Annotated in this window: 57 protein-coding genes, 1 tRNA gene and 1 pseudogene (2 of these 59 cut by a window edge); 26 read left to right on the top strand and 33 right to left on the bottom strand. The window is 66.4% G+C overall.

Translation table 11 applies throughout. The annotated features are described in order from the left end of the window. The 4 genes in view from AB0M74_RS25455 to nth are tightly spaced (each overlapping or abutting the next) and all read right to left on the bottom strand, a layout consistent with a single transcriptional unit that may run on beyond the window. Positions 1-819: the 5' portion of a MarP family serine protease gene (locus AB0M74_RS25455; RefSeq protein WP_366528787.1), read on the bottom strand. Its footprint begins 375 nt before the window's first position; 819 of the gene's 1194 nt are visible here — the first part of the coding sequence; it begins with the start codon at positions 817-819; its stop codon lies off the left edge, out of view. Further along, on the bottom strand, positions 816-1532 hold the full coding sequence (locus AB0M74_RS25450; protein ID WP_366528786.1) for a CoA pyrophosphatase: 717 nt from the start codon (positions 1530-1532) through the stop codon (positions 816-818). Before AB0M74_RS25450 ends, AB0M74_RS25455 begins: the two co-directional genes overlap by 4 nt. Then, positions 1529-2158 carry a TlpA disulfide reductase family protein gene (locus AB0M74_RS25445; protein ID WP_366528785.1) on the bottom strand — a complete coding sequence of 210 codons (630 nt, stop codon included), beginning with the start codon at positions 2156-2158 and terminating at the stop codon, positions 1529-1531. Before AB0M74_RS25445 ends, AB0M74_RS25450 begins: the two co-directional genes overlap by 4 nt. Next, complete coding sequence (nth, locus tag AB0M74_RS25440; RefSeq protein ID WP_366528799.1) at positions 2155-2961, bottom strand: endonuclease III; 807 nt, start codon at positions 2959-2961, stop codon at positions 2155-2157. The genes AB0M74_RS25445 and nth overlap by 4 nt, the downstream gene beginning before the upstream one ends. A 118-nt stretch (positions 2962-3079) precedes the next feature. Between nth and AB0M74_RS25435 the strand changes: the two genes are divergently transcribed. Next, positions 3080-3322: a hypothetical protein gene (locus AB0M74_RS25435; protein WP_366528784.1), complete on the top strand. Its 243-nt coding sequence runs from the start codon at positions 3080-3082 to the stop codon at positions 3320-3322. A 147-nt stretch (positions 3323-3469) separates the two neighbouring features. After that, a complete protein-coding gene (locus AB0M74_RS25430) occupies positions 3470-4144 on the top strand; it encodes a Crp/Fnr family transcriptional regulator (RefSeq protein ID WP_014348619.1) in 675 nt (224 codons plus the stop codon). A gap of 110 nt (positions 4145-4254) precedes the next feature. Here AB0M74_RS25430 and AB0M74_RS25425 read toward each other — a convergent pair whose 3' ends face one another. The 3 genes from AB0M74_RS25425 to AB0M74_RS25415 are packed head-to-tail and all read right to left on the bottom strand — an operon-like array spanning position 4255 to position 5741. After that, entirely contained in the window at positions 4255-5052 is a 798-nt protein-coding gene (locus AB0M74_RS25425; RefSeq protein ID WP_366528783.1) for an MBL fold metallo-hydrolase, read from the bottom strand. A 43-nt stretch (positions 5053-5095) separates the two neighbouring features. Further along, entirely contained in the window at positions 5096-5554 is a 459-nt protein-coding gene (locus AB0M74_RS25420; protein ID WP_366528782.1) for a RidA family protein, read from the bottom strand. A 16-nt stretch (positions 5555-5570) separates the two neighbouring features. Continuing rightward, positions 5571-5741 (bottom strand): hypothetical protein, encoded by a 171-nt coding sequence (locus tag AB0M74_RS25415; RefSeq protein WP_366528803.1) that lies wholly within the window; start codon positions 5739-5741, stop codon positions 5571-5573. Positions 5742-5924: 183 nt separating this feature from the next. Here AB0M74_RS25415 and AB0M74_RS25410 point away from each other — a divergent pair, with 183 nt between their 5' ends. Together AB0M74_RS25410 and AB0M74_RS25405 are read left to right on the top strand one after the other, a co-directional pair. After that, positions 5925-6944: an ArsA-related P-loop ATPase gene (locus AB0M74_RS25410; protein WP_366528798.1), complete on the top strand. Its 1020-nt coding sequence runs from the start codon at positions 5925-5927 to the stop codon at positions 6942-6944. Further along, positions 6941-8089, top strand: a complete 1149-nt coding sequence (locus tag AB0M74_RS25405) for an ArsA family ATPase (RefSeq protein WP_366528781.1) — start codon at positions 6941-6943, stop codon at positions 8087-8089. Before AB0M74_RS25410 ends, AB0M74_RS25405 begins: the two co-directional genes overlap by 4 nt. A 62-nt stretch (positions 8090-8151) precedes the next feature. Here AB0M74_RS25405 and AB0M74_RS25400 read toward each other — a convergent pair whose 3' ends face one another. Further along, entirely contained in the window at positions 8152-8475 is a 324-nt protein-coding gene (locus AB0M74_RS25400; protein ID WP_305082794.1) for a WhiB family transcriptional regulator, read from the bottom strand. Positions 8476-8812: 337 nt separating this feature from the next. Here AB0M74_RS25400 and AB0M74_RS25395 point away from each other — a divergent pair, with 337 nt between their 5' ends. After that, positions 8813-11188, top strand: coding sequence for a penicillin-binding protein (locus tag AB0M74_RS25395; protein WP_366528780.1), 2376 nt, complete (start codon positions 8813-8815; stop codon positions 11186-11188). A 60-nt stretch (positions 11189-11248) separates the two neighbouring features. Here AB0M74_RS25395 and AB0M74_RS25390 read toward each other — a convergent pair whose 3' ends face one another. Next, a complete protein-coding gene (locus tag AB0M74_RS25390) occupies positions 11249-11713 on the bottom strand; it encodes a GatB/YqeY domain-containing protein (protein ID WP_366528779.1) in 465 nt (154 codons plus the stop codon). Positions 11714-11846: 133 nt separating this feature from the next. On the opposite strand from AB0M74_RS25390, the gene AB0M74_RS25385 reads away from it, so the two are divergent. The 6 genes from AB0M74_RS25385 to AB0M74_RS25360 all read left to right on the top strand — a co-directional run bounded on the left by AB0M74_RS25385 (position 11847) and on the right by AB0M74_RS25360 (position 16869). Beyond that, the gene (locus AB0M74_RS25385) at positions 11847-12809 is read left to right on the top strand and encodes a metallophosphoesterase (protein ID WP_366528778.1); all 963 of its coding nucleotides are present in this window, start codon (positions 11847-11849) and stop codon (positions 12807-12809) included. A gap of 40 nt (positions 12810-12849) precedes the next feature. Beyond that, positions 12850-14472 carry a hypothetical protein gene (locus AB0M74_RS25380; protein WP_366528777.1) on the top strand — a complete coding sequence of 541 codons (1623 nt, stop codon included), beginning with the start codon at positions 12850-12852 and terminating at the stop codon, positions 14470-14472. Between the two features lie 59 nt (positions 14473-14531). Then, a tRNA-Pro gene (locus AB0M74_RS25375) sits at positions 14532-14605 on the top strand. Positions 14606-14797: 192 nt separating this feature from the next. After that, the gene (locus AB0M74_RS25370; RefSeq protein WP_366528776.1) at positions 14798-15361 is read left to right on the top strand and encodes a dihydrofolate reductase family protein; all 564 of its coding nucleotides are present in this window, start codon (positions 14798-14800) and stop codon (positions 15359-15361) included. Positions 15362-16138: 777 nt separating this feature from the next. Then, the gene (locus tag AB0M74_RS25365; RefSeq protein WP_366528775.1) at positions 16139-16657 is read left to right on the top strand and encodes an N-acetyltransferase; all 519 of its coding nucleotides are present in this window, start codon (positions 16139-16141) and stop codon (positions 16655-16657) included. Positions 16658-16710: 53 nt separating this feature from the next. Then, the gene (locus AB0M74_RS25360; RefSeq protein ID WP_366528802.1) at positions 16711-16869 is read left to right on the top strand and encodes a hypothetical protein; all 159 of its coding nucleotides are present in this window, start codon (positions 16711-16713) and stop codon (positions 16867-16869) included. Here the strand turns inward: AB0M74_RS25360 and AB0M74_RS25355 are convergent. Next, the gene (locus tag AB0M74_RS25355) at positions 16866-17486 is read right to left on the bottom strand and encodes a helix-turn-helix domain-containing protein (protein ID WP_366528774.1); all 621 of its coding nucleotides are present in this window, start codon (positions 17484-17486) and stop codon (positions 16866-16868) included. The genes AB0M74_RS25360 and AB0M74_RS25355 overlap by 4 nt on opposite strands. A gap of 102 nt (positions 17487-17588) precedes the next feature. Here AB0M74_RS25355 and AB0M74_RS25350 point away from each other — a divergent pair, with 102 nt between their 5' ends. Beyond that, positions 17589-18821, top strand: a complete 1233-nt coding sequence (locus AB0M74_RS25350) for an FAD-dependent monooxygenase (protein ID WP_366528773.1) — start codon at positions 17589-17591, stop codon at positions 18819-18821. Between the two features lie 57 nt (positions 18822-18878). On the opposite strand, the gene AB0M74_RS25345 is transcribed toward AB0M74_RS25350, so the two are convergent. The 6 genes from AB0M74_RS25345 to AB0M74_RS25320 form a co-directional block, all read right to left on the bottom strand. After that, entirely contained in the window at positions 18879-19469 is a 591-nt protein-coding gene (locus AB0M74_RS25345) for a TetR/AcrR family transcriptional regulator (protein ID WP_366528772.1), read from the bottom strand. Next, a complete protein-coding gene (locus AB0M74_RS25340; RefSeq protein WP_366528771.1) occupies positions 19466-20692 on the bottom strand; it encodes a cytochrome P450 in 1227 nt (408 codons plus the stop codon). Before AB0M74_RS25340 ends, AB0M74_RS25345 begins: the two co-directional genes overlap by 4 nt. A 639-nt stretch (positions 20693-21331) precedes the next feature. Beyond that, entirely contained in the window at positions 21332-21832 is a 501-nt protein-coding gene (locus tag AB0M74_RS25335) for a hypothetical protein (protein ID WP_366528770.1), read from the bottom strand. A gap of 724 nt (positions 21833-22556) precedes the next feature. Beyond that, the gene (gene bla / locus AB0M74_RS25330) at positions 22557-23468 is read right to left on the bottom strand and encodes a class A beta-lactamase (RefSeq protein ID WP_366528769.1); all 912 of its coding nucleotides are present in this window, start codon (positions 23466-23468) and stop codon (positions 22557-22559) included. Between the two features lie 217 nt (positions 23469-23685). Next, complete coding sequence (locus AB0M74_RS25325) at positions 23686-25155, bottom strand: catalase (RefSeq protein WP_366528768.1); 1470 nt, start codon at positions 25153-25155, stop codon at positions 23686-23688. A 66-nt stretch (positions 25156-25221) separates the two neighbouring features. Next, positions 25222-25653: a Fur family transcriptional regulator gene (locus AB0M74_RS25320; protein WP_366528797.1), complete on the bottom strand. Its 432-nt coding sequence runs from the start codon at positions 25651-25653 to the stop codon at positions 25222-25224. Positions 25654-25996: 343 nt separating this feature from the next. Here AB0M74_RS25320 and AB0M74_RS25315 point away from each other — a divergent pair, with 343 nt between their 5' ends. Together AB0M74_RS25315 and AB0M74_RS25310 are read left to right on the top strand one after the other, a co-directional pair. Continuing rightward, positions 25997-26260: a hypothetical protein gene (locus AB0M74_RS25315; RefSeq protein ID WP_366528767.1), complete on the top strand. Its 264-nt coding sequence runs from the start codon at positions 25997-25999 to the stop codon at positions 26258-26260. Between the two features lie 73 nt (positions 26261-26333). Next, positions 26334-27683: a serine hydrolase gene (locus AB0M74_RS25310; RefSeq protein WP_366528766.1), complete on the top strand. Its 1350-nt coding sequence runs from the start codon at positions 26334-26336 to the stop codon at positions 27681-27683. Positions 27684-27780: 97 nt separating this feature from the next. Here the strand turns inward: AB0M74_RS25310 and AB0M74_RS25305 are convergent, their stop codons facing one another. Further along, positions 27781-28707: an aminotransferase class IV gene (locus tag AB0M74_RS25305; protein WP_366528765.1), complete on the bottom strand. Its 927-nt coding sequence runs from the start codon at positions 28705-28707 to the stop codon at positions 27781-27783. A gap of 61 nt (positions 28708-28768) precedes the next feature. Further along, positions 28769-29188: a nuclear transport factor 2 family protein gene (locus AB0M74_RS25300; protein ID WP_366528764.1), complete on the bottom strand. Its 420-nt coding sequence runs from the start codon at positions 29186-29188 to the stop codon at positions 28769-28771. Here AB0M74_RS25300 and AB0M74_RS25295 point away from each other — a divergent pair. Further along, positions 29187-29852: a TetR/AcrR family transcriptional regulator gene (locus AB0M74_RS25295; RefSeq protein ID WP_366528763.1), complete on the top strand. Its 666-nt coding sequence runs from the start codon at positions 29187-29189 to the stop codon at positions 29850-29852. The genes AB0M74_RS25300 and AB0M74_RS25295 overlap by 2 nt on opposite strands. Positions 29853-29947: 95 nt before the next feature. Here AB0M74_RS25295 and AB0M74_RS25290 read toward each other — a convergent pair whose 3' ends face one another. Continuing rightward, entirely contained in the window at positions 29948-30982 is a 1035-nt protein-coding gene (locus AB0M74_RS25290) for an aspartate-semialdehyde dehydrogenase (protein WP_366528762.1), read from the bottom strand. Positions 30983-30985: 3 nt separating this feature from the next. Then, a complete protein-coding gene (locus AB0M74_RS25285; protein ID WP_328408317.1) occupies positions 30986-32251 on the bottom strand; it encodes an aspartate kinase in 1266 nt (421 codons plus the stop codon). A gap of 343 nt (positions 32252-32594) precedes the next feature. Between AB0M74_RS25285 and AB0M74_RS25280 the strand changes: the two genes are divergently transcribed. Further along, entirely contained in the window at positions 32595-33005 is a 411-nt protein-coding gene (locus tag AB0M74_RS25280; protein ID WP_366528761.1) for a YjbQ family protein, read from the top strand. Between the two features lie 2 nt (positions 33006-33007). Here the strand turns inward: AB0M74_RS25280 and AB0M74_RS25275 are convergent, their stop codons facing one another. Continuing rightward, positions 33008-33391, bottom strand: a complete 384-nt coding sequence (locus AB0M74_RS25275; RefSeq protein ID WP_366528801.1) for a hypothetical protein — start codon at positions 33389-33391, stop codon at positions 33008-33010. A 166-nt stretch (positions 33392-33557) separates the two neighbouring features. Between AB0M74_RS25275 and AB0M74_RS25270 the strand changes: the two genes are divergently transcribed. From AB0M74_RS25270 to AB0M74_RS25260, 3 genes are all read left to right on the top strand, one after another. Further along, positions 33558-33740 carry a DUF1918 domain-containing protein gene (locus AB0M74_RS25270; protein ID WP_366528760.1) on the top strand — a complete coding sequence of 61 codons (183 nt, stop codon included), beginning with the start codon at positions 33558-33560 and terminating at the stop codon, positions 33738-33740. Positions 33741-34016: 276 nt separating this feature from the next. Next, positions 34017-34475, top strand: a complete 459-nt coding sequence (locus tag AB0M74_RS25265; RefSeq protein WP_366528759.1) for an SRPBCC family protein — start codon at positions 34017-34019, stop codon at positions 34473-34475. Positions 34476-34538: 63 nt separating this feature from the next. Next, complete coding sequence (locus tag AB0M74_RS25260; RefSeq protein WP_366528758.1) at positions 34539-35750, top strand: low temperature requirement protein A; 1212 nt, start codon at positions 34539-34541, stop codon at positions 35748-35750. On the opposite strand, the gene AB0M74_RS25255 is transcribed toward AB0M74_RS25260, so the two are convergent. The 5 genes from AB0M74_RS25255 to AB0M74_RS25235 all read right to left on the bottom strand — a co-directional run bounded on the left by AB0M74_RS25255 (position 35728) and on the right by AB0M74_RS25235 (position 41030). After that, the gene (locus tag AB0M74_RS25255) at positions 35728-36573 is read right to left on the bottom strand and encodes an ion transporter (RefSeq protein WP_366528757.1); all 846 of its coding nucleotides are present in this window, start codon (positions 36571-36573) and stop codon (positions 35728-35730) included. The two genes, AB0M74_RS25260 and AB0M74_RS25255, sit on opposite strands and share 23 nt — an antisense overlap. Before the next feature lie 121 nt (positions 36574-36694). Further along, on the bottom strand, positions 36695-38332 hold the full coding sequence (locus tag AB0M74_RS25250) for a GMC oxidoreductase (protein ID WP_366528756.1): 1638 nt from the start codon (positions 38330-38332) through the stop codon (positions 36695-36697). A 42-nt stretch (positions 38333-38374) separates the two neighbouring features. Next, positions 38375-39946 (bottom strand): alpha/beta hydrolase, encoded by a 1572-nt coding sequence (locus tag AB0M74_RS25245; RefSeq protein WP_366528755.1) that lies wholly within the window; start codon positions 39944-39946, stop codon positions 38375-38377. 85 nt (positions 39947-40031) lie between these two features. Beyond that, positions 40032-40214 carry a DUF1272 domain-containing protein gene (locus AB0M74_RS25240; protein ID WP_366528754.1) on the bottom strand — a complete coding sequence of 61 codons (183 nt, stop codon included), beginning with the start codon at positions 40212-40214 and terminating at the stop codon, positions 40032-40034. Between the two features lie 48 nt (positions 40215-40262). Next, positions 40263-41030 carry a sulfite exporter TauE/SafE family protein gene (locus AB0M74_RS25235; RefSeq protein WP_366528753.1) on the bottom strand — a complete coding sequence of 256 codons (768 nt, stop codon included), beginning with the start codon at positions 41028-41030 and terminating at the stop codon, positions 40263-40265. A 267-nt stretch (positions 41031-41297) separates the two neighbouring features. On the opposite strand from AB0M74_RS25235, the gene leuA reads away from it, so the two are divergent. Together leuA and AB0M74_RS25225 are read left to right on the top strand one after the other, a co-directional pair. Further along, entirely contained in the window at positions 41298-43091 is a 1794-nt protein-coding gene (leuA, locus tag AB0M74_RS25230; protein WP_366528752.1) for a 2-isopropylmalate synthase, read from the top strand. A 522-nt stretch (positions 43092-43613) separates the two neighbouring features. Continuing rightward, a complete protein-coding gene (locus AB0M74_RS25225) occupies positions 43614-45137 on the top strand; it encodes an AAA family ATPase (protein WP_366528796.1) in 1524 nt (507 codons plus the stop codon). Between the two features lie 57 nt (positions 45138-45194). On the opposite strand, the gene AB0M74_RS25220 is transcribed toward AB0M74_RS25225, so the two are convergent. Further along, a complete protein-coding gene (locus AB0M74_RS25220) occupies positions 45195-46091 on the bottom strand; it encodes a LysR family transcriptional regulator (protein ID WP_366528795.1) in 897 nt (298 codons plus the stop codon). A gap of 108 nt (positions 46092-46199) precedes the next feature. Between AB0M74_RS25220 and AB0M74_RS25215 the strand changes: the two genes are divergently transcribed. The 5 genes from AB0M74_RS25215 (at position 46200) to AB0M74_RS25195 (ending at position 51880) form a co-directional block, all read left to right on the top strand. Continuing rightward, entirely contained in the window at positions 46200-47183 is a 984-nt protein-coding gene (locus AB0M74_RS25215; protein WP_366528751.1) for an EamA family transporter, read from the top strand. 213 nt (positions 47184-47396) lie between these two features. Further along, positions 47397-49172 carry an FAD-dependent oxidoreductase gene (locus AB0M74_RS25210; protein ID WP_366528750.1) on the top strand — a complete coding sequence of 592 codons (1776 nt, stop codon included), beginning with the start codon at positions 47397-47399 and terminating at the stop codon, positions 49170-49172. A 79-nt stretch (positions 49173-49251) separates the two neighbouring features. After that, entirely contained in the window at positions 49252-49896 is a 645-nt protein-coding gene (locus AB0M74_RS25205; RefSeq protein ID WP_366528749.1) for a pyridoxamine 5'-phosphate oxidase family protein, read from the top strand. A 38-nt stretch (positions 49897-49934) separates the two neighbouring features. Continuing rightward, positions 49935-51173: a MurT ligase domain-containing protein gene (locus tag AB0M74_RS25200; RefSeq protein WP_366528748.1), complete on the top strand. Its 1239-nt coding sequence runs from the start codon at positions 49935-49937 to the stop codon at positions 51171-51173. Then, on the top strand, positions 51170-51880 hold the full coding sequence (locus tag AB0M74_RS25195; RefSeq protein WP_366528747.1) for a glutamine amidotransferase: 711 nt from the start codon (positions 51170-51172) through the stop codon (positions 51878-51880). The genes AB0M74_RS25200 and AB0M74_RS25195 overlap by 4 nt, the downstream gene beginning before the upstream one ends. 2 nt (positions 51881-51882) lie before the next feature. Here the strand turns inward: AB0M74_RS25195 and AB0M74_RS25190 are convergent, their stop codons facing one another. The 6 genes and pseudogenes from AB0M74_RS25190 to AB0M74_RS25165 all read right to left on the bottom strand — a co-directional run. Continuing rightward, positions 51883-52257, bottom strand: coding sequence for a type II toxin-antitoxin system VapC family toxin (locus AB0M74_RS25190; RefSeq protein ID WP_366528746.1), 375 nt, complete (start codon positions 52255-52257; stop codon positions 51883-51885). After that, complete coding sequence (locus tag AB0M74_RS25185; RefSeq protein ID WP_366528745.1) at positions 52254-52382, bottom strand: hypothetical protein; 129 nt, start codon at positions 52380-52382, stop codon at positions 52254-52256. The genes AB0M74_RS25190 and AB0M74_RS25185 overlap by 4 nt, the downstream gene beginning before the upstream one ends. A 3-nt stretch (positions 52383-52385) precedes the next feature. Further along, positions 52386-52481 (bottom strand): annotated as a pseudogene (locus AB0M74_RS25180) (type II toxin-antitoxin system prevent-host-death family antitoxin); the annotation flags it as partial. 33 nt (positions 52482-52514) lie between these two features. After that, a complete protein-coding gene (locus AB0M74_RS25175) occupies positions 52515-53567 on the bottom strand; it encodes a putative zinc-binding metallopeptidase (RefSeq protein WP_366528744.1) in 1053 nt (350 codons plus the stop codon). Between the two features lie 4 nt (positions 53568-53571). Next, the gene (locus tag AB0M74_RS25170) at positions 53572-54486 is read right to left on the bottom strand and encodes a transglutaminase family protein (RefSeq protein WP_366528743.1); all 915 of its coding nucleotides are present in this window, start codon (positions 54484-54486) and stop codon (positions 53572-53574) included. After that, positions 54483-56438 carry the 3' portion of a circularly permuted type 2 ATP-grasp protein gene (locus AB0M74_RS25165; RefSeq protein WP_366528794.1) on the bottom strand. Its footprint extends 855 nt past the window's final position, so 1956 of the gene's 2811 nt are visible here — the last part of the coding sequence; its start codon lies beyond the right edge, outside the window — the gene reads right to left on this strand; the stop codon is at positions 54483-54485. Before AB0M74_RS25165 ends, AB0M74_RS25170 begins: the two co-directional genes overlap by 4 nt.

Here is a 56438-nt window from a genome sequence, read left to right as displayed (position 1 = left end):
GGTCAGACCGGGGACGGCGAGGACCGCGACATCCTTGACCGGGTCGAAGAGCACGACTCTGGCGTCGAGGCTGCTACCGGCGGAGTCCACGCTGATACTGCTCGTTCCGGCGACCACGTGCGCGTTGGTCATGATCCGTTCAGGCGCGATCACGAACCCGGAGCCCTCCAGCGCCCGCTGGCAGCTGGGCGCGATGCCGTGGATGCGCAGGACGCTCTGCTGCAGCGTGGCAGCGACCGGGCTGGAGATCAGGCTGGGATCCGGAGGTTCGACAGCCCTGATCGGTGCGCGGCCGAACGGCCCGATCACGTCCGGCAGCCCGGAAGTGTTCAACAGCTGGGAGAATTCGTTCGGCAACTTGCGCAACCAACTCGGCGCGACGTCGTTGACGTCGGCGAGCACCCGCGAACCATTGATCGCGGTCGCGATGGCCGGCTGTGAGGAGGTGGCCAGTGGCAGGGCCAGCAGCCAGGCGGTGACCAGCACCGCCACTGCCTGCAGCATCGCACCCACCACGCTGTCGAGGCTGCGGGCGAACGGATGCCGCATACCGGCGCGCGCGGCCCGGCCGAGCACCATGCCCGCGACCTCGCCGACGATCACCAGCACCACGATCAGCAAAACGCCGGTGAGCACTCTGGCGCGGCCCTCGTCGACGTGGATCAGGATGTGCGGCGCGATCAGAATGCCCGCGACCGCGCCGAGCACGACGCCGAGGAAGGCGAGCGCGGACGCGACCGCGCCCGATCGCCAGCCCGACGATGCGCACAACAATGCGAGCAGCACGACGGCGATGTCGAGCCAGGCCGATGAACTCATAAGGTCATCCCCACTGCAGCCAGCGAAGTTTCGAGGTCACGCACGTCGTTTCGATCCCAATCCCGCTCCCAGCCCGCGGCTTTGAACAGGCCGGCGAGAATACCGCCGGTCAGGCCCCACACCAGCAGCCCGTCCACCTGGAACGCGGGGCTCTGGTAGCCGAGACTGCCGCGCACCAGAAAGCGGTTGGCTGGATCGAGCAGCTCGGCGAGCGGCACCCGCACCACCCGTTCGGTCTCGGTCTCGTTCACCACGCCGACCGCGCGCGGTGTGCGCCAGTAGGCGACAACCGGGGTCACGTCGAATCGGGACGGCGGCACGAACAGCTTCGGTAGCACCGCAAGAGGTTCCACACCTTCGCGCTCCAGTCCGGTCTCTTCACACGCCTCGCGCAGGGCGGTGTCGATCGGTCCGTCGTCACCTGCCTCGACCTCGCCGCCGGGGAAGGCGACCTGCCCGCGATGCTGGCGCATGGTGGAGGCGCGCTGGGTGAGCAGCACGTCTGCGTCGGCGGGCAACCCGCCCGGTGCAGTGGGATCCGGTTCCGGTGAGCCGCTGAACAACACGAGCACCGCCGCCTGACGCGGCGCGCTGGTGATGGTCATGGCCCTGCGCATCGCACGCGCCAACGACAGCGTGTCGGTGGCATCGGTAGTCGGCTCGGTCGCCTTGCGCAGCCAGGTCGGAATGTTTTCCGGTGTGGGAGTTGTCATGCCGCGACTCCCAGTTCGGTCGCGACGGTGTCGGCGATGTCCTCGACGCCATCGAACGGGCGCACGATCGCCTTCGCAACCGACCCGTCGGCGCGTAGCAACACCGATACCGGCAACACTGCGGGCACTCCGACGGCGTTACGCACTCTGGTGCTCGCGTCGAGCACTCCAGGCAGTGTCACCTTCAGATCCGCCAACAGTGCAAGCCCTCTTGCCTCATCCGGATCGCTGTGCACGGTCAGCACGGTAATAGCGTTCCCCGCTCGTTCGGCGTACTCCTGCAGAAACGGCAACTCTTCGGCGCACGGCCCACACCAATACGCCCACAGATTCAACAGTGCGGGCTTGCCCGCCAGTGCAGCGGCCACGTCGACAGGTTTGCCGTCGGCAAGGCAGCTCAGCGTAATCCCGGCAAGCGGGCCGTGCCCGACCGCGTCCGCCGCGGGCGGTGGGCACGGTGCCAGTCCGGCGGCGGCCCGCAACTGTTCGGGCACCGGTGCGCTCGGAGGGACCCGCGCGCCGTCGATCGACGTGTCGTCGCCGCGCGGCCACAGCGCGACGGTGAGTGCCACCGCGGTGATCAATCCGGCCAATGCCAAGCGTGCCGCGACAGGGACCTGTCTCACCGGCCCACCAGCTCGAGCAAGTGCTCCGCCTCCGGCCCCTTCACGAGCTTCGCCGCGGCCTCCGGGTCGGTCGGCCCGGCCCCGAACGCGGGGCAGTCTTTCGCGAGCACGCACACGCCGCAGGCCGGCTTGCGGGCATGGCACACCCGGCGTCCATGGAAGATCACCCGGTGCGACAGCATCGTCCAATCCTTGCGCTCGATCAGCGCACCGATGATGTGCTCGACCTTCACCGGATCTTCCTCGGCGGTCCATCCCCAGCGCCGTACCAAACGGCCGAAATGGGTGTCGACAGTGATTCCCGGCACGTCGAAAGCATTGCCGAGAATGACGTTCGCGGTCTTGCGACCGATGCCGGGCAACTTCACAAGTTCGTCGAGAGTGTGAGGCAATTCACCGTCGTACCGTTCGACCAGCGCCTGCCCCAGGCCGATCAGCGAGCTCGTCTTGTTACGGAAGAACCCCGTCGGGCGGATGTATTCCTCCAGCTCCGCGCGGTTTGCCTCGGCATAAGCGCGCGCGTCTGGATACTTCGCGAACAGCGCGGGTGTGGTCAGGTTCACGCGCTCATCGGTGCACTGCGCGGAAAGTATTGTGGCCACGGCCAATTCGAGCGGTGTCGTGAAGTCCAGCTCACAATGAGCATCCGGAAATGCGACCGTGAGAGTGCGGTACATCCGACGGGCCCTTCGGACAAGGCCGAGCTGAGTTTCCGCTTGTCGAGCCCGGTTTTTCCGTTTCGCAACCGCGACCGTGACCGGCTGCGCATCGGTTGCCGCGGCGGCAGGCGTAGGCCCGCTCATGGCGGCGGTGGAGGGGGAGACACGCACCCGTCCACCATACGGAACCACCCCACAACGGTGCCCGATCAGATCAGCTGCCGTGTTCCATCTGAGACCTCGGCCGTGTTTACTGCTCGATATGCAAGGACTCGCTGTGGTGCTCTTCCCAGTGCTGTTGATGCTGTTCGCACTGGGCATGGAGCGGGTCGAGAATCGGCTCCGAAAGCTTCTCGAACCCGACGAAGAGGTTCAGCAGTACCTAGATAAGGCCAGCAACCCTGAGGTGAAGGAGCTGACGAAGCTCGGACTGCCGACCGCGGTGGCACGGATGCGCAAGCGCCGGTCCCGTGGAGAAGAAATGGACATCGCTCGCGCTAGCTGAGCAGGGGACCGAACCCCTACCGGCGCGGCGCGCAATCCACTCGTTACGTGGTGTCTGTCACTGCGCTGCCCCGATGCCGCGTAGACTGCGCTGTTGGCCGAATCGCTTCGGTCCAGGACAGAGCCATTTCCCATAAGGAGCACATTCGTGGACGAGGCCCTCGCCAGAGCAGGCATCTTCCAAGGCGTAGAGCCCACCGCGGTAGCGGCTCTCGCCAAACAACTGCAGCCCGTGGATTTTCCGCGCGGCCACGTCATTTTCAACGAGGGCGAACCCGGCGACCGGTTGTACATCATCACGTCCGGCAAGGTGAAGATCGGACGACGTTCCCCGGACGGCAGGGAAAACCTGCTGACCATCATGGGTCCGTCCGACATGTTCGGTGAGCTGTCGATCTTCGACCCCGGCCCGCGCACCTCGACCGCAACCACCGTGACCGAAGTCCGCGCGGTCACCATGGACCGTGAGGCACTCAAGTCCTGGATCGACCAGCGGCCGGAGATCGCCGAGCAGCTGCTTCGGGTTCTCGCCCGGCGTCTGCGTCGCACCAACAACAACCTCGCCGACCTCATCTTCACCGATGTTCCCGGCCGGGTTGCCAAGGCGCTGCTGCAGCTGGCTCAGCGCTTCGGCACCCAGGAGGCGGGCGCGCTGCGGGTCACCCATGACCTCACTCAGGAGGAGATCGCCCAGCTGGTCGGCGCTTCCCGCGAAACCGTGAACAAGGCGCTCGCCGACTTCGCGCACCGTGGTTGGCTGCGGCTGGAGGGCAAGAGCGTGCTCATCTCCGACTCCGAGCGACTGGCCCGACGCGCACGCTGAGCCGCCCCTTCGGGCAGCTTCCTACGTCGTCCCGGCGAACGCTGGGATCGAGTCGTAACACCTGCTCTAGGTGTTGCGACTGGATCCCGGCGTTCGCCCGGGTGACGTTCTCAGGCGTGCTGACTGCGCAAATACTCCAGCTGCGCCTGCACCGAGCTGCGGGCGGCAAGCCACAGTCGCTTGTCGACATCGGCGTATACCTTCCGCACCACCGCCATCGCACCCGCGTCCGGTCCGAGCACGCGCAGCGCCTCGCGCACCTGCTCGAGTCGTTCGTGCCGATGCGCGATGTAGTACCTGGCAACCGGCTCCAGATCCGGATGATCCGGTCCGTGCGCGGGCAGCAGTGCGCGCCCCGCACCCACTTCTACCAGCCGATCCAGTGAGTTCAGATAGTCGGCCAGCGTGCCGTCGCTGGAATCGAGCACGGTGGTGCCGCTGCCGAGAATGGTGTCACCCGTCAGCACCGCATCGTCGAGGATGAAACTCACCGAATCGAGGGTGTGTCCCGGGGTGGCGAGGACGGTGATGCGCAGTCCGGCCGCCTCGATCACCTCGCCGTCGACCAGCGGTGCCTCGGAGTCGTGCAGGAACTCGGCCGTCCTGGCCCGCACCGGAGTACCGGTGAGCTCGACAAGACGGTCGACGCCACCGGTGTGATCGTGATGACGGTGGGTGATCAGCGTGAGGACGATATTGCCCTCGGTGACCCGGGCGATGGCCTCGCTGTGCGCTGTGTCCTTCGGCCCCGGGTCGACCACCACATAACCCGACTCACCCGGTGCGCGCAGAATCCAGGTGTTGGTGCCCTCCAGGGTCATCTGCCCAGGATTGTCCGCCAACAGGACCGCCGCGGTCGGCGTGACCTGCCGCAGCTGCCCGTACGCGGGATGAGTCAGCGTCGTCATCGGATTACCCCAGTCGATCGAAATTGGTGTTCCGAGAACCTGTTTAACGCACCTCGACGATGATCTCGACCTCGACCGGGGTGTCCATGGGCAAATCGGAAACGCCCACCGCAGAACGTGCGTGCACGCCCGCGTCACCGAACACCTCACCGAAAAGCTCGGAGGCACCGTTGATCACCGCAGGCTGGCCCCCGAATCCGGGCGCGGACGCCACGAATCCGACTACCTTCACAACCCGCACTACCGCGTCCAAGCCGACCAGGGCGTGCACCGCCGCGAGTGCGTTCAGCGCACACTGCTGCGCCGCGGCCTTGGCATCCTCGACCGAAACCTCAGCGCCGACCTTGCCGGTTATCGACAGTTTCCCGTCGACGAACGGCAGCTGACCGGAGGTGTAGACGAGCGAACCGGTGCGGACCGCCGGGATATAGGCCGCAACCGGAGCTGCCACCGGGGGCAGAGTCAGTCCGAGTCGGGCGAGGTTCTTCTCCCACTGGGTCACTGGTCTTTCCCCTTCTCTACTTCGGGCGCTTGAGGTAGGCGACGTGCTGCTCGCCGGTCGGGCCGGGCAGCACAGTGACAAGCTCCCAGCCCGTTTCACCCCACTGGTCCAGGATCTGCTTGGTCGCGTGCGTCAACAGCGGAACGGTCGCGTACTCCCACACAGTCACATCTCTCACATCACTCATAGCGCTGAGCGTATAGATGCGCGTGACCCGCCGCGCCTGCGGCACGGTGTCTGTACCGGCCTCGCGCATCATGACGTCTCACTGTCTGGTACAGAACGGGCGTCAAACCGACCAGTAACCCTATCCCTCGGGCGCGATCTCAGCACGGGTTATAGGCTCGCGATCGTGGGAGTACCAACAGCAGTGCCCATTTCGGCGGAGCCGGGGCTAGAAACGGGTTGGCCGGCGCGCGCGGAAAAAGCCCGCTTGCACTACGTGTCGGGAAAAGGGGGAACCGGGAAGTCCACGGTCGCCGCGGCACTCGCACTGGCCCTCGCCGCGGGTGGGCGGCGGGTACTGCTTGTCGAGGTGGAGAGCAGGCAGTCCATTGCCCAGCTGTTCGATCTGCCACCGCTGCCGCCGACCGAAACCAGGATCGCCACCGCCGACGGCGGCGGCGAGGTGGTCGCGCTCGCACTCGATATCGAGCATGCCTTCCTCGAATACCTGGATATGTTCTACAACCTCGGCTTCGCCGGACGGGCGATGCGGCGCATGGGCGCCATCGAGTTCGTCACCACGATCGCACCCGGCCTGCGCGACGTCATCCTGACCGGCAAAATCAAGGAGTGCGTGGTCCGCACGGACAAGTCCGGCCGGCTCGCCTACGACGAAATCGTGGTGGACGCGCCGCCGACCGGCCGGATCGCCGGCTTCCTCGACGTCACCCAGGCCATGGCCGAGGTGGCCAAGGGTGGCCCGATCGCCTCGCAATCCGAGGGTGTTTCGAAACTGCTGCACTCCGATCAAACAATGATTCACCTGGTCACCCTGCTCGAAGCACTGCCGGTGCAGGAGACCGCCGACGCGATCGCCGAGCTCACCGCCGCCGATCTGCGGATCGGCGCGGTGATCGTGAACCGGGCGAGCAAAGGCCTGCTGCCCGCCGAGGTGCGCGGCAAGGCCGCGCAGGGTGACATCGATGGTGACGCCATCAGGGCCGGGCTCATGAAGGCCGGTATCTCGTTGTCCGACCAGGACTTCCAGGGTCTGATCACCGAAACCGTCGAGCATTCGGCCACCCTGCAGGCGCAGGACGACAGCGCTGCCGAGCTCGCCAAGGTCGACGTGTCGCGCCTGTATCTGCCGGCCCTCGCGGACGGCATCGACCTCGGTGGCCTGTATGAATTGGCCGAACATCTGAGCACGCAGGGAGTCCGATGAGCACGCCGAATGTGGCTGTGCCACTGGATGTTTCAAAGATCATCGCGGACCCGACCGCTCGGATCGTCGTCTGCTGCGGTTCCGGAGGCGTCGGCAAGACCACCACGGCGGCGGCGATCGGGCTGCGCGCGGCCGAACTGGGCCGCAAGGTTGTGGTGTTGACCATCGACCCGGCCCGCCGACTGGCCCAGTCACTCGGCGTCGCCGATCTGGACAACGCCCCACAGCGGGTGCCGCTGGGCCCCGATGCCAAAGGCGAACTGCACGCGATGATGCTCAACATGCGCCGCACCTTCGACGACATGGTGCTCGAGCACACCAGCCCGGACAAGGCCGAGCAGATTTTCGCCAACCCGTTCTACCAAACCGTCGCCTCCTCCTTCGGCGGAACGCAGGAGTACATGGCGATGGAGAAGCTCGGGCAGCTGGCGGGGCGCAAGGAGTGGGACCTGATCGTGGTCGACACGCCACCGTCGCGCAACGCCCTCGACTTCCTGGACGCGCCCAAGCGGCTCGGAAACTTCCTCAACGGCAGGATGATCCGGGTCATCATGGCCCCCGGCCGCGGCGTCACCCGACTGGTGACCGGCGCGATGAGCCTGGCGGTGCGCGGTGTGTCCACCATCGTCGGCGGCCAGATGCTCAAGGACGCGTCGAATTTCCTGCAGTCACTGGAGTCGCTGTTCGGCGGATTCCAGGATCGCGCCGACCGGACCTACGCGATGCTGTCCCAACCGGGCACGCACTTCCTGGTGGTCGCGGCCGCCGAGCCCGATGCGCTGCGCGAGGCTTCGTTCTTCGTCGACCGGCTCTCGACCGAACATATGCCGTTGGCCGGACTGGTGCTGAACCGGACGCATCCGGTGTTGAGCACGCTGTCTGCCGATCACGCCTTGACCGCCGCCGACCAATTGGCCGAGACCGATCCGATCACCTCGTCGATGCTGCGCATCCATGCTCAGCGGGTTGCCACCGCAAAACGCGAACAGCATCTGCTGCACCGTTTTACGGGTGCACATCCGCGGGTTCCGATCGTCTCGGTGACCGCGCTGCCTTTCGAAGTTTCCGACCTGGAAGCGCTGCAAGCGGTCGGAGATCAGCTCACGGGGGCCCCTGCTCCCGAGCCGGTCGTGATATCCGATTGATATAGGCCGCTCAACGCCGACCGAGCCCGCTTTCGCGGGCTCGGCGGTATTTCGGCCAGGGACTAGATCGCCACCTGATGCTGGCGCTGCGCCTGGAAGAAGTCCGACCAGGACGTCACCTCAGGGTGTTGCTTGAGCAGCGCGCGCCGCTGCCGCTCGGTCATTCCTCCCCACACACCGAACTCGACACGATTGTCGAGTGCGTCGGCCCCACACTGCATCAGCACCGGGCAGTGCCTGCAGATAGTCGCAGCTTTGCGCTGGGCAGCGCCACGGACGAACAGTTGATCGGGATCTACTTCCTTGCATCGCGCCTGGGCCACCCAGGCGATCCTTGCTTCGGCCTGCTCTACGTCCAATCGAGCGATGGGGGTTGTCATGTGCATTTGGTGTGCCCCTTTGCAGTCCGAACACCGGTAAACGGCGCTCCAGAATCGCGTGTCAGCCTCGCAGCAACCCAATCCCCGCTGCGAACTGCACCACATTCCACATTTGAGTGTTAGCTCTATCACACTGGGTTCTCAATCTAGGTAAAGGTATGCCCCGAGCGCAAGACCGTTCTGAGACTTTTTGGTACGTCCGTCCCTCCAAACGTGATAGAGAACCGGGCGGTCGACTCGACACGCAGTTGGCCCTTTTGCGACACGCCGAAACCCGTCTGACGACACGCCCGTACGGCCTCACGAACCGCGAGATCCGGTCAGAACACCACCCCGTAGGCTGATGATCGTGCCGATCACACAAACGCTCGCGAGGCTGGCCGGCAGCTGCGCGCTCGCCGCGGTGCTCATCGCGGGGATGCTGTTCCCCCTCGCAGGCGGCTTCGGGTTCGTGTCCAACCGCGCCGCCGACGCAGTCGACAACGTGTCAGCGGAGTTGGTCGAGGGCACTGTCCCCGCCGTCTCCACCATGGTCGACGCGAGCGGAACACCGATCGCCTGGCTTTACGAGCAGCGCCGCTTCGAGGTTCCCAGCGACAAGATCTCCAACAACATGAAGTTGGCGATCGTCTCCATCGAGGACCGGCGCTTCGCCGAGCATGCGGGGGTGGACTGGCAGGGCACGATGCGCGCCTTCCTCACCAACACGACCAGCGGCGAGGTCCAGCAGGGCGCATCGACGCTCGACCAGCAGTATGTGAAGAACTTCCAGCTCCTCGTCGTCGCCAAGACCGACGCCGAACGCCGTGCCGCCATCGAGACCTCTCCCGCGCGCAAGATTCGCGAGATCCGGATGGCGCTCACCCTGGACTCGGAGCTGACCAAGGACGAAATCCTCACCAGGTATCTGAACCTGGTCCCCTTCGGCAACGCCTCCTACGGGATCCAGGACGCGGCGCATACCTATTTCGGCATCGACGCCGCGGACTTGAACGTGCCACAGTCAGCGATGCTCGCAGGCATGGTGCAGAGCAGCTCGAAGCTGAACCCCTACACCAATCCCGACGGGGTGACCGTTCGGCGCAACACCGTGCTGGACACGATGATCCAGAACATCCCCAGCCGCGCCGAGGAATTCCGCAAAGCCAAAGAAGAACCTCTCGGCGTGCTGCCCGAACCCATGGGCCTGCCGCGCGGCTGCATCGCGGCCAACGATCGGGGCTTCTTCTGCGACTACGCGCTGCAATACCTGGCCAACGCGGGCATCAGCCGCGAACAGATCGACAAGGGCGGTTACCTGATCAAGACCAGCCTCGATCCCGCATTGCAGGACTCGGTGAAGCGGTCGGTATCCGAGGCCGCCAACCCGAACCTCGACGACATTGCTCAGGTCATGTCGGTGGTCGGGCCCGGCCAGGATTCGCATCCGCTGCTGGCGATGGCGAGCAGTCGCACCTACGGCCTGAACCGGGACGCCAACGAAACCGTGCAGCCGCAGCCGTATTCGATGGTCGGTGACGGCGCGGGCTCGATTTTCAAGCTCTTCACCACCGCCGCGGCCATGGAGAAGGGCCTCGGCATCGACGCCCAGCTCGACGTGCCGGGCCGGTTCGAGGCACGAGGCATGGGTAACGGTGGCGCGCGCGGCTGCCCGGCCGCCACCTATTGCGTCGAGAACGCGGGCCGATACAAGTCGCCGATGTCGGTGACCGAGGCGCTGGCGACCTCGCCGAACACCGCGTTCGTCAAGCTGATTCAGGCGGTCGGTGTCACCCCGACCGTCGATATGGCGGTGCGGCTCGGCATGCGCTCCTACACCGAACCGGGCAGCTCCGGGCACGGCAACCAGAGCCTCGCGGACATGATCAAGGACCAGAACCTCGGCTCGTTCACCCTCGGCCCGGTCGCGATCAACCCGCTGGAGCTGTCGAACGTCGCCGCGACGCTCGGCTCCGGCGGCCGGTGGTGCCCCGCCTCACCGATCAAGGAAGTGATCGACCGCTACGGCAAGGTGGTGCCGCTGACCCAGCAGGCCTGCGAGCAGGTCGTCGAGCCCGGCCTGGCGAACACCCTCGCCAACGCCATGAGCAAGGACGACACCAGCGGCACCGCGGCGGGCGCGGCCAAGTCGACCGGCTGGAACCTCCCGCTGTCCGCCAAGACGGGAACGACCGAAAGCCACCGGTCCTCGGCCTTCGTCGGCTTCACCAACTCCCTCGCCGCGGCGGCCTACGTCTATGGCGACAGCCCGACACCCGGCGAGATCTGCTCGTTTCCGCTGCACGGCTGCGGCGACGGCAACCTGTTCGGTGGTAACGAACCGGCGCGCACCTGGTTCAACGCGATCAAGCCGGTGGTGCAGAACTTCCCGCCGCCTGCGCTGCCCCCGCTGGACGACAAGTACGTCCGCGGGTCGAACGGCGCGCAGGTCCCCGATGTCGCAGGCATGCCGCAGGGCGAGGCGACCGGGAAGCTGGTGGCCGCGGGCTTCCAGGTTTCGGCGGTGAACGGCGTCGGATCGCAGCCCAAGGGCACCGTGATGGGGACCGCACCGAACGGTTCGGCGATTCCCGGCTCGGTGATCACCATCTACATCAGTGACGGCACCGAACGGGCCGCACCACCACCGGGTCCGCCGCCGGGCGTCCCCGGCCTGCCGCCGCCACCGCGGTTGCCACCGATCCCGATTCCGATCCCGATCCCCGGCTTCCCCAGATAAAGAACACCGCCGACCCGGACGCAGCGCGCCGGGTCGGCGGTGTTTTCGGTAACGCTATGGCTACAAGCGCGCCTTGACGGCCGCGGAGAGACGCGAACCATCGGCCTTGCCCTTGGCGATCGCGGTCGCGGCTTTCATCACCTGGCCCATCTGACGCATGCCGGGCCGCTCCCCCAGCTGCTCGGCAACCTGCGCGATCGCGGTGTCGGCGACATCCGCGACCTCCGCGTCCGACAGTTGGGTCGGCAGGTACTCGTCGATGATCCGCGCCTCGGCGTGTTCGTTGGCGGCCAGCTCGCCGCGCCCCGCCTGGGCGTAGACCTCGGCCGACTCGCTGCGCTTCTTCGCCTCTTTCTGCAGCACGGCGATGACCTCGGCGTCGGAGAGCTCGCGCGCCTCCGAGCCCGCGACCTCCGCGTTCTGGACGGCGGCCAGCAGCATCCGCAAGGTGGCGAGGCGCAGCTTGTCCTTTGCTTTCATCGCGGCGGTCATATCCGCACGCAGCTGCGATTTGAGTTCCGACATGTGCCACACGGTAGCCGCTCGCTCGGGTCCGGCCCACTACATTTGCCGTGCGGTCCGGTTTCGGGCCCCGCATCCGGACGCTTGTGCGTAAACACACTCAGCGATCCTCCGCGGGGTCACCTATGCTGGGCAAATGCCCGTAATCTCGACCTCCGCCATCCGACGAACCGCGTTGGGAGCCGCCGGGGCCGCGGTGGCCGGTGTCGGCTACGCCTCGTTGATCGAACGAAACGCCTTCGTGCTGCGCGAGGCGACCATGCCGGTGCTGCAGCCGGGTTCGGCATCCCTACGGGTGCTGCACATCAGCGATCTGCACATGATGCCCGGGCAGAAGCTCAAGCAGCAGTGGCTGCGTGAGCTCGATCGACTGGAGCCGGACCTGGTCGTCAATACCGGTGACAACCTGTCGCACCAGAAGTCGGTGCCCGCGGTGGTCCAGGCCCTCGGCGGATTGCTTTCCCGCCCGGGCCTTTTCGTTTTCGGCAGCAATGACTACTTCGCGCCGGTGCCCAAGAACCCGATGAAGTACTTCAAGAAGGACCATCGCCGCGTGTACGGCGCGCCGCTGCCGTGGAAGGACCTGCGCGCGGCGTTCACCGAGCGTGGTTGGCTGGACCTGACCCATGTACGCCGCGATGTCGAGGTGGCCGGCATCCGCATCGCCACCGCCGGTGTCGACGATCCGCACCTGCAGCGCGACCGCTACGACACCGTCGCAGGCGCCCCGAATCCACTGGCCCAGCTGAGCATCGGTCTGACCCACTCGCCGGAGCCGCGGGTGCTGGATCGTTTCGCCGAGGACGGCTACGACCTGGTGATGGCCGGACACACGCACGGTGGCCAGCTATGTCTGCCCGGATACGGTGCGCTGGTGACCAATTGCGGCATCGATCGCTCCCGGGTGAAGGGCGCGTCGAAGTGGGGCGACCACACCCAGCTGTACGTCTCCGCCGGTCTCGGCACCTCGCCGTGGGCGCCGTACCGCTTCTGCTGCCGACCGGAGGCGACGCTGGTGACATTGGTCGCCGCACCACCGAAGCGGCCACTTTCCGATAGCGGGCAGGGCGTTTCGGCTTCGGAGGCCATCGCCCGCTAGGGTCGCTTGCCGAGACTTGGATGTCAGGCAGGGGACAGCGGTGAATGGATTCGACGACCGGCGCAATGACCCGACGGTCCTGGGACAGCCCGGTGCGGCGCATCAGCAACAACCGTATGGGCCAGGGCAATTCGGCCCCGAACGAGACGACGGAGGGCCGACACCCCCGAACCAGGACTGGGCTCCCCCGCCCAGCGGGGCGCACCCCGAGCCGACACTCCAGTGGCAGCCCGCGCCGCCGCCGCAGCCCGACCCCACACTGCAATGGCAGCCCGGCGCGCAGCCGCCGCTGAATCAGCAATGGGAATCCGGCAGCGACCAACAGCCACCGCCGGACCGGCAATGGCAACCCGTCTCGGAGGGGTCGACGCCACAGACCCACTGGGCTCCCGGGTCGGCACAATTCGAACCCACCCTCCTACGACAGCCCGCGCCTGGTGCACAAACCCAGCAGTTCGGTCCCGGCGCGGGCGAACAGACACCACAGAACCAGCAATGGACTCCCACTCCGAGTGGGTCCGCCCCACCCGAACCGACCTATCAGTGGCAGCCCGCACCCGGCGCGCAGAACCCGCAGTGGGGTTCCAGCGCGGGCGAGCAGAACCCGCAATGGGCCCCGAGCTCGACCGGGTCGGCCCAGCCCGAAGCCACCCTGCAATGGCAGCCCGCCGGTACTGCGCAACCGGATCCCACCCCGCAATGGCAACCGAGCTCCGGAGCGCGGGCCCAGCCGGAGCCCACGTTGCACTGGCAGCCCGCCACACCCGCGCAACCCGCCCGGTACGGCGAGGGTCCCCCGATCGAGCAGTTCCCCGCGAACCAGTACGGTGCCGTGCAGCAGGCCTACGGTGCGCCGGTCCAGCACCTCCCGCCGGGCTACGGTCCGCATGGTAGGCCGAGCGGCGGTCGCGGCAAGGCGTGGCTCGCCGCCGCGGTAGCGGCGATCGTGGTCGCGGGTGGTGCGATCGCCGCGGTGGTCGTCGCCGATCGTGGGTCGGACGACACTCGCGCACAGGACACGCCACCGTCGATGGTGAGTGCCCTGACGCCCACGGCGGGGGCGCAGCCGTCGGCGGCGAAGCCGACCGGCTCCAAGCCGGCCCCGACCGGGACCGGCACCCGCAACGAACCCTCGGTCGTGCCCGGCTATCAGGTGGTCGTCGCGCCGGACCGCGGCGCGGCCTATGACGTGCCCGCCGACTGGACAGTCGCTTCAGAGGGCACCTTCGGCGGTTTCGGCGAACCGCCGAACGCCATCGGCGGCAAGGGCTACGCCAGCGAAGGCAAGAGCTACTGCCCAGGGTCCACCCGCACCGTCTCGTTCCTGACCGGCTCCAAGGATTCCGATTCGGCAGGTGCGGCAACGGAAGTCGGTACCAAGACCGCACAACTGGCCTATCACGATGCGCCGGCGACGCCGAGCGGCGGCGAACCGCTCAGCTCGCTCGACGGCAGCCAGCACGGCATGTTCGTCGAGACAAAGGGCACCGTTCCCCAGGCCAAACCGGGCTGCGCCACCGAATACTCGGTGTACACCTTCGCGACGCCCACCGAGAACGGCAGTTTTGTCATGGTGATCGCCGCCGACACCGGCGTGCCCAAGGCTGTCGACGTCGCCACAGCCAAGCAGATCTTCTCCAGCGTCCGCGCGCACGAAGGCTAATTGACCTGCCGGTTTAACGTCTCGACCCTCGCTGTTGTAAGCTACCTCAGGTTCAACAACGGGGTGTGGCGCAGCTTGGTAGCGCGCTTCGTTCGGGACGAAGAGGTCGCAGGTTCAAATCCTGTCACCCCGACTCGTTGGTTGAGACGACAGTAAGGCCCCTGACCGCTTCGGCGGTCGGGGGCCTTACTCGTATGCGGGTGCCCTGCGGTAGTCGAGTGGTGCCGACGGAAAACCGTAAACAATCCGTAAACCGGTTCGTCCAAGCTGAAGGCACAGAAAACAGCGGGCCGGACGGGCCCGCTCAACCGAAGGGAACAACCTCATGCGCAAGCTGAAGCTCCAGGTCCAGATGACCGTCGACGGCTACATGTCCGGCCCGAACGGCGAGATGGACTGGATGACGTTCCCGTGGACCGACGACATCGGCGCCTACATCGGTGCGCTCACCGCTCAGGTCGACACCATCGTGCTCGGCCGCAAGCTTGCCGAAGGATTCATCCCGCACTGGGCCTCCAACCCCGCGGGCGAGCCCCAGGAGGCCATCGACCAGATGAACAACACGCCCAAGGTCGTGATCTCCAACAGCCTCGCCGAGTCACCGTGGGACAACACTGTCGTCGCGGGCGGTGACCTCGCCGAGATCATCAACAAGCTGAAGTCACAGCCCGGTGGCGACATCATCGTCTACGGCGGCGGCACCCTCGTCTCGAACCTGATCGCCGGGGGCCTGATCGACGAGCTGCACCTGTTCGTCAACCCGACTGCGATCGGCGCGGGCCTGCCGGTCTTCGGCAACCCGGGTGCCAACCAGCAGTTCAGCACGGTCGCCGCCACACCCTTCGAGTGCGGGATCACCGCGTTGCACCTGGAGCCGAAGCGCGCCTGACCGGCGCGGGAGGTGTTGGGTCGCGCCGCAGCGCACGCCGTCACCTGTGTTGGATGCGGAGCCGGGTTTCCGTCCGCGGCAGGAACGGCTTCCGCCCTGAGGGATCAGCTCGGAAGCCGTTCCGGTCCCAGCACCGCCGGGGCGAGCTGTGTCAGGGCACTCGAAGTCTGCAAGCAGAATCCGGAAGGCCGCAAACTTTCTGGCGCAGCGGTCGATATGGCATCGGCGATGGCGCAGGAGTACCCGGCCCGCTTCGATAACGGTCAACGGCACTTCCGGTACGTCGTGCAGCCAACCGGCGGACCGAACTTTTTCGTGGCGCCCGGCGCCGGGGGGCTGTTGCCACCGGCCGGCGGCTGGAGTCGGTCGGTGTGCCACCGCTAGGGGCGGCATCGACCCGGCGCCGGGGCTATCCAATAGTCTTCTGCGCCAATGTGTCCTGCGATCGCGCAATGGTGTTGCCAGGTGTTGCCTTGTCCTCCTGGTCGCATGGTCGACGCTGTGAATATTTGTCCACCCGATGTTCGCTCGAAAATCCGATGGCAGGCCGCTCGCGTGCCGTGTTAGCGTCGCTTGCCCGTATTCGATCAGCCGCAGGAGGTGGGCAGATGACCGTGCCGAAGACCACCGTCTCGCACGACACCCGGACCGCCCGATCCCAGGTCCCGGCCTGACCGACTTTCGTCCGGCGTTCGTGCCGCGCGCCATCCGGCTCGCGTGACGGTGGTGCCCGCTTCGACCGAGGCCACCCCCTCTCACGAATACGGAGAATCTGCCATGCGCACTCGCACCGACTGGATCACCCGCGTCGAGACCGACGCCGATATCCCCGCGGTCCGAAACATCAACCTCGCGGCTTTCGAGACCGCGGAGGAAGCCGATCTCGTCGACGCGTTGCGCGATGATCCGTCGTGGATCGATCGCCTTTCCTTCGTCGCCGGGCTACCGGGCGGCCCGCTCGCCGGGTACGCGCTGCTGACCCGCTGCCACGTCGACGCCACCCCGGCGTTGTGCCTGGCACCGTGCGCCACGCTGCCGGAGTACCAGCGGACCGGTGCGGGTTCCGCGGCGATCCGCGCCGCACTGGACGCGGCCCGACAGCTCGGCGAAGCCTTCGTGATCGTCCTCGGGCATCCGGCGTACTACCCGCGCTTCGGCTTCACCCGGGCCAGCGAGCACGGAATCGGACTGAGCATCGACGTGCCCGATGAGGCCCTGATGGCGCTGACGCTCGATGAGACACGGCCGCTGCCACGCGGAACTGTCCGCTACGCAGCACCATTCGGTATCGACTGAGAGACCAACGGCGAACCTGAGCCGAAAAGCTCGGTGCGGATCGCATTCGTCGTGTGATCCGCCCGGCCGCGCTGCCCGCGCCGATGGCGTCGACCAGCATCGAATTGTCCGATGGGCGTTCGGCTATCGGTTTCGCCTGCACGTATGACGCCGCCGAGGCAGCGTCCGATATCACGCAGTGCGGCGGCTGGAAGGCGTATCTCCAGCGTTAGGCCGGCTCCGTACCGGCAGCGCCCGGGACACCCGCGGGCGCTGGCGGTTGCGGGGCGAGTGCGGCGAGGGCGACCGCGAAGTCGTCACCGGTCGGCAGCGCACCATCCGGATTGCTGATCCACTGGATCGCAAGACCATTCAGCAGCGTGTAGTACAACCGGCCGACCGCATCGGCCTGTACCCGCGACAGCTCCGGGTACACCTTGCCGAGGATTGCCGCGATTTCACTGACGGCTTGCGCACCGGCCTTCTCCGTGTACCGTTGCCCATCCGACGATCGATGGACCCGGACGATGTTCTCTGTAGACGCGACAATGCCTTCCCTGTTGCGAAGGAAGATCGCGCCGATGCCTGCCCATGTCGCGGCGAACGACTCGGCGAGCGAACGGCCCGCGCCCGCGGTCCTGATCAAGTTTTCCAGTTCAGCGTCGATGCCGTCGCCGATGGCTTCGGTGATCGCCTCGCTGATCAATTGGTCCTTCGATCCGAAGTGGTACCCGATCGCCGCCAGGCTCACCCCGGCGGAATCGGCGATATCGCGCGCTGTGGTCGCCGCGAATCCGCGCTGGTAGAGGCAGGTCCGCGCTGCCGTGAGCAGTTCTTCTCTGTTTCCCATGCTCTCACTGTACGTCCGTCTTACACATTTGTACTAGACAAACGTGCAAGCCTCTGTTAAACATATGTCTAAGACATTCGAGTCAAAGCAAGGGGTCCCAACATGAACGCCAACTCCGCCGACCAGCCTCGCGTCCTCGTTTCCGGCGGTGGTATCGGCGGCAATGCCGTTGCCCTGCAGCTACTCCGGGCCGGCATCCGGGCCACCGTGGTCGAGCGCGCCGACGCGCCCCGCCCGGGCGGTCAGGCCGTCGACCTGCGCGGGCCGAGCAGCGAGGTCGCGGAGCGGATGGGCCTGATGCCCGGCATCCGGAAGGTCCAGCTCGACGAGCGCGGCATTGTCATGGTGGACAGCGAAGGCAAGGAGCTGCTGCGCATGCCCGCCGAGATGTTCGACGGCAAGGGCGCGGTGGCCGAAATCGAGCTCACCCGTGGTGACCTCAATCAAGTACTACTCGACGCGCTCGCCGAAGCGGGCGGCGTCGACTACCGCTACGGCGCATGGATCACCGACATCAACCAGGACGACACCGGCATCGATGTCACCTTCGCCTCCGGCAGCACCGAACGCTTCGACATCGTGATCGGCGCGGATGGACTGCACTCCGCCACCCGGCGACTGGTGTTCGGCCCCGAAGAGGAGTTCTCGACCTACCTCGGCGGGTACATGTCCTTCTTCACACTGCCGACCCCGGCAGGCACCGAAGACAATTGGTTCACGATGAACTCGCTGGTCGGCGCGACCAACGTCGGTCTCCGTCCCGACTACGACCCGACCACCTGCAAGGCGATCATCACGATGCGCACCGACGCCGATCCCGCCCTGCGTCGCGACATCCCCGCGCAGCAGCAGCTGATCCGCGAGCGGCTGGCAGGCGGCGGCACTATCGCGAACACGGTCAACGATGCCATGGGCGAGGCAGGAGACTTCTACTTCGACGAGCTGGCGCGCATCGACATGCCGACCTACTCGAAGGGCCGCGTCGTGCTGCTCGGTGACGCAGGTTACTGCGGCTCGCCGCTCACCGGTCAGGGCACCGCGATGGCCTTGGTCGGCGCGTATGTGCTGGCCGGCGAAATCGTCGCGCACGCAGGTGATCCGGAGCAAGCGCTGGCCCGCTACGAAGAGGTGCTGCGGCCGTTCGTCGCCAAGGCGCAGGAGCTGCCGCCGGGCGGCCTGAAGGCGATGACCCCGAAGACCCGCTTCGGGATTCGCGCGGGTCATATGGTCAGCAAGCTGATGACCGCCAAGGTCATGAAGCCGCTGATGATGAAGATGCTCAGCGGGACCGACGCCTACGACCTGCCCGACTACTCGGCGCAGACCATCGGGTAATCGCCCGCTGGAGAAACCGACCATGACCGGCGCCGTCCACCACGGCGCCGGTCCTCGTCATTCGATGACGGTCCGCTCGTCGAGCAGGAACGGCAGCAGGAAATTTCGCAGCATCGCCCGCTCCTCGTCCTCCCCCGCGCCGGGCAGCGTCAGCATCGAAACGACCACCCGCACCACCCACTGCCCGAGCATCCGCGCCGCGGCCGCGGATAATCGCGGACGATGGCCCGCGACGAAACCGGTGCCGATCGCATCGATCACGTGCGACGAATTCGACAGCTGGGCAACGATTCCCGAGTTCGCAGGCTCGAACCACACGGCCAGGTGCGGTGTCTTGCGTACCTCGGCGAGCACCGCGGCAACGCCGTCGAGCAGCTGCTCGGCACGGTCGGCGCTCGCATCGTCGGGTCGATCACGCCATACCCGCTCCACCAATTGCCGCGCCTCACGACCCGCGAAGGCCACATACAGCGCTTGACGATTGTCGAAGTAGCGGTAGAGCGTCGCCCTGGAACAGCCTGCGGCGTCGGCGACTTCGGCCATACCGATTCCGCTGACACCCTTCTCCAAGAACAGCGTGCGCACCGCGTCGAGGATGCGTTCGGAGGCCAGTTCGGCCCGGCCGTCGGCCAACCAGTCACCGTTCATGCCGTGCACCGGAACGGGATCGTGGTCGGCCTGCGCACATAAGGGCCGGGCGCATACTGGACCGCATCGATGTCGACGACATAGTCGGGAAAGCGCTCCAGCAACTCCGCCAAGGCAACTCGGGCCTGCATCCGCGCCGCCGCCGCACCGAGACAATGATGCGGGCCGTGGCCGAAGGTCAGGATCCGCTGCGGGTTCCGGTCGATGTCCAGTTCCTCGGCGTCGGCACCGTAGACCCGATCGTCGCGGTTGGCCGCGCCGTAGACCAGGAGCACCTTGCGTCCCGCGGGCACCGTCGTGCCGTGCAACTCCACCTCTCGGGTCGTTGTCCTGGCCAGTCCCTGCACGGGCGAGGTCAGCCGGGCGAGTTCCTCGATCGCGACCTCGACGCGGTCTCGATCGGCCACGAGCGCCGCGCGTTGCTCCGGGTGCTGTTGCAGCAATTGCACTGCACCACCGAGCAATCCGGTGGTCGTGTCATTGCCACCCGCGACCATCGTCCAGGTGTAGGCGAGGATCTGGACGAGGCCGCGCACATCGTCGTCGTCCGCGGCCATGCCCGCCTGCACCAAGAGCGATACGGTGTCCTCGCCCGGGTCGGTCCGACGCCGTTTGATCAGCTCGGCGAAGTAGCCGAGCATCTCCATCGAAGCCTGCTGCGCATGGGTGTTGCGCGCGTCGATACTCCCGGCAACCACCGCATCGGTCCACCCGTCGAAGCGCCCGTGATCCTCCGGCGGCACCCCGAGATAGTGCGCGACAACCATGCTCGGCAGCGGCTTGAACAGTTGCTCGACGATATCGCCCCCACCCTGCTCGGCCAGCTGATCCAGGCGCTGCCTGACGAAACCGCGCACCACCGGCTCGACGTCGACGACCTGCCGCGGTGTGAACCCGCGCGCAACCAGTCGCCGAAATTCGGTGTGCACCGGCGGATCCTGCATCACCAGCGGCGGATTGTCGGTCAGCCCGATCTGCTCGAGCTCCCCGTACTCCACCGTCAGCCCGTCGCTGGAGGAGAATGTCGCTGTATCCCTCACTGCCGCATACACATCCGCATGCCGAGTGAGCACCCAGTAGTCATGCGCGGGCCGCTCCTCCGGCACCACATGATGCACCGGATCCTGCGCACGCAGCGCGGCATACATCCCCCACGGAGACTTCCAGGTCGCACCCGACCGTAGTTCGAACCTCGGAGCATCACGATACTCTTGGAGCAACATGTAGCGACCGTAAGACAGATTCAGCAATCTGTCTACCAGATCTCGGAAGTCCGGAACCGGGCAACCCGCGTGCGAACGATTCCCATGTCCCCACGTCGAGGAGCCGACGTGCCAGCTCGACGAACGCGGCCGCTATCGCCGCATCGGCAATGAGCGCGTCGACATCCACATCGAGAATGCGACAGCAGATCGGCGTCGCTTACGGTCAGGAATTTGCCCCCGCCCACATCGCCGGGAGCCGCCGGACCAGGCGACGGTGCAGCCCGTTGGCAAGGTGGGTGAAGTAGCCGAGGCGATCCGAGAGCGGCCCGCGTCGTGCGTGCACGAGAACGGCCGGTGACACCGACCACGTTCGGTGGAAAAGCGGCCGGGCCGGTCACCCCTCGTGAACCGGCCCGACCCATACCTGGGTGGGATCGTCGGCGTGCACCGAATGGTTACCTTCGGCAGTGGCGGTTGCCGGTCAGCTCCTGGAAGAGCCATCCGAAAGTGTCTGCGCTCTAACGAAAGCCGGCCGGACCGGTCACCCCTCGTGGACCGGTCCGGCTGGCCTTTTCCCTGGTCGCGACCTGTCAACCCCTCGAAGACAGGTCGCGCCCGGTTTCCACCTCCCGGTGGTGGTTTTTCCCCTGGCGCTGCCTACTGGCAGTACTCGAAGGTGCCGAGGACGGTGCGGCCGTCCTTGATCTGGTAGCCGGTGGCGTAGAGATCTGTGCTTGCGACCGGGTTCTCCCCATCCGGTGCCAGCCACTCGACCTGCTGGATGACCTTGTAGGCGTTCGGGTCGTTGCGCAGCACCTTCAGCTCCGCATCGTCCATGTCGGCGGCCTTGGTGTCGGTGGCTTTCCCCTTCTCCCACTCGCTCGCCACTGCCAGGGTGCCCTTGGCGGCGTCATAGACGACGGTGCGGTACCGGATCAATTGGTATTCGCCGGGCCGGTGGCCCGGCTGCGCGTAAACGATCGGGGCGGCGATCTCGATCTCGATGCGATCACTCTTGTGGGTGCAGGTGGCCTGACCGGTGAGCGCGGCGCCGGGGTGGCCGGTGGTGTCCGCGATCGCGGCGCCCGCGCCGAACACCAGGGCGCCTGCGGTGGTCGTGAGAGCGAGGGCGAGGGCGGTGGTCAGCTTGCCGATCATCGTCTGTCCTTGTCGGGTCCGGGTCTTTGTTTTCCGGTGTGTTCCGGTGGTGACACAAACAATGCAGTCCGGGGCTTGGCGCGCCCTTAAGAAGATCTTGTAGGCACAAGACCGCAGGTAGAGCCATCGATATCAGCGGGAACCAGTCGAGTTGCCACCACGTGAGCCCAAAACGGCGGATGATGGAAATGAGGGCGCCAAGGAGATGGGAGCGGCGATGGAAACCGTGGTCGTGTGGATACTGGCTACCCTGCTGTATTGGTGGGGCCTGCTGTAGTGCGGTGTAGCCGCAGCCTGTGACAAGCACTCGAAATCCGCTCCACCCCTGGCTGGAAAGTCAGGGGTGGAGCAGAGACACGAAATCCGGTGGATGGAGCAGCAAGGCGGCTGCTCACGTGGATGGATGACCATGCCGACGCGGCGGCCGAAATCACAGCCGCGACAACCGCGGTGATCAGCGCGTACCGCCCGCTGCGCTTCGCAAGTTCCAGTTGGCGCTGGAGGGCCGCCAGGTCCGACGACGACACCGCCGAAGCAGGCGGTTCGGGCGGACCGACAGGCTCCTGGTGCATGTTCGGCGATACGGTGTCGTCGTCGGCAGCCATGGGGTCAAGCTACGTCGCTCGGGTTGCTCAGCGAACCGGACTCGCTCGAAATCGACCGTTCCGAACTCGAACGGCAACCTTGGTCTCGCCGGTGGGGTCGAGGGTGATCTTGTCGAGGATCAGCGCAGGGATTCGGTCGCGAGCTTGGTGGCGTCGACGATTACCGCGTCGTCTCCTGTGGCGTCCGCGGTGCCTTTGCAGGTGAGCACGGCGATGACGATCGGCGCTCGGCCGCCGTCGGGCCAGGTGATCGCGACGTCGTTCAGGCAACCGTAGGCTCCGGTGCCGGTCTTGTCGCCGGTTGTCCAGTCGGCGGGGACGCCTGCGCGAATTCGCTTGCTGCCAGTGGTATTCGCCTTCAACCAGGAAATCAGTCGATCGCGCTCCGGGGTGCTGAGCGCGTCGCCGAGGACCAAGGCGCGATAGTCCGCAGCGAGCGCGGCGGGGGTGGTGGTGTCCTGCGGATCGCCGGGGACGGCGGAGTTGAGTTCGGGTTCCCAGCGATCCAGCCTGCTTACCTGGTCGCCGAGTGTGCGCAGGAACGCCGTCACCTCCGCAGGGCCGCCGAGTTCGCGCAGCAGCAGGTTGGCGGCAGTGTTGTCGCTGCGGGTGATCGTCGCTTCGGACAGTTCGGCGACCGACATTCCAGTGGCGATCTTCGTGCTGGTCACGGGCGAGTTCGCGACAAGGTCGGCCTCGGTGAACTGGATGACGCGGTCGAAATATCCGGTGTCGAGTGGATGCGCCTTCAGCAAGGCCGCCACGGCGAGCGTCTTGAATGTGGACAGCAACGGGAAACGCTGGTTGGCGCTGTTCGACACGGTTTTGTCGGTGCCGGTGTCCACGGCGAACAGACCGATTCGGGATTCGTAGCGCATCTCCAGGTCCGCGATCCGAGCGGCGGCCCGCACCGGCGCGGCGGTGCTCGGAAGCTCTTGCGCCGCTTGCGAATCGGTGCCGCAGGCAGCGAGCAGTGGCAGCGCGAGCGCGGCGGCGATGACTACCCGATTGTTACGTGTCAGCCGAAACATGCCCCTCACTGTGTCAGGCGGTCGGGTAGCCGAACAAACGGGCCTCGGCCCTGATAGCCGGTGCGACAGCACTCAGCGAGCCCGGGAACTTCCTCGCCGCCGGCGAACCGAGCACGTCTTCGGGAAATATGGCAGGAGAACGCGCTGAATGTAGAGCGCTCAGGGCACGGCAGGTGCACACCTAGGGAGGTGAGCACCTGCCCGACGTTGCGAGTCGCTACGCCGATGTGCCGTTCAGTCCTGCACGCACGCCTTCCTCGACCCGCTTGCCGAGATCGGCGTCGACGTTCTTCCAGTACTCGAAGACCCGGCTCAGCACCGGCTCCCGCACCCCACCGAGTACGTGGCCGACGATGTTGTTCACCAAGCGATCTCGCTGGTCATCGTCGAGGACCTCACGGACCAAGGTGCCCGCCTGGGTGAAGTCGCCATCCTCGGCGTGCTCGATGTAGCCCGCGCGCACGACGGTGGGATCGAACTCCCAGATGCCGCCATCCGGCGCCCGCTGCGGGTCGGCATGCGGGCCGCCGAAGGAATTCGGCGCGTACACCGGCACACTCGCGTCGTTGTATTCGTAGCGCATGGAGCCCTCCTTGGAGTAGGAGTTCACCTCGGCGGCCTTCGCGCGGTTCGGCGGCAACTGCGCGTAGTTGGTGCCGATCCGGTAGCGGTGCGCGTCCGCATAGGCGAACACCCGACCCAGGAGCATCTTGTCCGGCGAGAAACCAATGCCGGGAACGATATTCGATGGCTCGAAGGCGGCCTGCTCGATGTCGACGAAGTAGTTGCCCGGGTTGCGGTTCAGGGTCCACTTGCCGACCTCGATCAGCGGGTAATCCTGGTGCGACCACACCTTGGTCAGGTCGAACGGGTTGAATCGGTAGCCCTCGGCCTCGGCGACCGGCATGACCTGCACGTGCACCGTCCAACTCGGGAACTCGCCGCGCTCGATCGCGTCCCAGAGGTCCTTGCGGTGATAGTCGGCGTTCTCCCCGGCGATCCGGTCGGCGTCGGCCTGGGTCAGGTAGTCGATACCCTGGTCGGTCTTGAAGTGGTACTTCACCCAGAATCGCTCGCCCGCAGCATTGATCCACTGGTAGGTGTGCGAACCGTAGCCGTTCATGTGGCGGTAGGTCTTAGGGATCCCACGGTCACCCATCAGCCAGGCCACCTGGTGCGCGGTCTCCGGGCGCAGGGTCCAGAAGTCCCACTGCATGGTGTGATCGCGTAATCCGTTGCCGGGCAGGCGCTTCTGGGACCGGATGAAGTCGGGGAACTTGATCGGGTCGGTGATGAAGAAGACCGGAGTGTTGTTGCCGACGAGGTCGTAGTTACCGTCTTCGGTGTAGAACTTCACCGCGAAACCGCGTGGGTCGCGCCAAGTGTCGGGACTGCCCTGCTCACCGGCCACCGTGGAGAAACGCACCAGCGACTCGGTTCGCACACCCGGCTGGAACAGCTTGGCCTTGGTGTATCGGCTGACATCGTTGGTCACAACCAGCTCACCATAGGCACCCGCACCCTTGGCGTGCACGATCCGCTCCGGCACCCGCTCACGGTTGAACTGAGCGAGCTTCTCGATGAGGTAATGGTCGTGCAGCAGGATGGGCCCCTGGACGCCCGCGGTGAGTGATTCGTTGTCGCTCGGTACCGGGGTACCGGTGTTGGTGGTTGTCGGCTTGGTCATGTCGAAGCCTCCTCGGCTGATGGGAACAACGTCCCGGGGATCGGCTGTCCCCGGCTGTCGGGGTGACTACCGCTCTTGCGAACGACAGGTAGGGCACAGACCCCAGAAGACGACCTCTGCCTCATCGATCGTGAATCCGTGGTGGTCCACGGGTTCCAGGCAGGGGGCGCTGCCCACAACACAGTCCACGTCCACGACCGCGTCGCAGCTTCGGCACACCAGGTGATGATGGTTGTCTCCGGTCCGGGTCTCGTAGCGCGCGGCCGAACCGGCCGGCTCGATACGGCGCAGGATTCCGGCGTGTACGCAGGCCCGAAGCACGTCGTAGACGGCCTGCGTGGATACCGAACCCAATGCTTGCCTGACCGTGGCGGCCAGCCGATCGGCGTCCGAATGCGGTCGGGCCGCGACCGCATTCAGCACCGCGACCCGCGGGGCGGTAACCCGCAGGCCTGCCGCACGCAACTGTGTGCGCGGATCGGTGGCGTCGGTGTGCATGCCAACGATGGTCGCTTCTTTTCTGGAATTAGTCAAGAAATAGAATCTATAAGGTCACTGCTCCCCGCGAGCCGAGAGCGTGCAGCCGCACGTTGTGTGGGTCACATTCGGCAACGCGGAATAGATCGCGATGCGGCACGGTTGACCACCTCTGTCGGCGTCCGGACAGCCCCGGGCCTCACCCCTTTTTGTCGCTTCGAGCGACCACTCGCCGAGAGGCGCTTGTGGGACGTCGGCACCGAGCCGTGACGCTGGCGTGGCGTCCGGCGGCTCAGCGCCGCCAGGTCTGACGATCTGGCGGCGTTTCACATATTCGTGACGCTCCGATTCGGAGCACTGATTCGTGGTCGGCGACGCGGTGGTCGAGAATGCCGCCTTGGCAGCCATCGCGGTCGTGGCTGTCATCGCCATCATCACGGTCAATGACCACAAGTCCGAGCTCTCGGCGCACATGTTCGGCACGGCACCGCCAGGGTGCCGGTATCGGTTGCGGGCGTTGACGGAGCCGGAACGCATTCGGCGGCAACGGTTCGGACCACATCGAGTGCCGGCGGCGGCGGAACTGTCGTGCGCCCTCGGATATCCCCGAAATTCGGCCTCCGCATAGCGCCGAATTTTTGCCCGGCCGATGCTCAGCCTGTTGCCCAGTGCACCGGGTGCCGACGCGATAGCCTTTGGCCATGGGGCGTTTCTACGGATTCCTGGCAGGAATCGCGGCGGTATCGCTGGTGGCGGGGAGTGTGTTCGCCGGGAATGCGCAGGCGACCTCGAACGACCAGATGGCGTGCGGGGTGTCCTCCGGGCGGGAACCGCAGCGGGCGGCGCCGGAGCAAGTGGGGCTGAATTCGCAGCGGCTGGCCGAAGCACTGGCCTTCGCTGGTGGGCGGAATCGGTTGAATGTGCAGGTCTTCCGGCACAACTGCCTGATCGGCGAAGGGCCGACGAACGACCAAACCGGAAATGTCGCGTGGAATATCTGGAGCGCGACCAAAAGTGTCGTCTCGGTACTCGCCGGAATGGCATGGGACCACGGCAAACTCGATATCGATGCGCCGATCGATCGATACCTACCGCCGGGGCTCGGTGACGAAATACATCGGTCGATCACGGTGGAAAATCTGCTCACCGAGACCTCGGGGATGCGCGTCGGAGTGCTCACCGAAGGCATTACAGGAGTGATTCCACTCGACCCGAACAGCGCGGTGCAGGCACTCGGTGTGCCACTGGATAACCCGCCCGGCACGGTGTTCAGCTACAGCCAGCGCAATGTCGACCTGCTCGCGTATGTCATCGAATCAGCGATCGGCGAACCACTGCAACAGTTCGCGCAGCGGGAGCTGTTCGATCCGCTCGGCATCGCTCGCGGCGACTATTATTGGGCGCGCGATCGCGCCGGACACACCTACGGGTACGCACACTTGATGATCCCGCCGAACGATTTCGCGAAGCTGGGCCTGCTGGTGAGCAACAACGGGCGCTGGGGCACACAGCAACTCGTGTCGCAGGAGTATCTGCGGCAGGCGCGGCAGCCCTCGGCGGCGAACAGTTGCTATGGGTACCTCTTCTGGATCGGACCCGGGTGCTTGGAGATCGCCGCTTCGCTGCCCCCCGACGTGTATACGATGGCCGGGCTCGGTATGCAGGACGTATTCATCATCCCCAGCCTGGACCTGACCGTGGTCTGGACCGGGGTCTACGGCAATGTCAGCCGCCAGGGCCTGTCCGGAATCGTGCAGAACACCGCGGAACTGCCGCACGAATTCTTCCGCAGGCTGTTCGCCGCGTTCGACGAAAGGCCACTCCCGGACCCGGGTCCCTACATCGAGCCGCCGTTGCGACTGGATCCGAGCCGATACGTCGATGCCAACATCCTGCTCGCGGTCTTCGGAATCGGGCCGTCGGCATACCCGGGCTGCAATGTGTTCGCCTGCCTGAACTACCCGCTGGCCCCACCATTCGCGGACACCGCGCCCGGCTGCGTCGTTCTGGTATGCCTCGGCCCCGATCCACGCACGCCCGGGATCCGCTGAATCGCGTGCCATCACCGAATTTCACACCGAAGAAGGGCATTTCGCCTGCGGCAACAGGTCCCGGAATTGCGCCTGCCGCGCCGCCCATGCCTTTCGGCTAGGCCGGCGACCCGGTCAGATTCGTGACCCAACCGTGCAGCTCATCGGTGCGCAGTGCGGCTGCATGGCGTTTACGCAATGCCTGGGAGATCGGCCCATGGCGGCCATCGGCGATCAGTCGACCGTCGACCTCGGTGACGGGAGCCGCACCCGCGGACGTGCCGGAGACGAAAACCTCGTCGGCGATGTACAGCTCGGTCAGATCTACCGTCCGTTCGACGAACGGAATGCCACCCTCGGCGGCGAGGGTGAGGATGGTGCGGCGGTTGATGCCGTCGAGGATGTCACAGGACACGTCGGGGGTGATGAGGGTGCCATTGCGGACCAGGAAAATGTTGGCCGCACTGAGTTCGCAGACATGGCCGTTGCCATCGAGGAAGATGCAGTCGTCGTAGCCGCTATCGATGGCATCCTGCTTGGCGAGCACCGAATTCACGTAAGCGCCGTTGACCTTCGCGCGCGAAGGAATCGCGTTGTCCGGAATACGCCGCCACGGACTGGATTTCAATCGCATGCCGTCCTGCGGGACGATCGGCACCGCGTCATAGACGAACATACTCACCTGAATCGCGCAGCCACGAACCCTGGTGCCGGGGATCGACTCGACGACATGCACTGTCGCCCGCACGAATACATCGGTGACAGGTGCGTTCCGTTCGATCAGTTCGACAACGGCGGCCCGAAACTTGGTGAAATCCCACTCGGCGGCGAAACGATCGATGCCGATGATCTTGCAGGACTCCTCCAGCCGCCGGAAGTGATCGTCCAACCGGAAAGCGGTGCGCGCCGATCCATCCACATGCACCGGGAACACGGTGTAGACGCTCAGACCGTAGAGAACTGCCGAGGACGCGACATTGACCGATGCCGAGTCAGCGGCAACGATCCGGTCGCCGAAGTACACGTAGGCATGCGGGTTCGTCATCGCCGGAGGCTAGCAATCGAAACGGCGTGCGGGCGAGCCGATTTTCGGCGTGCCCGCCCGATCAGCGCTCGGCGTGCCGGGCGAGTCGAGCCGTATCCATGTAATCACGGAACAGCACGACCTTTCCGTCACGCACCCGGACAACGTTGACAGAAGTACGGACCCGAGCCCGCCGCGCGCCGGGCACCGTCATGTCGACCTCTGTCTCCACCAGCACCAGCTCGGGATCGGTGGTCTCGTACACCTCGGGATAGATGTCGTGCACCTCGATGCCAGGGAGGTTCGACCAACGCTGGGTGAGGTGGGCCCGGACCTCATCGCGACCGACATATCGAGTCGGCATGCCGGGCAGGACGAAGGGTATTTCGAACACCACATCGGGAGCGAGCAGTTGCACGAACGCCTCGGCATCACGCACAGGCAGGATCGCGAATAGGCGTTCGACCAGCTCGCGCGGGCTATCCACCGAAGACTTCACCATGAAACACCTCGTCAATAAGCGGAACGTATACCCCGTTTATGATCCGGAACGATCGCCCCGTTTGTCAATGAGCGCAGTAAACTCGTCGTTCGTGACCGATCCACCGAAACAGGAACCGCGCACGCTGCGCGCCGACGCGCGCCGCAACCGCGATCGCGTGCTTGCTGCCGCCCAGGAGGCTTTCGCCGCCGAAGGTCTTTCGGTCCCTCTAGACGAGATCGCACGCCGGGCCGGCGTCGGCGCGGGCACCGTCTACCGGCACTTCCCCACCAAGGAGGCGCTGTTCGAAGCCGCGATCGTGGAACGCATCGAGCGCATGGCATCGCACGCGCGCGAACTGTCCACCGCCGAGGACTCCGGCCGGGCCTTCTTCGACTTCCTCGACGTGATGGCGACCGACGGTGGGCTGAAACGCGACCTGGCCGACGCCGTCGGCGGACAACTCCCCCCCGAGCACCTCGCGCCCGTAGCCGAAATGAACCGCGCGATCGGCGAGTTGCTCCGGCGCGCCCAGCAATCCGGCGCGGTCCGGACCGATATAGATATCGACGACCTGATGCGAATCATCAAGGGCACCTTCATCGCCGCGCAGGGCACCGGCGTGACCAACGATCAGCGGCGACGCAGCTTCATGGTCATGTTCGACGGCCTACGGCGGCGCTGAAGCGCACCGAGTGCGGCACGTAACGTCGAACGGCGCGGTGATCCACCCATTGTGGACCACCGCGCCGTTCGGTGATTCGATTCGCCCCGCCGGACTCAGCGGTCGGCGAGTAAGACCTCGGCGATCTGAATGGTGTTGAGAGCAGCACCCTTTCGCAGGTTGTCGCCCGAGATGAACAAGGCGAGACCGCGACCGTTCGGCACACCGGGATCCTGGCGGATGCGGCCGACGAGGGACTCGTCGATGCCGGCAGCCTGCAACGGGGTCGGCACCTCGACGAGCCTGACGCCCGGCGCCTTGGCCAGCAGTTCCTTGGCACGCTCCACCGAAATCGGTTCCGCGAATTCGGCATTGATCGACAGCGAGTGGCCGGTGAAGACCGGGACACGCACACAGGTGCCGCTGACGAGCAACTCGGGCAGGCCGAGGATCTTGCGGCTCTCGTTGCGCAGCTTCTGATCTTCGTCGGTCTCACCGGAGCCGTCCTCGACGAGCGCGCCCGCGAGCGGGATCACATCGAAGGCGATCGGCGCGACGTACTTGTTCGGCGCGGGGAACTGCACCGAACTACCGTCGTGCACCAGCTTTTCGGCGTCGCCGACCACGGCACGCACCTGGGATGCCAGCTCCTCGACCCCGGCGAGCCCGCTGCCGGACACCGCCTGGTAGCTGGAGACGATCAGGCGCTGCAGCCCTGCCACATCGTGTAGCGGCTTGAGCACCGGCATCGCCGCCATGGTCGTGCAGTTCGGGTTGGCGATGATGCCCTTGACCAGATTGCGCGTCTGCTCCGGGTTCACCTCGCTGACGACCAGCGGGACCTCGGGATCCTTGCGCCAGGCCGAGGAATTGTCGATGACCGTCACACCGGCCGCCGCGAAACGCGGCGCCTGCACGCGGGACATGGTCGCGCCCGCGGAGAACAGTGCGATATCGAGGCCGGAGGGGTCGGCGGTCTCGGTGTCCTCGACAACGATCTCGCCACCACGCCACGGCAGCGTCTTACCCGCCGAGCGCGACGAGGCGAAGAACCGGATTTCGTCGGCCGGAAAGTTGCGCTCCTCCAGCAGTTTTCGCATGACAGCGCCGACCTGACCGGTCGCGCCGACAACGCCTACCCGAACTCCCATGGCCTATCGCCCCGTTCCCGCGTGGACAACGGCGACCTCGTCGCCGCCGAGGTCGAAGGCCCGGTGCAGCACCTTGACGGCTTCGTCCAATTCGCTGTCCCGGACGAGCACCGAGATCCTGATCTCCGAGGTGGAGATCAGGTCGATGTTCACACCCGCGTGCGCCAGCGCCTCACAGAAGGTGGCCGTCACGCCGGGGTGGCTCTTCATACCCGCGCCGACCAGCGACACCTTGCCGATGTGATCGTCGTACAGCACCTGGGAGAACCCGATTTCGTCCTGACGCTTGGTCAGCATCTCCACCGCACGCGCACCGTCGGTCTTCGGCAGCGTGAAGGTGATGTCGGTCTTGCCCGTATCGATCTTGGAAATGTTCTGCAGCACCATGTCGATGTTGATCTCGGCATCGGCGATGGCGCGGAAGACCTTGGCCGCGTAGCCCGGTTCATCCGGCAGTCCGACCACGGTCACCTTGGCCTCGCTGCGGTCGTGCGCGACGCCCGTGAGGATTGCTTTCTCCAAGGGGATGTCCTCCATCGATCCGTAAACGTAGGTGCCCGGCTTGTCGGTGTAGGACGAGCGCACATGCACCGGAACGTTGTAGCGGCGCGCGTACTCGACGCAGCGCAGCATCAGCACTTTGGCGCCGCAGGCCGCGAGCTCCAGCATCTCCTCGTAGGAGACCTGCTCGAGTTGCTGGGCGTCCGGCACGATCCGGGGGTCGGCGGTGAAGACGCCGTCCACATCGGTGTAGATCTCACAGACGTCGGCCTCCAGCGCCGCGGCAAGCGCGACCGCGGTGGTGTCGGAGCCGCCGCGGCCGAGCGTGGTGACGTCCTTGCTGTCCTGGCTGACGCCTTGGAAGCCCGCGACGAGCACGACGAGCCCTTCGTCGAGCGCGCTGCGCAGCCGACTCGGGGTGACGTCGATGATTTTGGCGTTGCCGTGCGCGCCCGTGGTGATCACGCCGGCCTGCGAGCCGGTGAACGAGCGGGCCTCGGCGCCGAGGGAATGGATGGCCATGGCGACGAGCGCGTTGGAGATCCGCTCACCGGAGGTGAGCAGCATGTCCATTTCACGGGCAGGCGGCGCGGGCGCCACCTGCTGTGCCAGGTCCAGCAGTTCGTCGGTGGTGTCACCCATGGCCGAGCAGACGACCACCACATCGTGGCCCTGCTTCTTCGTCTCCACGATCCGTTCAGCGACGCGCCGGATACGCTCGGCGGTTGCCACCGAGGATCCTCCGTACTTCTGAACCACGAGAGCCACGAGAGGGTCCTCCAAGATCGACAATCAGCTGCTGACAGCCACCAAGACTACCGACTCGGGTCCAGTGGATTTGTCGGTACCTCCTCAGCTCACGCGGATCGAAGGGGCCATTCGCGAATCGAACTCGGCCGAAAGGGTTTCCAGCAACCAGCGATTCTCGGTGTTCTCCGAGCGCCGCGATCAGCCACTCACCGTCCCGCCGAACGAACACGGTCGTCTGGACTTTGGTGTTGCGGCAGTTGCGCCGCTTGCGCCCCTTCACCACCGCGCCTTGGCCGTGCACGACCGCCATATCCGGGGCTCCGGTGGCGAGCGACACCGCGGCTACCCGCACGATGGAACCATGAAGAGCACGGTGTTCGAGGTGACAACGGGGCACAGTGAAGTCGTCTACGACCTCACCCCGCAGTGCACGCAGTTCGCCAGGGAGGCGGGCGGTGACGGTCTGCTGCACGTCTTCGTCCCGCATGCCACCGCGGGAATCGCGGTGCTCGAACTCGGCGCGGGCAGTGACCACGATCTGCTCGCCGCATTGCGCGAGCTGCTACCCGCCGACGACCGCTGGCGGCATGCGCACGGATCCCGCGGCCACGGCCGCTCCCACGTCATGCCCGCGCTGATCCCGCCCTACGCCACCATCCCGGTCATCGGCGGCGCGCTGACGCTGGGTACCTGGCAGTCGATCGCCCTCGTCGATCTCAATGTCGACAATCCGGACCGCCAGGTTCGCCTGTCCTTCCTCACCGACGACTGAGCTCAGGAGCGCACGTCGCGACCAGCTTGCCGACCGTGCCGCTGTCGGCCGATCAGGCCCGGCTCAACCACGTGACCTGCGTTCCATTGCCGCTGACCACGCGTCGGCGTGAACAGCGCCGGACGGAACTCGCCCGCGAGCCAGATGTCTATGCCGTCGGCTTGCTTCAGCGTGCGAACCAGGCCGATCGGGTCGCTCTCGACCAACTCCACCTTCGGGTCATCGATCCGACCGAGCGTGCTCGACACCACGTACTGCCGCATGTGGGCGTACGGGCTGGTCACACCGATGGCAAGGCTGGGCTCGTACGTGCCCGCGACCCAGCACGAGGGTGTCGAACTTGTGATCGGGTTCATCCACGACCAACCCCAGGTGCGGGCGCGCATGGGTGGGCAGGGTCCCGTTGAATTCGATATCCGCGCGGACTCGCGCGGTGCGCACGGCGCGCAGTTCCGGTCGCCTGGTGGCCTCCAGTCGCAGCTCCCCATCATCGGAGACCGGGACTGACCTCGGCGCTTGTGACGCGCATCACTTGCATTCGATAATGGAGCAATGATGGCGAATGTCGGAGACCAACTGCTGGTACACGGGCACGTTGTGGGTCAAGGTGACCGCCACGGCGAGATCATCGAAGTCCGCGGACCCGAAGGCGGACCGCCCTACCTGGTGCGTTTCACCGACGGGCACGAGTCGCTCGTCTACCCGGGGCCGGATGCGGTGATCGAGTCGAAGTAGCCGACCCGACCACCTGCGGCCCGGCCGGACAGCGATCGGCCATGCCCCACCACACGCACCGATCCCACGGATGACAAGTCCGCTGGACCGGTGAATTCGCCTTCGGCGCACCTGCGAATTCGGAATCCGTTCGCACCGTTCGCGTTCGGTCGACATCGGTGTGATGTCCGATACCGCCGCGTCTACAGGTGGTCTTAGCCACTGACCACACAGTTGACGACGCTATGTGTCGCTGGGCACAATCGCCGATGTAAATGGGCGGGGGCGGAGGTATGGATGCGCACAAAAACCGATATCCGATTCGTCGTCGATGCCGACCCTGATCAGGTGATGGATGCTCTGGCCGCGGTCGAATTGCTCCCCGAATGGTCGAACTCCTACCTCGATGCACGGGTCGCGTCCCGGGATGACCAGGGCCGGCCGCGACGGGTGTTCGTCAAGGCGGAATTGATCGGCGGCTCGGATCTGCAGGTGCTGGAATACGGCTGGACCGACAATCGGGCCGCGTGGGAGGTCACCGACAGCACGCGTGGTGTGAAGGGTGGGGGCTGGTTCGAAATCTCCGACGGCAAAGACGGCACGGACGTCTGGTATCACGTCGAGCTGTACCTGCCGATCCCGGTGCCCGGACTGCTCGTCAGTCGGACACTGCGACGTTCGTACGAAGAGGTGGTGGCGAACTTCATTGATTTCGCCGAGCGATTTCGGGAGACCGAACCGATCGAGGCCGGGTAGCCCGTAGCCCCGCGCCGCAGATCCGGCGCGCACCTGTCGCACAGAGGTGCGAACATGTGCAGCATGATCGGTTCCAAAAGGATTCGGCTGCGGCAGGTTTCCGAAGGTGATTCGGTAACTCAGCTCGAGTTGTTCTACGACCTCGTTCTCGTCTTCGCCTTCACCATGGTGACCGACCTGGCCGCCGGGGAGACCAGCGCGAAGAACCTGCTGCGCGCGTTGCTGGTTCTCGCGGTGATGTGGTGGGTCTGGATCGCCTACTCCTGGCTCGGCAACGTCCTGCGCGCCGACGAGGGCATCACCCGGGTGGCCATGTTCGTCGCTATGGGCGGGGTGTTCCTCGCGGCGCTCACCATTCCGGAGGCGTTCCAAGATCTGTCGGGCGGCTGGTATGGCCCGCTGGTTTTCGCGATCGCGTACCTGGTCGTGCGGCTGGTGCACCTGGTCATGTTCTGGCTGGCCAGCGCGGAAGATCCGCAACTGCGCAGGCAAGCGATGAAATGGGGGGCAGGTTCGATCACGATCGGCACCACCCTGTTGGTGATCGCCGCGACGACCTCGGGCACCGTACAGATCGGGCTGTGGATCGCCGCGATCGCGGGCGACATGCTGTGGACGTTCCTGGCCGGTGAAGACTGGCGGGTGAATTCGGCCAGTCATTTCTCCGAGCGGTATGGGCTGATCATCATCGTCGCGCTCGGCGAATCGATCGTCTCCATCGGTATCGGCGTGGCCGGGCTGCCCATCTCGTGGCCGATCGCGGTCGGCGCGCTACTCGGCCTCGGGATCTCGGGACTGCTGTGGTGGGCCTATTTCGATGTCGCCGCGCTGTCGGTGGAACACGCGCTCGCCGAGGCCGAGGGCGAACGCCAGATCAAGATCGCCCGGAATTGCTATACGTTCTGGCATTTCCCGATGATCGCGGGAATCATCGCGTTGTCGCTCGGTTTGAAGAAAGTCCTGTACTACGTGGGCGACGCATCGCACCACACCCTGAAGGACGCGTTGTACGGAGTCCCACTGTTCTGCCTGTACGGCGGCGTGGTGCTGTATCTGTGCGCGCTGGTCGGGTTCAAGCACTATGCGACGGGCAAAGTCACGGTCGTGCGTGTGGTGGCCGCGGTGGCCCTGCTCGCACTGATCCCACTGGCGGCCGCATTGCCCGCGCTCGCGTCACTGTCGATTCTGTGCGCGGTGCTCGTTGCACTGATCCTCTGGGAGACCGCCAGGTACGCACAGCCGCGCCACGAGATCAGGCACGCGGTACACGACTGAGGTGATGGCGGACCGACGCCTCGGGGTGTGACGGGCCGTAGGCCGACGGCTCGACCCGCACACCGTTGTGTACGGCCGCCCTGATCTGGTCGATGTTCTCGCGCAGCATGTCCGAGACCAGCTCGTCGGTCCGCGGATCCTCCAGCACCTGGAACACGATCCGGAATGTGGTGTCGGCGATCAGCCGGATGATGTCGTCGTGGAACGGGATGTAGCGGACCCGCCCGGCCTGCGGGTCCTTCTTGATGAGTTCGAGGATCATCTCGTCCATTTCGACGCGGTTCTCTTGCAGCGCCGCCGCGATATTGCGGGTGTAGTGACCCGAACGCAGCACATGTGCGACCTCGTCCAGGACGGCGATGGTCATCGGCCGTTTGATGACCTCGACGATGGTCTTCACGAACCGGTTCACCACCGCGGCGGTCACCCGCTCACCGAGCGCCCGGTCCGCGACGCGACCGACGCGGACCGCGATCGCCACGATTCGCAGCAACCGGAACCCGCGGAGGAACGGGCTGGTCACCGGGATCATGCCCAGTACCTCGTACCAATAGATGAACGGGTAGGTCCACGGCCAACCCGCCCGGCGCCAGCGCCACAGGAATTCCGCGGCGAAGATCGCGCACACCGTGTAGTCGATGATCACGATCACCCGGTGGGTGTGTGCGGCGACCGGGAAAAAGGTGACCCAGGCGACCAACACCACCGAGACGACGGCAAGCGCCAGCATCACCAGGTCACTCCACAGGGCGGGCGGCCTGCGGAAGAAGCGATCCGGCTCCGGCGCTTCGTCGATACCCGAGACGGTGGTCGGAGCTGCCACGTGAGGAATCCCTTCGACGCCGAACGATCCCGGCCGAGAGTAATCGGCATCGGCAGAGCGCACTTCCCACATGTGCAACGGCTTGATCACCATCTCGGCGCAGACCCGCCGGTAGCGGCGACTATTTCCCGGCGCGCACGATCGCTTCGATGTTCCGTTCGGCTAACGCCGCGATGGTGAGCGACGGGTTGACCGTTCCCGTGCTGCCGGGAATGGCGGCACCGTCCATCACATACAGGCCGGGGTGGCCGTGCACCCGGCCATTGCGGTCGGTGGCCAGGCCGAGCACCGCGCCGCCCAGCGGGTGGGCGGTGAAATTCGCGTTCGCGTCGTACCCGAGGGCGCCGAATTGGACCAGCGCATTGGATCGTTCGGCGATGCGCTGGTCGACCGCGCGAGCGGCGGCGGCCGTCTCGTCCCGAATCCGGATCGGCCAGGACAACCCGACGCGGTTGCTCGCCCGGTCGTAACCGAATCGAGTGCGCGTCGGATCGAGCACCATGCCGAGTGAGGCCAGCGCGCCGGTCTCGAATGGAATGCCGGGGACGTACCAATTTTCGAGAGTCAGCGGCACAGCCGATTCGTCGAAGATCCGGCTGGCGCTCGGCACCGCCTGACCGAGCCCCGCCAGTTCGCTTGCGCCACGGGCGAGCACAACGTCGCCGTTGTTGCCCCAGCCGTCGCCGATGTGTTCGTTGAGATTCGGCAGTGTCCCGGTGGCCTGAGCCCGAACCAGCAGCTCCGAGGTGCCGATGGAGCCCGCGCCGAGAAACAGCCGATCACAGGTGAGGGTGCGGGTACCGAGCACTTCGCCGGTCGGGGCGAGTTTGGCGACGACGACCGAATACCGGCCGCCCGGCTCCTGGGCGATGGCCTCGACCCGGTGGCCGGGGAATACCGCGGACTTGCCGGTGTCCTGCGCGTACCGCAGGTAGTTCTGGTTGAGGTCGAACTTTGCGCCGTTGGAGTTGCCGAGATTACTGCGGGCCGCGATGGCCGACGGGCGGGTGCCGCCCGCGAGTTCGCCGCGCAGGATGTTCCAGTTGAAAATCGAGTCGTTGGGTATCGGCTGGTAGCCGGCCCTGCGCACCTGGTCGTCCCAGGAGCGGGAATGGGTGAAGGGCGCGGAGCCGTATAGGTCCGCGGGAACCGGGTTGAGCCGCAACATCTCTCGGACCCGCGGGTAGTAGACGCGGTCCATCTCGCCGTAGTCGACGGTGCCACCGAAGACATGGTCGAAGAACCGACGTTCGGGTGCGACCATCGCGCCGGTGAAGATCACCGAACCGCCGCCGACGGCCGCCGCCCGCCACACATCGATGCCCGGGTACTCGGTGCAGTCGAGCACACCGCCGAATCTGGCGAACTGCATCGGCACCTTGGTGACACCGGTGAAGGTGTTGCGATGCCAGAAGCCGCGGCCGTCGGGTAGGTCGTCGCCGGTGAAGATCTCCCGCCAAGGATCGTTCGGCCAGCGCGAGCCGCGCTCGAGCACCGTGTTCACGATCCCGGCTTCGGCGAGGCGCAACGCGGTGACCGCAGCTCCGAACCCGGAGCCGATCACGATTGCGGGCGAGTGCGCGGGCGGATCAGGAAGTGGCGCAAAGATTTCCGGCACCCAGGTGCGGAACAACGAATGCCAGACCGGATCCGCCACGGCAGTCCGGGGGTTCAGCGCCGTGCCTGCGGCACCCAGCAACGCAGCGGCACCAGCCGCCCTGAAAAAGGCACGTCTCTGCACCCAGGCCACCTCCCTCATCACGCATGGCCGAGCGCAGATTACATGGCAATGGCCGTCGCGTCACCCGCCGAAGGGCGCCCGATCGGCCGTACAGGAGGCGGTGGGATCCGGGAGTCGCAGGTCGATCAGATAGCGCTCCTGTAGCCGGCGGGTGCAGTCACCGGCCGGCTCGTGCCCGTAGCCGTCGACGACGACCAGCCGCGCATTGCCGAGCTCCTGTTGCGCCCGCCTGGCGAACGCCAGCGGGGTGACCGGGTCGAAACGATTGTTGAACAGCAGCGCAGGGACCTCCGAGCGCAACGTCCACGGGCCCGTATACCGCTGTGGATAGCCGTCCCGCGGCGCCGACCACGAGGCACACGGCTGTCGGAGGTACAGCCAGAACGCGGCATAAGTCGGGGCGTTGCCGGAGAATTCCCGCGCCAGCTCGGGCCACTGGTCCGGTCGTTCGGGAAAGTGACCGTCCGCACACGTGATCGCAGTGAAGGAGTCGAGGAAATTCAACGAGACAGGCTCTGCGGCAAGCGCTTTCCGCACGATGCCGGGGTTGCCCTCGGCACCACGCTCCAATTCCGCGAGCAGTTCGGCAAGCGCGGACCAGCCCTGCTGCGAGTCGTAGAGCAACAACGCCTGCGCCTGGAGGACCTCGCCGTAGCTCACCCGCACCGCGGTCTCGCCGCGCCCGACCTCGACCGCGCCCTGCCGCAACCGGTCCAGCAACGCGCGATCGCGGGCGCGCGCATCCTCGCCGGCGAACGCGCACTTCGGCTGGCCTGCCTGGGTGCACAACCGGACGAACTCGCCGAACACTTCCTCGGTGCCGATCGCGCTGTCGGCGACTGCGGCAGCCGCGTTGTTCGTATACGCGTCCGGATCGATCATCGCGGCGAGTTGCAGTGCGCGGACTCGGTCCCCGAACAACGCGCCGTAGACCTCACCGAGATAGCTCGCGTAGGAGGCGCCGGTGTAGGTGAGCTTCGCGTCGCCGACCGCGCGACGCAGCAGGTCGATGTCGCGCGCGGCGTCGACCGTGGTGAGATGCGGCAGCAACGCGGCGCTGTGCTCCGCGCAACCGGCCGCAAGCTCGCGACTGCCGCGCTCGGCGGCGCGCTCCTGCTCGACATTGGCGGGCGGCTGCGGGGAATTCGCCCAGAACCTTTGCTGCGCTCGGTGATCGGCGAAGCAGCGCACCTGTGAGCTGCGGCCGACCCCGCGCTGATCGAAGATGATCACATCGAATCGACGGCTCACCTCGCCGGGAAAGAGTTCACCGCGGGCTGCCCGGTCGAATCCCGATCCGCCCGGCCCACCGGCCGCGGTGACCAGCGTGCCGATGCGACCGACCGGGTCGCCCGCGGGCTGACGGAGGACCGCGAGCGGGATGGTCGCCCCGTTCGGTTGCGCATAGTCGAGCGGAACGGCCGCGACCGCACACTGGTACCTGCTCGATACGGGCTCCGCACACGGCGCCCAGTCCAACCGCGGCGTCGGCGCGGCATCGGCCTGCGCGACCAGTTCGACCGCCCTCGACTGCTGGTGCTTCGACTCCCGCTCGGCCGATGCACCGCAGCCACCCAATGCGGGCAACAGCGCGATCAACACACCGCATACGGCGATCCTCGACCTACCCACAGCGCTCATCCTCTGCCCACACCATGCCCGCGTCGTCCTCCTTTGTGACGAGATCGGCTGTGCCGCAGCGTTGGACGAGGTCCGGTCAGGCGGTGACCACTCGCCTGGGCCTGGCCACCAGTTCACCGCCGCAGTTCGGGCACACGCCGTTCATGGCCCGACCGCACGATTCGCAGAACGTGCACTCGTAGGAACAGATTCGGGCCGGACCGTCCGCGGTCAGGCCGACATCGCAGCGCTCGCACACCGTGCGCATCTCGAGTGCCATGCTGCTACCTCCGTCGTCACTTTCCACGGTAAATCTTTGCGCCCGGACCTATGCCGTCAACAGCCGGACGACCGCAATGAGCCCGACGACGACGATCACCCCACGCAGCACGTTCGGCGGCAACCGCCTGCCCATCTTGGCACCGATCTGACCGCCGATGACCGATCCGACCGCGATCAGCGCGACCACTCGCCAATCGACATCCGCGACCATCGTGAATACGACCGCGGACACGGCGTTCACCAGCAGTCCGAGCACATTCTTGACCCCGTTGAGGCGCTGGATGTCCTCGTGCACGAACACGCCCAGCAACCCGATCAACAGCACACCCTGGGCCGCGCCGAAGTAGCCACCGTAAATGCCCGCGGCGAAAACCGCGACGAACAAGATCAAGCCGCCGTGCTCGGGTTCCGGGCCGGTGTCGTTGTCTCGGCGCTGCTTCACCCAGCGCGCCAACCTCGGCTGCACCATGACGAGCACGAGCGCGGCGATGATCAGCACCGGCACGATCGCCTTGAAAGCCGAGGCGGGCAGCGTCAGCAGCAGCACGGCGCCGGTGGTGCCGCCCAGCAGCGACGCGGTGCCCAGGCGCAGCAGCCTGGCCCGCTGGCCTTCGAGCTCGCGCCGATACCCGATCGCGCCGCTTACCCCGCCGGGGACCAGGCCGATCGTGTTCGACACGTTTGCCGTCACCGGCGGCAATCCGAATGCCAGCAGCACCGGGAAGGTGATCAGAGTGCCCGATCCCACAATCGTGTTGATGCCGCCCGCCGCGATACCCGCGCCGAAAACGGCCAGTTGCTCCAGCCAAGTCATCTGCGTTCCTTCGACGTCCCGTCGGACCGAGTCCGTACAAGCGTGTATGCCCGGTGGGAACGCTATCGGCAACATCGGATGACCGGCTGACAGGACCGGGCTTTCGGGCCCGCATCGCGACACGGTAAACTTCCGGACATCATGCAGCGGGCACTTCTTCTCGGCCGCCGCGACGGGGTCTGATCGGACCGGCCTCCCGTCGCGGGGTTCTGCCGCGCCGGTCGACCCTTTTATATGGGAACCACCACACCCACTCGGAGAAACCGCATGTCCCCCGCTGATGTCTTCGTATCCGGCTCGCGCACCATCGCCGCCCCGTCGAAGCCCGCCCCGGCCGACCAGCCCGGCTGGAACACCCAGAAGAACTCCTCGATGCCGACCTTCCGGTACCGGCCCTTCGCCGAGGAGGTCGAGCCGATCGCGGTGCCCGACCGCATCTGGCCGGACAAGATCATCGATCGGGCGCCCGGCTGGTGCGCGGTCGACCTGCGCGACGGTAACCAGGCGCTCATCGACCCGATGAGCCCCGCTCGCAAGCGCCGCATGTTCGACCTGCTGGTGCGAATGGGTTACAAGGAGATCGAGGTCGGCTTCCCTTCGGCGAGCCAGACCGACTTCGACTTCGTTCGCGAGATCATCGAAGACGGCGCGATCCCCGACGACGTGACCATCCAGGTGTTGACCCAGTGCCGTGCCGAGCTGATCGAGCGCACCTTCGAGGCGTGCGCGGGCGCGACGAACGTGATCGTGCACTTCTACAACTCGACCTCGGTCCTGCAGCGGCGTGTGGTGTTCCGCGCGGACCAGGCCGCGGTGAAGAAGATCGCCACCGACGCCGCGAAGCTGTGCCTGGAGATCGAGAAGCGGTACCCGGACACCAACTGGCGCTACGAGTACAGCCCCGAGTCCTACACCGGCACCGAGCTGTCCTACGCCAAAGAGGTCTGCGACGCGGTCACCGAGATCATCGCGCCGACCCCGGCCAAGCCGATGATCATCAACCTGCCCGCGACCGTCGAGATGACGACTCCGAACGTCTACGCCGACTCGATCGAGTGGATGAGCCGCAACCTGGCTCGCCGCGACTCGATCGTGCTGTCGCTGCACCCGCACAATGATCGCGGCACCGCCGTCGCCGCCGCCGAGCTGGGCTACCAGGCAGGCGCGGACCGCATCGAGGGCTGCCTGTTCGGCAACGGCGAGCGCACCGGCAATGTGTGCCTGGTCACCCTGGGGATGAACCTGTTCTCCCGTGGCGTGGACCCGCAGATCAACTTCTCCGACATCGATGAGATCCGTCGCACCGTCGAGTACTGCAACCAGCTGCCGGTGCACGAGCGCCACCCGTACGGCGGCGACCTGGTGTACACCGCGTTCTCCGGCAGCCATCAGGACGCCATCAACAAGGGCCTGGACGCGATGAAGGCCACGGCCGACGCGGCCGACTCCGACGTGGACGACATCGTCTGGGAGGTCCCGTATCTGCCGATCGACCCGAAGGATGTCGGCCGCACCTATGAGGCCGTCATCCGGGTCAACTCCCAGTCGGGCAAGGGCGGCGTCGCCTACATCATGAAGACCGATCACGGCCTGGCGCTGCCACGCCGGCTGCAGATCGAGTTCTCCCAAGCGGTGCAGAAGATCACCGACGGCGAGGGCGGCGAGGTCACCCCGAAGGTGATGTGGGACGTCTTCTCCGAGGAGTACCTGAGCCCCATCCTGCCGCTGGAGCGGATGCGACAGAAGGTGACCGCGTCGGAAACCGATGGCGGCGTCGATGCCATTTCCGCGATCGTCAAGGTCGACGGCGTCGAGCAGGAGATCAACGGCAACGGCAACGGACCGCTCGCCGCGTTCGTGGATGCACTGGCAACTATCGGTTACGACGTGCGCGTGCTGGACTATTCGGAGCACGCGATGTCCGCGGGCGATGACGCGCAGGCCGCCGCCTACGTCGAGTGCGCGATCGGCGACAAGGTGGTCTGGGGTGTCGGTATCGCCACGTCGATCACCACCGCGTCACTGCGCGCGGTGGTCTCCGCGGTGAACCGGGCCCACTGATCTCGGTCGGCTAGTACGGTTGAAGCCGGACGTCCTGGTAAGCGACATAGTCGCCGTCCGGGGCGTCCGTCTTTCGATCCTGTTGGCAGAGACCGACAATCGGGCCATATCAGCGGCATGTCCGCATGGCGCGGCTGCTGTCGACACTGGGGGCGGGTCACCGAACCCCGTGCTAGCGTTGGTTCCGCACTCAAGCGCCGAGCTCTCTGCTCGAATTCCCGAGCAGATGGGGGAACTGTGACTACAAACGACCACAACCCGACTTCTCCGCCCTGGCTGCAGAGTCATTCGGTAGATACGGCCGACGTCACCACCGAGGCCGACGGACACCACGCGGCGCCTGACGAGGGGGCCGAACCGTCGGCCGCCGAGGTCACGCCCGAGTCGTCCGGCGACGCCGAAGCGCAAGAATCCGCAACGGATTCGGCGGATCTGCCTGCTGCCGAGCTACCAGACGCGGCCGCACCGCCGCAGCCGGAACCGGAGCCGCAGCTCGCCGGTTTCCCACCGGGTGTGGGTCCGATGGACCAGACCACCTCGTACGCGCAGGCCGCGCCGCCGCAATCCTACGGTCCGCCCGACGGATTCGCGCCGCCCGGTGCGCCGGAACAGTTCGCGCCGTACAACACCAGCCAGTTTCCGCAGCCGGTTCCGCACGCGGAGCCCTATCAGCCCGGGCCGTATCAGCCGGGTCCCTATCAGCCCGGTGGGCCTGTCGGTCCGACCGAGAACGGCAGCCATCCGGTGCAACCCGCGCCCGAGCAGCAGAACTACAGCGAGTACCGGCAGGAGATCGGTCCCGACGGACTCGTCCGGCGGGTGCCGCAGGACCAGCCGCAAGCCGATCAGAGCAGCGGGCCCATCTACAGCTGGGCGCCGCCGCCCCCGCCGATGCAACCACCCGCGCCGCCGCAGCAGCAGATGTACCAGCAGCCCGGCCCGCCCATGGGTCAGCCGCCCATGGGTCAGCCGCCCCTCGGGCCGCCGCCCGGACCGATGGGCCAAGTGCCGCCTCCCGGCTGGCCGGGCGAACACAATCCTCATCAACCGCAGCAGCCCTTCCAGCCGCAGCACATGCCGCAGCCGGGACAGCCCGGGCATTCGGTCAACGACCTGAACCTGCTCAAGCGCGCGCGCAAGGCGCCGCGCAGTGGCTGGCGCCGGGCGGTGCACAAGGCCACCGGCGGTGTGGTCAATCCGGGCGAATCCGCGGCCGATGTGGTCTACCGCGATCTCGTGGACCGGGTGAATCAGCCGGTGCGCGGTGACTACCGGATCGCGATCCTCTCGCTCAAGGGCGGCGTTGGTAAGACCACGACCACGGTCGGGCTCGGATCGACATTCTCGACGCTGCGCGGTGATCGCGTGATCGCGATCGACGCCAACCCAGACCTCGGCACGCTCGGCCACCGGGTGCCGCGCCAGACCCGCTCCACCGTGCGCAACCTGCTCGAAGACGAGCACATCACCAGGTACTCGGATGTCCGCGCGCACACCTCGCAGGCGCCGAGCCGACTGGAAGTGCTTGCCAGTGAACAGGACCCGGCGGTCTCGGAGGCCTTCAGCGAGGCCGACTACCGCCAGGCCATCGGCATTCTGCAGTCGTTCTACAACATCATCCTCACCGACTGCGGCACCGGTCTGATGCACTCGGCGATGGCCGGCGTGCTGGATATGGCCAGTTCGCTGGTGCTTGTCACCTCGCCCGCCATCGACGGCGCGCGCAGCGCATCGGCCACGCTGGACTGGTTGGACCACCACGGGTACAGCAAGCTCGTCGAGCGCACCGTCGTGGTGGTGAACGCCTCGCGCCGCGGCGCCTCGACGGTCGACCTCGACCAACTGCGCAAGCTGTTCCTCGATCGCACCCGCGCGGTGCAGGTGGTGCCCTTCGACGACCATCTCGCCGAGGGCGCGGAAATCGACCTGGAATTGGTGAGCAAGCCGACCCGGCGCGCACTGCTGGAGCTCGCCGCCATGGTGGCCGACGATTTCGGTTACATCGGCGCACAGCAGTACCGAGGCGGCCAGCCCGGACGGCACTAGCAGTTCGAAACCGCAGCGGCCCGGCGCTTGGGCGGGGCCGCGCTGTTTGTCGCGACACTATCGCGCCGTCACCCGACGGGCCGCGGCTTCGAAGGCCGCCAGCACGGCGGCGATGGCGGGACGCTGCTCGGCGTGCGGGCGGGTGGCCAGTTCGTAGAGGCGGGCGGCGCGGACGCCGGACAGGCGTAGCACCGCGAGATCGGGGTGGGCTACCGCGAAGCGGGGCATGAGCGCTACCGCGTAGTTCGCCGCGACGAGAGTCTCGATTACCCGGAAGTCGTTGAGGCGCTGCGCGATACGCGGCTCGACACCGGTCATGGTCGCGATCGAGCGGAGCACATCGTCGACGGGGAAGCCGCCGCGCACGCTCAGCCAGGTCTCGTCGGCGAGCTCGGTGGGAGTCACCTCGGTGCGACCGGCGAGCGGATGTGTCGGTGCGACAACGACATCGGTGGGTTCCCGCATGAGCACCCTGGTGATGACCCGTGGACCGGCGATCGAGGAGGCGCGCTCGTCGCGATGAGTGAGGACGATGTCGTAGTCCGCGAGCAAACGCGACACCTCCGATGGCGGCAGGTCTACGTCACCGGCCACTACCTCGACGCCGCTGTCGGCCATCGCGGGAAGCACGTAGGGCAACAGCAGTGCGGCGCCCGACGGGAACAGTGCCACGCGGACCCGCCCGCGCGGCGAGCCTCGATAATGCGCCATCTCGGCGACGGCCCGGTCCATGGCCGCAAGCACCTCGTCGGCCCGCAGTACGAGGGCCTGCCCCGCGTCGGTGAGCCGAACCCGGCGGCCGTCGGGCTCGAGCAGTGCGACACCCGCCTCCCTGGCCAGCACCTTCAGCTGCTGCGACACCGCGGACGGCGTCATCGACAGCGCCGACGCGACGGCCGCGATAGTGCCGCGGTCGGCGAATTCGCGCAATACTCGCAGGCGTTCGAGGGCCATGGGCGGCCCCGCCGAGGCACCGTCCGGAGTAATCATTCAGTAATGCTACATAAATGCTGCATATTAATTCGATTGTTCTTATGAGTTGAGCTGTTCACGATAGAACGCGTGACCAACCGTGACCGCCTGCTCGGCCTTACCGTCGTCCTGCTCTGGGGGCTGAACTTCATCGCCATCCGGGTCGGGCTCGACCACTTCCCGCCCTTCTTCTTCGCCGCACTGCGCTTCGCGGTCATCGCGGTGCCGGTCCTGTTCTTCATTCCGCGCCCGAAGGTGCCGCTGCGCTGGTTGCTGTTGTACGGCACCGGGTTCGGCATCCTGCAATTCGCCTTCCTGTTCACCGCGATGCGAGCCGGCATGCCGACGGGGCTTGCCTCACTGGTGTTGCAATCCTCGGCGCCGTTCACTGTCGTCCTCGGTGCGCTGTTGTTGCGGGAGCGGCTGCGGCCGGTCCAGGTGCTCGGCATCGCCGTCGCGGTGGCGGGCATCGCGGTGATCGGCCTCGACCGCGCGCAGCATGCCCCGCTGCTGCCATTGCTGCTCACGCTGGCGGGCGGGCTCGGCTGGGCCTTCGGCAATATCGGCTCGCGGCTTGCCATGACCTCCGGCGAGGTCAACCCGCTGCATCTCACCCTGTGGATGACCGTGGTGTCCCCGATCCCGATGTTCGCGCTGTCCGCGCTGATCGAGGGACCGACCACGGGTCTGGATGCCATGACCGATATCGGCTCCCCCACCGGTTGGCCCGCGCTGCTCGGTCTCGCTTACATCGTCGTACTCGGCACGGTCGTCGGCTCGGGACTGTGGACATACCTGATGAGCCGTTACCCGGCGAGCACGGTCGCGCCGATGTCGCTGCTCGTCCCGGTGGTCGGCATCGTCGCCGCCTGGGTCGCGCTCGGCGAGACTCCCTCGGTGTTGTCGGTGCTCGGCGGGCTGATCGTGATCGCCGGAGCCTTCGCGGCAACGACCACGGGCAGCCGTATCGGTACGAACAACCCGGCACCGGAGCCGGTCCCGACTAGTGCGTGCTCCAGCGAGGTCGCACCCGTGCCGACACTCGCCGGCCGATCGCGCCTCACGCAGGCCTGAGGCAACGGTCGCAACCGCCGGCCCGGGCGATCGGCGCCCACGATCCGTTGTCGGAGGCCGTGCTTGTTCGTGCATTCGCACCCGGCCGAGAGCCCCGAGGTTTACCATCAGGCGGCGGTTAACCAGGGTGGGGTAGCTGGGCCCGGGATAGGCCGCCTTACAGTGTGCAGTGCGTGTTAGTAGTCCCGAAAAGGCTGGGCAGCAGAGTTGCGCATGGCAGAACAGCGATGGACCGTGTCGCGAAGAGCGATGCTTCGTGGCACCGTCGCGGCGGGAGCGGCCACAGCGGGGGCATTGACAGCGGGCGGGTTACGACCCGCGCCCGCCTCCGGAAGTCCGAGCGGCAAGCGGGTCGCGGTGTTCGGTGGCGGGGTCGCCGGGTTGACCGCGGCGCACGAGCTGGCCGAGCGTGGTTTTCAGGTCACCGTCTACGAGCGTCGAGCGCTCGGCGGCAAGGCGCGCAGCATTCCGGTGCCGGGCACCGGATCGGCGGGTCGGCCGGATCTCCCCGGCGAACACGGGTTCCGTTTCTTTCCCGGCTTCTATCAACATATTCCGGACACCATGCGGCGGATCCCTTTCCCCGGCAATCCGAACGGTGTCTGGAACAACCTGATCGGGGTACCGGAGGCACGGTTCGCCCGGCGCGACGGCGACGATTTCCGGCTCCCGCTCGGACCCCGGGCCCGCACCGCGTTCACTCCGGAGATGTTCCGGGAGACCGTCGGCGCGACCATCAGCACCGCACTGAAAATGCCTACGGTCGAAGGTCTGTACTTCGCCGATCGCCTGCTCGTCTTCAACTCCAGCTGCGAGGCCCGCCGATTGGGGCAGTGGGAGCACATGTCCTGGCGTGACTACGTCGGTGGCCACCAGCGCTCTCACGAGTTCCGCGCGCTGCTCTCCCGCACCCTGACCAGCATCATGGTCGCGGCCAAGGAGGAAGTCGCCAGCGTCCGCACCATCGGCAATATGGGCGAACAGTTCCTCGGCAATCCCTTCGAGATCGGCAATGACGGCGCGCTCGACCGCGTGCTGAACGGACCGACGAATGCGGCATGGATCGACCCGTGGGTGCGGCGGCTACGTGAGCTCGGTGTGCAATTCGCGCTCGGCACCGAGGTACGCGGGCTGGATATGCGCGATCGCCGGATCGCCGGGGCTCGCGTCGTGGACGAGAACGGCGGGCAGCGCACCATCGACGCCGACTACTTCGTGGTGGCACTGTCGGCCGAACGGGCCCGGGCGCTGTGGTCGCCGGACGTGCTCGCGGTCCGGCCCGATCTGTCCGCGATGGACGGATTGTTCGTCGACTGGATGAACGGCATCCAGTTCTACCTGCGTACACCCGCCGATATCTCACGCGGGCACACTGCCTTCATCGATGCGCCGTGGTCGCTCACCGCGATCACCCAGAATCAGCTATGGACCAGCAAGCTCACCGAATTCGGTGACGGGACCGTGCAGGATTGCCTCTCGGTCGACATCTCGGACTGGAATACCCCGGGCCTGCTGTACGGCAAGCCGGCTAAGGAGTGCACTCGCGAGGAGATCGCGCGCGAGGTGTGGGCGCAGATGAGCGCGCACCTCAACGACCGCGGTGCGGTGCTGCGCGACGCCGACCTGCATTCGTGGTTCCTCGATCCCGGCATCACCTGGCAGGCCGACCAGCAGCACAACGCCAACGCCGATCCGCTGCTCATCAACACCGCGGGATCATGGGAGTGTCGGCCGCAGCCGCACGGTGCGCTGGAAAACCTTTTCCTGGCAGGCGATTACGTGCGTACCAATGTCGACCTCGCGACCATGGAGGGCGCCAACGAATCCGCGCGGGCCGCGGTGAACGCGCTACTCGACGTGGCGGGCTCGAATGCCGAGCGGTGCCGGATGTACACGTTGTATCGCACCGCCGAATTGGAGCCGTTCCGTCGCATCGACGCGGATCGCTATGCCGCGGGACAACCGAACCTGTTCGACCTCCAGCACTGAGCCGCGCACAAGTGTGATCGATCTCGCCGCATCGGAACAGAATTCGATCGCGCCGCCACTGCTACGGGTGTTCAATCGAATGATGCGCGAGAGCATCGGCACCGACGAGATCACCGGCCCCACCGAACTCAGGCAGCTGCTCGGCGACGTCATGCCGCGCGCCGCGAACAAGGAACGCACCACGCTGCACCCGAGGGACCGCGAATGGATCGCGAACTCGCCGTTCCTGATCATGAGCACCAGCGACGCCGACGGCAATTGTGACGCCTCGCCCAAGGGCGATCCGGCCGGCTTCGTGCGGGTGCTCGACGATCGGACCCTCGCGATACCCGAACGTCCCGGCAACCGCCGCGCCGACGGTTACCTCAATATCCTCGCCAACCCCCACATCGGCCTGCTGTTCCTGATCCCGGGCCGCCGCGAGACTCTGCGCATCAACGGTCGCGCCCGCCTGGTGCGCGATGCACCCTACTTCGACGACATGGTGGTCAAGGGCCATCGCCCCATCCTCGCGGTCGAGGTCGAGATCGAGCAGATATTCCTGCACTGCGCCAAGGCGTTCATTCGCAGCCATCTATGGGAGCCACAGCAGTGGCCCGTCGATACCCTGCCGAGCCCCGCCTGCCTGGTCAAAGAGGTCCACAGCGATATCACCGAGTCGATCGAAGAGCTAGAGCGCTACTACTCGCCGGAGAACTACAACGCCAAGCTCTACCGCGACTGAGCAACGCGGGTCCCGAAGCCACCACATAGACTCGCGGCGTGGCAGATATTTCGGTGCGTGGGCGGCTTGCACTGCGAGCGGCGGCCGCGGCGTCCTGGGCTTCGCAAAAGGCCGGACGCGGCAAAGGCTCGATGATCGGCGGATTGATCGCGCTGAAGATCGATCCGACGGTGATGGCGCAGCTCGGCCGCGGCAAACGCACGGTGCTGGTGACCGGCACCAACGGCAAGTCGACCACGACGCGGATGACCACGGCCGCGCTCAGCAGCCTCGGTCCGGTGGCCACGCAGGCCGACGGCGCCAACATGGACGCCGGGATCGTCGCCGCGCTGAGCACCCATCTGGGCACGCCGCTGGCCGCGATCGAGGTGGACGAGCTGCACCTGCCGCACGTGACCGACGCGCTGAATCCGACCGCCATCGTGCTGCTGAACCTCAGCCGCGACCAGCTGGATCGGGTCGGCGAGATCAACATGATCGAGCGCAAACTGCGGGCCGGACTGGCGGCGCACCCCGACGCCGTGGTGATCGCCAATTGCGACGACGTGCTGGTGACCTCCATCGCCTACGACCATCCGAACGTGGTCTGGGTAGCCGCGGGCAGCGGCTGGGCGATGGACGCGACCAGCTGTCCGCGCAGCGGCGAGCCGATCGTCTGGGAGGGCACGCATTGGCGTAGCACCGGTACAGATTTCCAACGCCCGGAACCGGATTGGTGGCTCGACGGCGAAAAGCTCTGTGGCCCAGAGGGTTTGCGATTGCCGCTACGGCTGGCCCTGCCCGGCCGCGCCAATCGCGGCAATGCCGCCCAGGCGGTGGCCGCGGCGGTCGCGCTCGGCGCCGACCCGGCAGCGGCGGCGACCGCGACCGGAACGGTGCAGGAGATCGCGGGCCGCTACCGGACCGTGCAGGTCGGCAAGCACACCGCGCGCCTGCTGCTCGCGAAGAATCCGGCAGGCTGGCAAGAAGCGCTGTCGATGATCGAGCCCACCGCGGCCGGGCTGGTGATCGCGGTGAACGGACAGGTGCCCGACGGTGAGGATCTGTCCTGGCTGTGGGACGTGCGCTTCGAACACTTCGAGGGGGTGCAGGTGGTTGCCGCGGGCGAGCGCGCGACCGATCTGGCGGTGCGCCTCACCTACGCCGGAGTCGAACACACCACGGTGGCAGATCCATTGCGCGCCATCGCCTCCTGCCCCGCAGGCCGAGTCGAGGTGCTGGCGAACTACACCGCGTTCCGCGATCTCAACCGCGACCTGGAGGGGCGGACGGCATGACAGAATCGACAGTGCGGATCGGGCTGGTACTGCCCGATGTCATGGGCACCTACGGTGACGGCGGCAATGCACTCGTGTTGCGACAGCGGTTGCGGATGCGCGGATACGACGCGGAGATCGTCGAAATCACTCTGGCCGAACCGGTTCCCGACTCGCTGGACATCTACACCCTCGGCGGCGCGGAGGATTCGGCACAGCGCCTGGCCACCCGGCACCTGCGGCGCTACCCGGGCCTGCAGCAGGCCGCGGCGAAAGGCGCGCCGGTACTTGCCATCTGCGCCGCCATCCAGGTGCTCGGCAACTGGTATGAGACCTCCTCGGGCGAACGCGTCGACGGTGTCGGGCTCATCGATGTCACCACCGCACCCCAGCACAAGCGCGCCATCGGTGAGGTGACAACCACACCCATGCTCGCCGGTCTCACCGCACCGCTCACCGGTTTCGAAAACCACCGCGGCGGAACCACACTCGGCCCCGACGCGACCGGCCTCGCCCGCGTCACCCGTGGTGTCGGCAACGGAGTCGGTGACGGGTTGGAAGGCGTCGTGCAGGGCTCCACCCTCGGCACCTACATGCACGGCCCGGCCTTGGCCCGCAACCCCGAACTCGCCGACCTGCTGCTCACCCGCGCCCTGGGCGTATCCGAGCTGGCACCACTCGACCTTCCCGAGGTCGAACAACTCCGGCGCGAACGCCTGCGAGCCTGACGCTAGATTGCCAGAATCGCGACCTCATATTTCTGGCAGTAGGGATCTCGCGTGACGAGTGTGAGACCTTCGCTCTTCGCTTGAGCCACCAACATGCGGTCGAACGGATCCCGATGGATCAATGGGAGGCGTCCGGCCGCGATGGCGTGATCGTGGTTGATCGGCAGCGGAACGAATCCGCTGTCGCGGACACGTTCGGGCAGATCCGCGGGGCCCTGCAGCTTTCCACTTGCGTGCTTGATCGCAACTTCCCATATTGTCGCGGAGCTCAGATAGACATCCGGATCATGGTCGAGCCGTCCCTTCAGATCATCCGACAGCCCAGGATCGTCGTTCAACCACCACAACACCACAGGGGTGTCCAACAGCAAGCTCATGGCCGCAGACCGAAGTCGTCGGCGATTGCCGCGTTGGTCTCCTCGGAGTCCCAATCCGGCGCGAGCACCAGTCGGCCGCGCAGCGACCCACGGCCGGTGCGCTCGGCCCGGCGGACCAGCGGCACGACCTTGGCAACGGGGTGGCCGGCACGGCTGATGACAATTTCCTCACCGCGTTCGACCCGCTCGATAATTCTCGACAGGTTTGTCTTGGCCTCGTGGATATTGAATTGTTCCGCTGCGTTGGACCGGATCGTTCAGCAGGCCGCGGCGCCACACAACTCGTGGACCAGGCGCATCTTCTCCAGGACCGGGTCGGGCAGGACAAAGGGGTAGAGGTCGGGGTGGCCCATGGAGCGGTTGACCATGTTGAGGGCCCAGGCCAGGGGCAACCAGAGGTCGATGATCTTGTCGAAGCCGGCACGGCCCACTTGCGGACGGTCGAGGGTGGCGCCCGCCGGTGCGAAGCCGAAAGCCGCCGCGGTGTCGAGGGTGTCGCGGATATGCAAATAGTGGGCGAAGGTCTCGGCCCAGTCCTCGGCGGCGTGCATGGTGGCGTAGGAGGAGACGAAGCTGCCGTCCCAGCCGGGCGGGGCGCCCTCGGAATAGTGATGATCCAGCGCGGCCTGATAGTCGGCGAACGGATCGCCGAAAAGACCCCGAAAACGCTGCAGTGCCTCATCATCGGCGACGAGCACGGCGAAGTAGTAGTGCCCGATTTCGTGGCGGAAGTGGCCGAGCAAGGTGCGGTAGGGCTCATCCATTTCTATGCGCAGCTGCTCGCGATGCGGGTCGTGCGCCTCGGCGAGATCCAGCGTGATCACGCCGTTCTTGTGCCCGGTGGTGACCTTGTCGGTCGCACTGGAGAGCAGATCGAACGCGAGACCGGCTTCCGGGTTCCGGTCGCGGCCGATGATCGGCAGTCCGAGCTCCGCCAATTCCATGATCAGCCGTCGCTTGGCCGCTTCGGCCTCGGCGAAGGCCTGTAGGCCCGCGGCGTCATAGTCGTGCGGGCGGGTGCGGGTCAGACGGCAGGACTCGCAGAGCATCGGACCGCCGGAAACGGGTGTGCCATCGGGGACGTGCACCATCCAATTGCACTGCGCGACATGTAGGTTGTCGCACAGCCGGAACCTGCGCCCGTCCACCGCGCCATCCGGACGTCCGTCGGGCCCCGCGGTGGCGGCATCGGAGATCACCAGCAATGCGCGATCGGCAAGGCTGAAACCCAGTGGACTGGAACACGACAGGCAAACGGAGTTCTCGAAAGCCAACTGCTGGCCGCAATTCGGACAGGTGAAATCGCGCATGCCGCTACCCCGCTACCGGTGCGACATCGACCGAGACGGTAATAGAGCTCTCCTTGGCGTCGGTGTAGATAATGCCGCGCAGCGGTGGCACGTCGGCATAGTCGCGACCCCACGCGACGGTGACGTAGCGCTCGTCGGCCAACTGATCGTTGGTGGGGTCGAAGGCGATCCAACGACCGGTCCGGTCGTGCGCGGCCTCGCCCGGCAGCCACACCGCCGACCAGGCGTGGGTGGCATCGGCGCCGATCATCCGTTCCTTGCCCGGTGGCGGGTCGGTGGCGAGATAGCCCGAGACATATCGGGCGGCGAGGCCGTGTGAGCGCAGGCAGGCGACACCGATCCTGGCGAAGTCCTGACAGACGCCCGCGCGCGCGGCGAACACATCGGCGACCTTGGTGGAGACGGTGGTAGAGCCCGACTTGTAGGTGAAGTCGGCATAGATTCGAGTGTTCAACTCGCGCACCGCCTCCAGCAGCGGTCGCCGCGGAGTCAAGGATTCGGCCGCATAGGCGGTGACTTCGGGAGTGATCTCGGGCGGCTGCAGGTCCAGGGTGAACTCCACCGCCAGCGGTCCGGTGGTAGCGGTCGGTCGGGCGTTCTCCCATGGTGCGGCGGCCGGACCGATATCGGTGTGGTCCGGTGTGTCGACCTCGACCTCGGATGCGCCGGTGACGACGAGCTTCCGATGGTCGGCCGTGACATGGAAGTAGGAGGTGGTGTTGCCGTAGACATCCGTGCCGATCGACCGATCCGACGGCACCGGATCGATGTCGATCTCATGCGAGAGCAGCCGCTGCCCGGGGAATTGCCGAGGCGTGAGATAGGCGCGCCCGTAGGAGCTGCTCACCTCATCGGAGTACGAGTAGGTGGTTCGATGCGCGACCCGATAGCGACGCGCGGAATCATCGCGGCCGATCATCCGACCACCCGCGTGCTGCCCCACAGCGGCTGAATACCCACTGGCAGCGCCAATCTCGTGGTTTCGAACGATTCGGAAATTTTCCGCAGCCGCAAGTGCACACCCTCCAGGAGCTCCGCCAACTCGCTACGTCTGCCGTCGGCGTCGATGACGTCCAGGTCATCGGGGTCGACGCGGCGCAGCATCCGTTGCGCGTCGGCCAGCAATCGTTGTGGCCGTGACGATCCGGAAGCCGCGGGCAGCGCCCGGAAGTCCGCCTCGAGTTGCTCGAGTTGATAGGCCAGCGATCGCGGATTGGCCGCGTCGAACAACAACAGCCCGGCGACCGCGGAGACCCGCACCGAATCCCGGTGCCGCCGACGGTAACTCACCGACGACTCGGTGGCGCGCAACACCGCCTCGGTCACCACCCGTTCGGCCTCCGCCGGATAGGTCGCGGTCAGCGCCGCCGACAACAGCGCGGTCAGCGCGATCCCACGTTCGATGCGTTTACCGATATCCATGACGTACCACCCGGTGTCACGCACCAGCGATTCGGCGCCGATCCCCGACAGCGACAGCAGCGCGGCAAGAGACAGCGAATGCACGGCCGACAACGCGGCCTCCTGGTCGCTCTCGGAGCCGCAATACTCGATCAACGCTCGATCTACCGCACTCAGAATCATCCAGGTGTCGGCGGACAATTGATCACGCACCGCGCGCGCCGCCGCCTCATACCGATCGATGGCGAAGGCCAGCGAACCCGGTGTGCCCCGATCGGCGGTCAGCTGCACCAGATATTCGTATCCTTCGCGCGAGGCCCCCGCGACCGGTGGCCGACCGTCACGCGCGGCCTGCTCCGCGAAGCTCGCCGAGGTCGACTGTTGTTGCTGCGCAGAACTGCCGGCCTCGCTCGACGCCTCCTCGACATCGCCCGCGTCTTGTCGGTCATCGGTCGAATCGACCGGTGGACTGTCATCCACCGGGGCGAGGGTTCCGGTCATTCGCGCCAGGGCCGACATCAGTGCCGTGACCGCGTCCGCGCCTTCGAGCCACGGGCGGTAGCGGAAGTCCTGGTACTGGTCGTGGGTCGCGATGAGCAGGCGCACCACCGATTCTGCTCGTTCGCTGTAGCGGCCCATCCAGAACAGATCGTTGAGGACGCGCGGCGAGCTGACGGCTTCGAGGGCGGGACCGCGGCGCTCGCGTTCTTCGTGCACCGGCTCGGTGGCGATGGCCGCGACCGCGGTGGGCGCGGCGCGCACCCAAATGTCCTTGGCGGCAACCTTGATGACCACCCGTTCCGGCTGCACGCGCTGACGCAGTTGACCGAGACCGCCCGCCATCGCCGTATAACCACCGCGGCGGGCCAGCGAGAACAACCGCATCCCGACCGGCGACGCGGCGAGACCCCCGTAGCCCTGGACGGCAGGAGCCACCGAAAACTGGGCCGGATCCTGACCGACCCATTGCCAACCACGAGCCTCGATCCGCGCCGCGAGTTCCAAACGTTGCTCCGCGGACAAATCGGGACCGAATTTCGTCGAGCCGTCGACGGTCGACCGAATGATGAGGCGGTCGAGATTCGCGAGCAAGTGCGACCGTTCGGCGTCGTCGCCACCCCAATACGTGGGTGCACTCTCGAGCACCAACTCCTCGCCGAGTAGTGCTCGCGAGATCTGCGGCAGGAATCCGGGCAGCGCGGGATTCTCCAGCAGCCCACTGCCGAGGGTGTTCACCACGGTCACCGCGCCGCGCCGCAGCACTTCCACCAGACCCACCACACCGAGTCGGGAATCCGGGCGCAGATCGAGCGGATCGGAGAATTCGGCGTCCACGCGGCGCAACACCACATCGACTCGCTTCAGCGTGCCGAGCGAGCGCATCCACAGCGCACCGTCGCGCACCACCAGATCCGCGCTCTCGACCAGCGGAAAACCCAAGTTCGATGCGAGATAGGCCTGATCGAAAGC

Source organism: Nocardia sp. NPDC051463, from assembly GCF_040681975.1.
Classification (GTDB): Bacteria; Actinomycetota; Actinomycetes; order Mycobacteriales; family Mycobacteriaceae; genus Nocardia.
Note: the sequence above shows the minus strand (reverse complement) of the source record. Positions and strands in the feature narration are given on the sequence as shown.

Coding starts and splice junctions, on each gene's coding strand:
- AB0M74_RS25290 (WP_366528762.1), bottom strand. CDS start 30,982: ATGGGAGTTCGGGTAGGCGTTGTCGGCGCGACCGGTCAGGTCGGCGCT.
- AB0M74_RS25250 (WP_366528756.1), bottom strand. CDS start 38,332: ATGAGGGAGGTGGCCTGGGTGCAGAGACGTGCCTTTTTCAGGGCGGCT.
- AB0M74_RS25270 (WP_366528760.1), top strand. CDS start 33,558: ATGATGGCGAATGTCGGAGACCAACTGCTGGTACACGGGCACGTTGTG.
- nth (WP_366528799.1), bottom strand. CDS start 2,961: ATGAGCGGGCCTACGCCTGCCGCCGCGGCAACCGATGCGCAGCCGGTC.
- bla (WP_366528769.1), bottom strand. CDS start 23,468: ATGTTTCGGCTGACACGTAACAATCGGGTAGTCATCGCCGCCGCGCTC.
- AB0M74_RS25400 (WP_305082794.1), bottom strand. CDS start 8,475: ATGCACATGACAACCCCCATCGCTCGATTGGACGTAGAGCAGGCCGAA.
- AB0M74_RS25235 (WP_366528753.1), bottom strand. CDS start 41,030: ATGACTTGGCTGGAGCAACTGGCCGTTTTCGGCGCGGGTATCGCGGCG.
- AB0M74_RS25225 (WP_366528796.1), top strand. CDS start 43,614: ATGGACCAGACCACCTCGTACGCGCAGGCCGCGCCGCCGCAATCCTAC.
- AB0M74_RS25300 (WP_366528764.1), bottom strand. CDS start 29,188: ATGGTGAAGTCTTCGGTGGATAGCCCGCGCGAGCTGGTCGAACGCCTA.
- AB0M74_RS25345 (WP_366528772.1), bottom strand. CDS start 19,469: ATGAACGGTGACTGGTTGGCCGACGGCCGGGCCGAACTGGCCTCCGAA.
- AB0M74_RS25220 (WP_366528795.1), bottom strand. CDS start 46,091: ATGGCCCTCGAACGCCTGCGAGTATTGCGCGAATTCGCCGACCGCGGC.
- AB0M74_RS25205 (WP_366528749.1), top strand. CDS start 49,252: ATGATGCGCGAGAGCATCGGCACCGACGAGATCACCGGCCCCACCGAA.
- AB0M74_RS25385 (WP_366528778.1), top strand. CDS start 11,847: ATGCCCGTAATCTCGACCTCCGCCATCCGACGAACCGCGTTGGGAGCC.
- AB0M74_RS25280 (WP_366528761.1), top strand. CDS start 32,595: ATGAAGAGCACGGTGTTCGAGGTGACAACGGGGCACAGTGAAGTCGTC.
- AB0M74_RS25240 (WP_366528754.1), bottom strand. CDS start 40,214: ATGGCACTCGAGATGCGCACGGTGTGCGAGCGCTGCGATGTCGGCCTG.
- AB0M74_RS25295 (WP_366528763.1), top strand. CDS start 29,187: ATGAAACACCTCGTCAATAAGCGGAACGTATACCCCGTTTATGATCCG.
- AB0M74_RS25190 (WP_366528746.1), bottom strand. CDS start 52,257: ATGAGCTTGCTGTTGGACACCCCTGTGGTGTTGTGGTGGTTGAACGAC.
- AB0M74_RS25405 (WP_366528781.1), top strand. CDS start 6,941: ATGAGCACGCCGAATGTGGCTGTGCCACTGGATGTTTCAAAGATCATC.
- AB0M74_RS25195 (WP_366528747.1), top strand. CDS start 51,170: ATGACAGAATCGACAGTGCGGATCGGGCTGGTACTGCCCGATGTCATG.
- AB0M74_RS25435 (WP_366528784.1), top strand. CDS start 3,080: ATGCAAGGACTCGCTGTGGTGCTCTTCCCAGTGCTGTTGATGCTGTTC.
- AB0M74_RS25415 (WP_366528803.1), bottom strand. CDS start 5,741: ATGAGTGATGTGAGAGATGTGACTGTGTGGGAGTACGCGACCGTTCCG.
- AB0M74_RS25320 (WP_366528797.1), bottom strand. CDS start 25,653: ATGCACACCGACGCCACCGATCCGCGCACACAGTTGCGTGCGGCAGGC.
- AB0M74_RS25175 (WP_366528744.1), bottom strand. CDS start 53,567: ATGCGCGATTTCACCTGTCCGAATTGCGGCCAGCAGTTGGCTTTCGAG.
- AB0M74_RS25340 (WP_366528771.1), bottom strand. CDS start 20,692: ATGTTGCTCCAAGAGTATCGTGATGCTCCGAGGTTCGAACTACGGTCG.
- AB0M74_RS25310 (WP_366528766.1), top strand. CDS start 26,334: ATGGGGCGTTTCTACGGATTCCTGGCAGGAATCGCGGCGGTATCGCTG.
- AB0M74_RS25350 (WP_366528773.1), top strand. CDS start 17,589: ATGAACGCCAACTCCGCCGACCAGCCTCGCGTCCTCGTTTCCGGCGGT.
- AB0M74_RS25335 (WP_366528770.1), bottom strand. CDS start 21,832: ATGATCGGCAAGCTGACCACCGCCCTCGCCCTCGCTCTCACGACCACC.
- AB0M74_RS25450 (WP_366528786.1), bottom strand. CDS start 1,532: ATGACAACTCCCACACCGGAAAACATTCCGACCTGGCTGCGCAAGGCG.
- AB0M74_RS25355 (WP_366528774.1), bottom strand. CDS start 17,486: ATGGGAAACAGAGAAGAACTGCTCACGGCAGCGCGGACCTGCCTCTAC.
- AB0M74_RS25260 (WP_366528758.1), top strand. CDS start 34,539: ATGATCGGTTCCAAAAGGATTCGGCTGCGGCAGGTTTCCGAAGGTGAT.
- AB0M74_RS25395 (WP_366528780.1), top strand. CDS start 8,813: ATGATCGTGCCGATCACACAAACGCTCGCGAGGCTGGCCGGCAGCTGC.
- AB0M74_RS25425 (WP_366528783.1), bottom strand. CDS start 5,052: ATGACGACGCTGACTCATCCCGCGTACGGGCAGCTGCGGCAGGTCACG.
- AB0M74_RS25390 (WP_366528779.1), bottom strand. CDS start 11,713: ATGTCGGAACTCAAATCGCAGCTGCGTGCGGATATGACCGCCGCGATG.
- AB0M74_RS25275 (WP_366528801.1), bottom strand. CDS start 33,391: ATGCGCGCCCGCACCTGGGGTTGGTCGTGGATGAACCCGATCACAAGT.
- AB0M74_RS25325 (WP_366528768.1), bottom strand. CDS start 25,155: ATGACCAAGCCGACAACCACCAACACCGGTACCCCGGTACCGAGCGAC.
- AB0M74_RS25370 (WP_366528776.1), top strand. CDS start 14,798: ATGCGCAAGCTGAAGCTCCAGGTCCAGATGACCGTCGACGGCTACATG.
- AB0M74_RS25365 (WP_366528775.1), top strand. CDS start 16,139: ATGCGCACTCGCACCGACTGGATCACCCGCGTCGAGACCGACGCCGAT.
- leuA (WP_366528752.1), top strand. CDS start 41,298: ATGTCCCCCGCTGATGTCTTCGTATCCGGCTCGCGCACCATCGCCGCC.
- AB0M74_RS25210 (WP_366528750.1), top strand. CDS start 47,397: ATGGCAGAACAGCGATGGACCGTGTCGCGAAGAGCGATGCTTCGTGGC.
- AB0M74_RS25170 (WP_366528743.1), bottom strand. CDS start 54,486: ATGATCGGCCGCGATGATTCCGCGCGTCGCTATCGGGTCGCGCATCGA.
- AB0M74_RS25265 (WP_366528759.1), top strand. CDS start 34,017: ATGCGCACAAAAACCGATATCCGATTCGTCGTCGATGCCGACCCTGAT.
- AB0M74_RS25305 (WP_366528765.1), bottom strand. CDS start 28,707: ATGACGAACCCGCATGCCTACGTGTACTTCGGCGACCGGATCGTTGCC.